Source organism: Streptomyces sp. NPDC001678 (assembly GCF_042892945.1).
Lineage (GTDB): Bacteria > Actinomycetota > Actinomycetes > Streptomycetales > Streptomycetaceae > Streptomyces.
Genome location: NZ_JBIAUP010000005.1, coordinates 455,432 through 510,862 on the forward strand (window position 1 = coordinate 455,432; position 55,431 = coordinate 510,862).

The 55,431-nt window shown below is 74.5% G+C and carries 52 protein-coding genes and 1 pseudogene (2 of these 53 only partly in view); 23 read left to right on the forward strand and 30 right to left on the reverse strand.

The genetic code is table 11. The features are described 5' to 3' along the window. The 4 genes and pseudogenes from ACFYZR_RS13880 to ACFYZR_RS13895 all read right to left on the reverse strand — a co-directional run. Positions 1–405, reverse strand: the 5' portion of a protein-coding gene (locus ACFYZR_RS13880; RefSeq protein WP_391909580.1) for a PP2C family protein-serine/threonine phosphatase. 738 nt of this gene lie to the left of the window's left edge; the window shows 405 of its 1,143 coding nt (coding positions 1–405); it begins with the start codon at positions 403–405; the stop codon falls past the left edge of the window. 95 nt (positions 406–500) lie between these two features. Further along, complete coding sequence (locus ACFYZR_RS13885; RefSeq protein WP_391909818.1) at positions 501–881, reverse strand: PTS-dependent dihydroxyacetone kinase phosphotransferase subunit DhaM; 381 nt, start codon at positions 879–881, stop codon at positions 501–503. Between the two features lie 90 nt (positions 882–971). Beyond that, positions 972–1,601, reverse strand: a pseudogene (gene dhaL / locus ACFYZR_RS13890) (dihydroxyacetone kinase subunit DhaL); the annotation flags it as partial. 77 nt (positions 1,602–1,678) lie between these two features. Continuing rightward, positions 1,679–3,313 (reverse strand): PucR family transcriptional regulator, encoded by a 1,635-nt coding sequence (locus ACFYZR_RS13895; protein ID WP_391909583.1) that lies wholly within the window; start codon positions 3,311–3,313, stop codon positions 1,679–1,681. Between the two features lie 236 nt (positions 3,314–3,549). Between ACFYZR_RS13895 and ACFYZR_RS13900 the strand changes: the two genes are divergently transcribed. Further along, positions 3,550–4,704, forward strand: a complete 1,155-nt coding sequence (locus ACFYZR_RS13900) for an MFS transporter (protein WP_391909586.1) — start codon at positions 3,550–3,552, stop codon at positions 4,702–4,704. 171 nt (positions 4,705–4,875) lie between these two features. Continuing rightward, positions 4,876–6,123: a LuxR C-terminal-related transcriptional regulator gene (locus ACFYZR_RS13905; RefSeq protein WP_391909588.1), complete on the forward strand. Its 1,248-nt coding sequence runs from the start codon at positions 4,876–4,878 to the stop codon at positions 6,121–6,123. A gap of 44 nt (positions 6,124–6,167) precedes the next feature. Here ACFYZR_RS13905 and ACFYZR_RS13910 read toward each other — a convergent pair whose 3' ends face one another. The 11 genes from ACFYZR_RS13910 to ACFYZR_RS13960 form a co-directional block, all read right to left on the reverse strand. Further along, on the reverse strand, positions 6,168–6,788 hold the full coding sequence (locus ACFYZR_RS13910; RefSeq protein ID WP_391909591.1) for a UbiX family flavin prenyltransferase: 621 nt from the start codon (positions 6,786–6,788) through the stop codon (positions 6,168–6,170). Then, positions 6,781–8,229, reverse strand: a complete 1,449-nt coding sequence (locus tag ACFYZR_RS13915) for a UbiD family decarboxylase domain-containing protein (RefSeq protein ID WP_391909593.1) — start codon at positions 8,227–8,229, stop codon at positions 6,781–6,783. The genes ACFYZR_RS13910 and ACFYZR_RS13915 overlap by 8 nt, the downstream gene beginning before the upstream one ends. Positions 8,230–8,248: 19 nt before the next feature. Further along, positions 8,249–9,487 carry a styrene monooxygenase/indole monooxygenase family protein gene (locus ACFYZR_RS13920; protein WP_391909595.1) on the reverse strand — a complete coding sequence of 413 codons (1,239 nt, stop codon included), beginning with the start codon at positions 9,485–9,487 and terminating at the stop codon, positions 8,249–8,251. Further along, positions 9,484–9,921: a DMT family transporter gene (locus ACFYZR_RS13925; RefSeq protein ID WP_391909598.1), complete on the reverse strand. Its 438-nt coding sequence runs from the start codon at positions 9,919–9,921 to the stop codon at positions 9,484–9,486. The genes ACFYZR_RS13920 and ACFYZR_RS13925 overlap by 4 nt, the downstream gene beginning before the upstream one ends. Beyond that, positions 9,921–10,241, reverse strand: coding sequence for a multidrug efflux SMR transporter (locus tag ACFYZR_RS13930; protein ID WP_126913236.1), 321 nt, complete (start codon positions 10,239–10,241; stop codon positions 9,921–9,923). Before ACFYZR_RS13930 ends, ACFYZR_RS13925 begins: the two co-directional genes overlap by 1 nt. Positions 10,242–10,285: 44 nt before the next feature. Next, a complete protein-coding gene (locus ACFYZR_RS13935; RefSeq protein WP_391909602.1) occupies positions 10,286–10,972 on the reverse strand; it encodes a transglutaminase family protein in 687 nt (228 codons plus the stop codon). 5 nt (positions 10,973–10,977) lie between these two features. Next, complete coding sequence (locus tag ACFYZR_RS13940; protein ID WP_391909605.1) at positions 10,978–12,114, reverse strand: acyl-CoA dehydrogenase family protein; 1,137 nt, start codon at positions 12,112–12,114, stop codon at positions 10,978–10,980. A 75-nt stretch (positions 12,115–12,189) separates the two neighbouring features. Further along, positions 12,190–12,567, reverse strand: a complete 378-nt coding sequence (locus ACFYZR_RS13945; RefSeq protein ID WP_229350476.1) for an ectoine synthase — start codon at positions 12,565–12,567, stop codon at positions 12,190–12,192. Further along, a complete protein-coding gene (locus tag ACFYZR_RS13950; RefSeq protein WP_391909608.1) occupies positions 12,554–12,823 on the reverse strand; it encodes an acyl carrier protein in 270 nt (89 codons plus the stop codon). Before ACFYZR_RS13950 ends, ACFYZR_RS13945 begins: the two co-directional genes overlap by 14 nt. A gap of 5 nt (positions 12,824–12,828) precedes the next feature. Continuing rightward, entirely contained in the window at positions 12,829–14,325 is a 1,497-nt protein-coding gene (locus ACFYZR_RS13955) for an AMP-binding protein (RefSeq protein WP_391909611.1), read from the reverse strand. After that, positions 14,322–14,918 (reverse strand): flavin reductase family protein, encoded by a 597-nt coding sequence (locus ACFYZR_RS13960; protein WP_391909615.1) that lies wholly within the window; start codon positions 14,916–14,918, stop codon positions 14,322–14,324. Before ACFYZR_RS13960 ends, ACFYZR_RS13955 begins: the two co-directional genes overlap by 4 nt. Before the next feature lie 223 nt (positions 14,919–15,141). On the opposite strand from ACFYZR_RS13960, the gene ACFYZR_RS13965 reads away from it, so the two are divergent. Next, the gene (locus ACFYZR_RS13965) at positions 15,142–16,014 is read left to right on the forward strand and encodes a polysaccharide deacetylase (RefSeq protein WP_391909618.1); all 873 of its coding nucleotides are present in this window, start codon (positions 15,142–15,144) and stop codon (positions 16,012–16,014) included. Positions 16,015–16,092: 78 nt separating this feature from the next. On the opposite strand, the gene ACFYZR_RS13970 is transcribed toward ACFYZR_RS13965, so the two are convergent. Further along, positions 16,093–17,322 (reverse strand): glycoside hydrolase family 18 protein, encoded by a 1,230-nt coding sequence (locus ACFYZR_RS13970; protein WP_391909621.1) that lies wholly within the window; start codon positions 17,320–17,322, stop codon positions 16,093–16,095. A gap of 309 nt (positions 17,323–17,631) precedes the next feature. Between ACFYZR_RS13970 and ACFYZR_RS13975 the strand changes: the two genes are divergently transcribed. Continuing rightward, positions 17,632–18,804, forward strand: a complete 1,173-nt coding sequence (locus tag ACFYZR_RS13975; RefSeq protein WP_391909624.1) for an acyl-CoA dehydrogenase family protein — start codon at positions 17,632–17,634, stop codon at positions 18,802–18,804. Between the two features lie 53 nt (positions 18,805–18,857). Here ACFYZR_RS13975 and ACFYZR_RS13980 read toward each other — a convergent pair whose 3' ends face one another. Together ACFYZR_RS13980 and ACFYZR_RS13985 are read right to left on the reverse strand one after the other, a co-directional pair. Beyond that, positions 18,858–20,057, reverse strand: a complete 1,200-nt coding sequence (locus ACFYZR_RS13980) for a pyridoxal-phosphate dependent enzyme (protein WP_391909626.1) — start codon at positions 20,055–20,057, stop codon at positions 18,858–18,860. Between the two features lie 87 nt (positions 20,058–20,144). Next, positions 20,145–20,516: a hypothetical protein gene (locus ACFYZR_RS13985; protein WP_391909629.1), complete on the reverse strand. Its 372-nt coding sequence runs from the start codon at positions 20,514–20,516 to the stop codon at positions 20,145–20,147. A gap of 196 nt (positions 20,517–20,712) precedes the next feature. Between ACFYZR_RS13985 and ACFYZR_RS13990 the strand changes: the two genes are divergently transcribed. The 5 genes from ACFYZR_RS13990 (at position 20,713) to fxsA (ending at position 26,440) form a co-directional block, all read left to right on the forward strand. Beyond that, positions 20,713–21,156: an Lrp/AsnC family transcriptional regulator gene (locus ACFYZR_RS13990; protein WP_004948875.1), complete on the forward strand. Its 444-nt coding sequence runs from the start codon at positions 20,713–20,715 to the stop codon at positions 21,154–21,156. 55 nt (positions 21,157–21,211) lie between these two features. Continuing rightward, the gene (locus tag ACFYZR_RS13995; RefSeq protein ID WP_391909632.1) at positions 21,212–22,834 is read left to right on the forward strand and encodes an amidohydrolase; all 1,623 of its coding nucleotides are present in this window, start codon (positions 21,212–21,214) and stop codon (positions 22,832–22,834) included. Positions 22,835–23,336: 502 nt separating this feature from the next. Next, positions 23,337–24,998 carry an apolipoprotein N-acyltransferase gene (lnt, locus tag ACFYZR_RS14000; protein WP_391909635.1) on the forward strand — a complete coding sequence of 554 codons (1,662 nt, stop codon included), beginning with the start codon at positions 23,337–23,339 and terminating at the stop codon, positions 24,996–24,998. Between the two features lie 8 nt (positions 24,999–25,006). Next, a complete protein-coding gene (locus ACFYZR_RS14005; protein WP_391909821.1) occupies positions 25,007–25,783 on the forward strand; it encodes a polyprenol monophosphomannose synthase in 777 nt (258 codons plus the stop codon). A 75-nt stretch (positions 25,784–25,858) separates the two neighbouring features. Further along, complete coding sequence (fxsA, locus tag ACFYZR_RS14010; RefSeq protein ID WP_391909637.1) at positions 25,859–26,440, forward strand: FxsA family membrane protein; 582 nt, start codon at positions 25,859–25,861, stop codon at positions 26,438–26,440. Between the two features lie 165 nt (positions 26,441–26,605). Here the strand turns inward: fxsA and ACFYZR_RS14015 are convergent, their stop codons facing one another. Then, the gene (locus ACFYZR_RS14015; RefSeq protein WP_004948858.1) at positions 26,606–26,980 is read right to left on the reverse strand and encodes an RNA polymerase-binding protein RbpA; all 375 of its coding nucleotides are present in this window, start codon (positions 26,978–26,980) and stop codon (positions 26,606–26,608) included. Positions 26,981–27,237: 257 nt separating this feature from the next. Continuing rightward, a complete protein-coding gene (locus tag ACFYZR_RS14020) occupies positions 27,238–27,939 on the reverse strand; it encodes a YitT family protein (RefSeq protein WP_391909641.1) in 702 nt (233 codons plus the stop codon). A 104-nt stretch (positions 27,940–28,043) separates the two neighbouring features. Here ACFYZR_RS14020 and ACFYZR_RS14025 point away from each other — a divergent pair, with 104 nt between their 5' ends. Continuing rightward, on the forward strand, positions 28,044–29,549 hold the full coding sequence (locus ACFYZR_RS14025; protein ID WP_391909644.1) for a PLP-dependent aminotransferase family protein: 1,506 nt from the start codon (positions 28,044–28,046) through the stop codon (positions 29,547–29,549). Positions 29,550–29,582: 33 nt separating this feature from the next. On the opposite strand, the gene ACFYZR_RS14030 is transcribed toward ACFYZR_RS14025, so the two are convergent. Next, complete coding sequence (locus ACFYZR_RS14030; RefSeq protein ID WP_391909647.1) at positions 29,583–31,097, reverse strand: hypothetical protein; 1,515 nt, start codon at positions 31,095–31,097, stop codon at positions 29,583–29,585. 22 nt (positions 31,098–31,119) lie between these two features. Beyond that, on the reverse strand, positions 31,120–31,314 hold the full coding sequence (locus ACFYZR_RS14035) for a hypothetical protein (RefSeq protein ID WP_126913219.1): 195 nt from the start codon (positions 31,312–31,314) through the stop codon (positions 31,120–31,122). A gap of 104 nt (positions 31,315–31,418) precedes the next feature. On the opposite strand from ACFYZR_RS14035, the gene ACFYZR_RS14040 reads away from it, so the two are divergent. After that, on the forward strand, positions 31,419–31,835 hold the full coding sequence (locus tag ACFYZR_RS14040) for an ankyrin repeat domain-containing protein (protein ID WP_391909649.1): 417 nt from the start codon (positions 31,419–31,421) through the stop codon (positions 31,833–31,835). A gap of 126 nt (positions 31,836–31,961) precedes the next feature. Here ACFYZR_RS14040 and ACFYZR_RS14045 read toward each other — a convergent pair whose 3' ends face one another. Both ACFYZR_RS14045 and ACFYZR_RS14050 read right to left on the reverse strand, forming a co-directional pair. After that, a complete protein-coding gene (locus ACFYZR_RS14045; RefSeq protein WP_391909652.1) occupies positions 31,962–33,113 on the reverse strand; it encodes a glycosyltransferase family 4 protein in 1,152 nt (383 codons plus the stop codon). An 85-nt stretch (positions 33,114–33,198) separates the two neighbouring features. Beyond that, positions 33,199–33,336, reverse strand: coding sequence for a hypothetical protein (locus ACFYZR_RS14050; RefSeq protein ID WP_391909655.1), 138 nt, complete (start codon positions 33,334–33,336; stop codon positions 33,199–33,201). A 147-nt stretch (positions 33,337–33,483) separates the two neighbouring features. Here ACFYZR_RS14050 and ACFYZR_RS14055 point away from each other — a divergent pair, with 147 nt between their 5' ends. Then, positions 33,484–33,927, forward strand: coding sequence for an SPW repeat protein (locus tag ACFYZR_RS14055; RefSeq protein WP_391909658.1), 444 nt, complete (start codon positions 33,484–33,486; stop codon positions 33,925–33,927). 85 nt (positions 33,928–34,012) lie between these two features. Here ACFYZR_RS14055 and ACFYZR_RS14060 read toward each other — a convergent pair whose 3' ends face one another. After that, positions 34,013–34,168 (reverse strand): hypothetical protein, encoded by a 156-nt coding sequence (locus ACFYZR_RS14060; RefSeq protein ID WP_391909661.1) that lies wholly within the window; start codon positions 34,166–34,168, stop codon positions 34,013–34,015. Positions 34,169–34,377: 209 nt separating this feature from the next. Here ACFYZR_RS14060 and mdlC point away from each other — a divergent pair, with 209 nt between their 5' ends. Both mdlC and ACFYZR_RS14070 read left to right on the forward strand, forming a co-directional pair. Next, positions 34,378–35,994: a benzoylformate decarboxylase gene (mdlC, locus tag ACFYZR_RS14065; protein WP_391909663.1), complete on the forward strand. Its 1,617-nt coding sequence runs from the start codon at positions 34,378–34,380 to the stop codon at positions 35,992–35,994. 183 nt (positions 35,995–36,177) lie between these two features. Next, positions 36,178–37,599 (forward strand): cytochrome P450, encoded by a 1,422-nt coding sequence (locus ACFYZR_RS14070; RefSeq protein ID WP_391909666.1) that lies wholly within the window; start codon positions 36,178–36,180, stop codon positions 37,597–37,599. 171 nt (positions 37,600–37,770) lie between these two features. Here the strand turns inward: ACFYZR_RS14070 and ACFYZR_RS14075 are convergent, their stop codons facing one another. Further along, complete coding sequence (locus tag ACFYZR_RS14075; RefSeq protein ID WP_391909669.1) at positions 37,771–38,199, reverse strand: hypothetical protein; 429 nt, start codon at positions 38,197–38,199, stop codon at positions 37,771–37,773. 170 nt (positions 38,200–38,369) lie between these two features. On the opposite strand from ACFYZR_RS14075, the gene ACFYZR_RS14080 reads away from it, so the two are divergent. The 4 genes from ACFYZR_RS14080 to ACFYZR_RS14095 are packed head-to-tail and all read left to right on the forward strand — an operon-like array spanning position 38,370 to position 43,484. After that, the gene (locus ACFYZR_RS14080; protein WP_391909672.1) at positions 38,370–39,047 is read left to right on the forward strand and encodes a response regulator transcription factor; all 678 of its coding nucleotides are present in this window, start codon (positions 38,370–38,372) and stop codon (positions 39,045–39,047) included. Beyond that, positions 39,040–40,428 carry a sensor histidine kinase gene (locus ACFYZR_RS14085; RefSeq protein WP_391909674.1) on the forward strand — a complete coding sequence of 463 codons (1,389 nt, stop codon included), beginning with the start codon at positions 39,040–39,042 and terminating at the stop codon, positions 40,426–40,428. Before ACFYZR_RS14080 ends, ACFYZR_RS14085 begins: the two co-directional genes overlap by 8 nt. A gap of 47 nt (positions 40,429–40,475) precedes the next feature. Next, positions 40,476–41,900 carry an FtsW/RodA/SpoVE family cell cycle protein gene (locus tag ACFYZR_RS14090; protein WP_391909677.1) on the forward strand — a complete coding sequence of 475 codons (1,425 nt, stop codon included), beginning with the start codon at positions 40,476–40,478 and terminating at the stop codon, positions 41,898–41,900. A gap of 45 nt (positions 41,901–41,945) precedes the next feature. After that, positions 41,946–43,484: an ATP-dependent DNA ligase gene (locus ACFYZR_RS14095; RefSeq protein ID WP_391909680.1), complete on the forward strand. Its 1,539-nt coding sequence runs from the start codon at positions 41,946–41,948 to the stop codon at positions 43,482–43,484. A gap of 20 nt (positions 43,485–43,504) precedes the next feature. On the opposite strand, the gene ACFYZR_RS14100 is transcribed toward ACFYZR_RS14095, so the two are convergent. Genes ACFYZR_RS14100 through ACFYZR_RS14115 form a run of 4 tightly spaced genes read right to left on the reverse strand, consistent with a single transcriptional unit; the run spans position 43,505 to position 46,450 of the window. After that, positions 43,505–44,386, reverse strand: coding sequence for a biotin-dependent carboxyltransferase family protein (locus tag ACFYZR_RS14100; RefSeq protein ID WP_391909683.1), 882 nt, complete (start codon positions 44,384–44,386; stop codon positions 43,505–43,507). Then, entirely contained in the window at positions 44,383–45,045 is a 663-nt protein-coding gene (locus tag ACFYZR_RS14105; RefSeq protein ID WP_391909687.1) for an allophanate hydrolase subunit 1, read from the reverse strand. Before ACFYZR_RS14105 ends, ACFYZR_RS14100 begins: the two co-directional genes overlap by 4 nt. Further along, positions 45,042–45,800, reverse strand: a complete 759-nt coding sequence (locus ACFYZR_RS14110) for a LamB/YcsF family protein (protein WP_391909691.1) — start codon at positions 45,798–45,800, stop codon at positions 45,042–45,044. Before ACFYZR_RS14110 ends, ACFYZR_RS14105 begins: the two co-directional genes overlap by 4 nt. Then, a complete protein-coding gene (locus tag ACFYZR_RS14115) occupies positions 45,797–46,450 on the reverse strand; it encodes a GntR family transcriptional regulator (RefSeq protein WP_391909694.1) in 654 nt (217 codons plus the stop codon). The genes ACFYZR_RS14110 and ACFYZR_RS14115 overlap by 4 nt, the downstream gene beginning before the upstream one ends. 157 nt (positions 46,451–46,607) lie before the next feature. Here ACFYZR_RS14115 and ACFYZR_RS14120 point away from each other — a divergent pair, with 157 nt between their 5' ends. The 5 genes from ACFYZR_RS14120 to ACFYZR_RS14140 form a co-directional block, all read left to right on the forward strand. Then, the gene (locus tag ACFYZR_RS14120) at positions 46,608–47,306 is read left to right on the forward strand and encodes a DUF969 domain-containing protein (protein WP_391909697.1); all 699 of its coding nucleotides are present in this window, start codon (positions 46,608–46,610) and stop codon (positions 47,304–47,306) included. Next, positions 47,303–48,271, forward strand: coding sequence for a DUF979 domain-containing protein (locus ACFYZR_RS14125; RefSeq protein ID WP_391909699.1), 969 nt, complete (start codon positions 47,303–47,305; stop codon positions 48,269–48,271). Before ACFYZR_RS14120 ends, ACFYZR_RS14125 begins: the two co-directional genes overlap by 4 nt. 142 nt (positions 48,272–48,413) lie before the next feature. Next, the gene (locus ACFYZR_RS14130; RefSeq protein WP_391909702.1) at positions 48,414–49,955 is read left to right on the forward strand and encodes a hypothetical protein; all 1,542 of its coding nucleotides are present in this window, start codon (positions 48,414–48,416) and stop codon (positions 49,953–49,955) included. A gap of 271 nt (positions 49,956–50,226) precedes the next feature. After that, the gene (locus tag ACFYZR_RS14135) at positions 50,227–51,129 is read left to right on the forward strand and encodes a hypothetical protein (protein ID WP_391909705.1); all 903 of its coding nucleotides are present in this window, start codon (positions 50,227–50,229) and stop codon (positions 51,127–51,129) included. Between the two features lie 71 nt (positions 51,130–51,200). After that, positions 51,201–55,431, forward strand: partial view of a hypothetical protein gene (locus tag ACFYZR_RS14140; RefSeq protein WP_391909708.1) — the 5' portion only. Its footprint extends 488 nt past the window's final position; 4,231 of the gene's 4,719 nt are visible here — the first part of the coding sequence; its start codon is at positions 51,201–51,203; its stop codon lies off the right edge, out of view.

Below are 55,431 nucleotides of genomic sequence, written 5' to 3' on the forward strand. Positions count from 1 at the left end.
GCCGTCGACGACCACACTGTGGGTGCGCAGCGGCAGCGGCCGCAGCAGGGCCCGCTGGGCGGCCTCGCCGGTGGCCCGGACCCGCTCCAGCAGGGCGTCGCCGTCGCGCCGCAGCCGGGCGACGGCGATGGCGGCGCCCACGATGAGGACGTTGCCCAGCACCGACCCGACGCGGTTGACGGGTGAGGACTCGCCGGTCAGCACCCCGTGGTGCGCCGCCATCAGGAAGAAGTCGACGAGCCCGACGAACACCGTCTGCCGGTAGGTGCAGACCGCGGCGGCCGTCACCGGGGCGAGTGCCGCGTAGACGTCGAGCCGCAGATAGGCCGGCGTCCTGAGGTCGATGACCACGACGGCCACGAGATAGGCCAGGACCAGTGCGAACGGCAGCAGTCTGCGCGACACCGCGGCTTGTACCTCCGCGTGGGTGGAAGAGCGGGACACATAGACATTTCCAGACTTTCGCCACGAATGCCCGTCGCCCGCCGCCGTGTCGCCGGTCAGAGCTTGCGGTACGTCCGCGCGTCGTCCGTCGCGGCCAGGACCGCCGCCAGGTCGCCGCCCGCCGAGGCCGTCACCACGGCGGCCACCGCCCCCTCGACGAACGGGGCGTCGGCGATCCGCGCGTCCCCGAGCTCCCCGGCGTCCAGGAGCTCCTTGACGGTGAGGACCGCGCTGCCCATGTCGCACAGCACGACGACGCCGGCGCCGTCGTCCACCCGGGCCACCGCCCGGCGCACCAGCTCCGCGCTGGTGCCCACACCGCCGTCCGGCAGCCCGCCGGCGGGGGCCGCCGGCGCCGGGTCGCCCGCGCCGAACAGGGCCTTGGCGAGCGCGGCCGTCGACTCGGCCACGGCCTTGCTGTGCGAGACCAGCACCACGCCGACCCGCCCCGGCCGCCGCTGACCGGCCGCTGCCTCCGGCTCCTCCCCGGCCGTCTCCGCCGCCGGGGGAGCGGCGCACAGCTCGGGGTCGGTGGCCTCGAACAGCGCGGTGACCAGCAGCGCGGAGGACGTGGCACCCGGGTCCTGGTGGCCCACGCTGCGCTCGCCCAGATAGCTGGCCCGGCCGCGCCGCGCGCGCATCGGGATTGTCGCCTCCGCCCCTTCGCGGGCGGCCCGCGCGGCCGCCTCCAGCGCGGTCGTCACATCGCCGCGGCCCAGGGCCTCGGCGTACGCGTCGGCGGCGGGCTGGAGCGCGTCGACCATCGTCTTGTCGCCGGGCGCGGAGTCGCCGAGCCGCCGTACGCTGGCCACCGCGGCCGCCAGCGCCCGGCCCAGCGTCTCGGGCGCGACGACCGCGTCCTCGCCCAGCACCTTGCCCATCCGGCGCAGGACCGTCCCGTACAGCGGCCCGGCCGCGCCGCCGACGGTGTTGGTCAGATGCGCGCCGACGGCGGTCAGCAGGCCGCCCGGCGTGGTGGGCGGCTCGGCGGCGACGGCCTCGGCCGCCGAGGTGAAGCCGCGCTTGAGGTTGACCCCGTGGTCGGCGTCGCCGATGGCGGCGTCGAGGTCGGTCAGGTGCCGGGCCTCGGCGACGACGACCCGGGTGGCGCGGTCGAGGAAGCGGCGGAAGAAGTCCAGGTCGAGCGGGACGGTCATGACGGCGGCTCCTCGGCGCTGGGGCGGACTGACGGAAATGATCAACGCGGCCCAGCGTAGCCCCGCCGGCCGGCGGGTCAGCCCTCCTCGTCGCGCACCCGCAGCGCCAGGAACAGATCCGCCAGGTCCTCCGCGCACCCCACGTCCCGGCCCGTGAGGGCCTCCAGCTTCGCCAGCCGATTGCGCAGGGTGTTGACGTGGATGTGCAGCGAGGCCGCCGCCTGCCCCCACTTCATCCCCGAACCCAGGAACGCGTCCAGGCTGCGCAGCAGTTCGCTGTTGTGCGTGGCGTCGTACGCGATCGCCGGCCCCAGCACCGCGTCCGCGAAGTCCCGGCGGGTCTGCGGGTCCACCAGGGCCAGGACGAGCCGGTAGGAGCCCACGTCCGCGAACGACACCACGCGCGGGCCCCGCCGCCGCGACCGCGCCACCCGGGAGGCCTCCCGCGCCTGGAGCAGCCCGCGCCGCAGCTCCTGGTGCCCGGCGGCGACCCGGCCGACGCCGATGCGCGGCCCGGGCGCGGGGGACGCGGGCCCCAGGGCCGCCGCCAGCCCCTCCGCCAGCCGGGCCGGATCCGTGCCGGCCGCGGGCAGGCTGACGATCGCCACCACGTCCTGCCCGCTGCTAGCCGCCACGGACGCCAGTCCCCGGGCGACGAAGTGGTCGGTGACGGCCGTCGTGTCGGGCAGCGGCCACGCGGCCCGGCCGGGGGAGTCGGGGACGATGACGGAGAACACGGCCAGCGCGCTGTCCGGGTTGACGCCGAACGACCGCAGCCGGGCCACCAGTTCACCGGCGCGGTGCGGGCCGCTCTGCACCATGTCGAGGATCTCCCCGGCGAAGCGCATCTCGATCGCGCGCAGCGCCTGACGGTGCGCCAGCTCCACCGTCAGGAAGCGGACGCCCTGCTCCAGGACCAGCCGCCCGGCCGTGCCCAGCTCCGCCACCGGGCGGCCGTAGACGACGGCGAGGTCGAAGCCGGCGACGCCGCGCACCGGGATCACCGTGGCGTCGGCGCCCGAGGCCAGCCGCAGCGGATACTCCGTGTACTCCCCGCCGTCCGCCCCCAGCCGGTCCGCGACCGCCCGCACGTCCTGCTCCGCCGGCGGCCGGCCCACCGAGTCGAGGACGGTGCCGAGCCCGTCCACCAGCGCGACCGGGGTCCGGGCGGGCCCGGCGAGCACCGCCAGTACCCCCCGCAGACCGTCGCCCGCGGAGACCGCGCGGGTCAGCGCGTTGCTGTGCCGCAGGGCGTCCAGCAGATGCCGCTGCCGCTGCTCGGCCTGGGCGCTCGCCACAGCCTGGGTGACGGCGGTGAACGGCACCTCGACGGGCAGCCGCAGCAGCGGCAGCCCGGCCTCCCGGCAGGCCGCGACGAGGTCCTCGGGCACCGCGGGCATGTCCGTCCGCAGCCCGAAGACCAGCCCGGCGGCGCCGGATTCGGCCAGCCGGCGGACGTACGCGGCGCAGTCCTGCCGGCCGAGCCAGAGACCGTTGGTGAGCACCAGCTCGTCCGGCCCCGCGTAGGGGCCGGGGTCGGGCAGCTCGGTCACATGGGCCCAGCGCACCGCGCGGTCCGTGTCCCCGGTGCCCGGCACGGCCTCCAGGCCGAGCCCGGGAAAGCCGAGCAGGTCACGGACGCGCAGCATGGCGTGGGGGTCCTGCCCCGCCGGAGGCGGCTGTTCGTGCGAGTGGTTCGAGGGCGCGGTCACCCGTCGGACACAACACAGGAACGCGGCCCCTGTCCACCGCCGTCGGCCACCGGCTGCGGGAATCAGGCCACCGGCCCGTGCCGCCCTGCCCGGCCCCCGACTCGCCAACTGGACGATCGCACAGCCGAATGCCGCACCCGTGGAGATCCGTCCACTGTTCTTGAGGCCTTCGGGCGGCTGAGATCTTTGTCGTGAAACAACCCCCCGCGCTCCTCGCCCGTGACACGCCGTCGGAAATGTTCAGCCGGTCCATGACGGCGGTGCTGCTGTGCACCTTCAGCGGCTTCACGGGCTTCTACCTCCTGCTGGCGACCGTGCCCGAGTTCGCCGCCGAGGCCAGCGGCCAGCGGGCCGCCGGCGGAGTGGTCACCGGACTGCTGATGGGCGCCACGGTCGCCGTGCAGCCCGCGATGCCCCGCGTCATCGCCGCCGTCGGCCACCGGACCGTGCTGCTGGCCGCCATGGTCCTCCTCGGCGCCCCGGCCGCCGTACCGCTCGCCACCGGCAGTCTCCCGGTGACCCTGGTCTGCGCCGTGCTGCGCGGCGTCGGCTTCGGGATGTTCGTGGTGGCCGGCAGCGCGGCCGTGGCCGAGCTGGCGCCCCCCGGCCGCCGCGGCACGGCCACCGGCTGGTACGGACTGGCCACCGGGCTGGGCGGGGCCGTCGGCACACCCTTCGGGGTGCTGCTCGCCCACCAGTTCGGCTACGAGCCCCTGTTCGTCGCCGGAGCCCTGGCACCCGCCTGCGGTCTCCTCGCCGCCCTCGCCGTCGCCGCGCCCCGCCCGGCGCCGCCCGGCCGCGCCCGGGTCGTCGCGGGCCTCGCCCGCCCGGCGCTCCTGCGCCCGCTGGTCCTGCTGACGGCGGGCACCATGGCCTCCGGCACGGTGGTGACCTTCCTGCCGCCCGCCGCGCCGCGCGACCCCGTCTGGCTCACCCCGCTGGCGCTGCTCTGCCTCCAGCTGTCCGCCGCCGCCAGCCGCTGGGCGTCGGGCCGCCTCGGCGACCGCCACGGCCACCGCGTGCTGCTGCCGCCCGCGACCCTGCTCGCCGCCCTCGGCGTGCTCGGCGGCGTCGTCACCCGGCACACCGGCGCGCTGCTGGCGCTCATGGTGGTCTTCGGCGTCGGGTTCGGCGCCCTCCAGAACGCGACCCTGGTCCTGGCCCTCCAGCGCGCCGGCGACTCCAGCGTCGGCAGCGCGCAGTGGAATCTCGCCTTCGACGCAGGCCTCGGCCTCGGCGGCTTCTGCGTCGGCCTCGTCGCCCAGTACGCGGGCTACGGCACCGGATTCGTGCTGGTCGCCGTCGTGCTCGCGGCCCTGGCGGCGGTCGCCGTCGCCGACGTCCGGGACCAACGGGCGGTGCAACCGGCGGAAACGGACGCCGAGTTCTGAAACCTGCCGGAAACCGAAAGGCTTGATATCGAGCCCGGCCCGGCCGGCGAGAACGTCCTCCCCGCAAACTGATTGCACACTGAATCGTCGCGGTGCCGGCATCGGCGTATCGGAACGGCGACGGCCGTCTTGGCGCGTGCGTGACCGGCGCGGGCGGAAGGAGGGAATCAGATGCTGGGAGCCGTGCCCGATGCTCCGCTGCGTGGACGGGAAGCCGAAGTCGATCGGCTGACGTCACTCATCGGGCATGTCATGGCCGGGCGCTGCACACTGATCACGATCGAAGGACCGCCGGGCTGCGGGAAATCCAGGCTGCTGCGCGAGTCCATGCTCATCGCCGAAGGGTTCGGGCTGCGGATTTGCGCCAAATCCGCCGACGGCTCGCACACGGCCGGGGGACTGCCGCAACGGGCCTACGACCCCCACCACCCCTATGCCGTGGCGGTCGACAACGCCCACCACCTGGACCACGAGGACGTGCGGACCCTCATCGCCCACGAGGCCGGACCGGAGGGCCCGGCCCGGGTGTGGATCCTCGCCCGCCGCCCGTCCGCCGGGGCCCCGCCCCTGGAGGGCATGCTGCTCAGCCCCACCGCCGGCACCGAGCGGATCAAACTGGGCACCCTGCGCCCCGGCGCGGCGATGGCGCTCGCCGCCGACGTCCTCGGCGCACCGCCCGACGCCGGGCTCGCCCGGGTCCTCGGCCGGGCCGGCGGGCATCCGCGCCGGCTGCTGGAACTCACCCAGGGAATGCTGGAGGAAGGCAGCATCGCCGTGGACGGATACCGGGCCCACCTGGTGACGGACCGGCTGCCGAGGCGACTGGTGGAACGGGTCGAGAGTTCCCTGATGGGATATTCACCGGAGTTCCGTCAGATGGTGAGGGTCGCGGCGGCGCTGGGAAATGAAGTCTCCTTCGAAAAACTCGCCCGGGTGCTGAACGCGCCGCCCACGGCGTTGTTGCCGACCCTGGACGAAGTGGTAGCGGCCGGAGTTCTGGAGAACAATGCCGGACGGCTCGCGTTCCGCGATGAGTTGGTGCACCGGCTGATTACCGGATGGATGCCCGAAACCGTTCGCGACGCCTTGCGCGGCCAGGCATCCGTGGCACCCGAAACAACCGGCCCCGCCCTCCTGGCGGAGCCGGGAGGAACAGCGGCGGACGAGCCGGGGGCCACCACGCCCCACGGGGAGCGGCTGAGCGACCAGGAGGCCGTCATCGCGGGCCTGGTGCACGAGGGGCTCACCAACCGGCAGATCGCCCGCCGGCTCGGCCTGTCCCCGCACACCGTCAACTACCACCTGCGCAAGGTCTTCCGGAAGCTGGGCGTGGCCTCCCGCGTCGACCTGGTCCGTGTCGTGCGCGGTGGCACCGGGGGAGTCCCCGGCGCCACCGCGGCCCTGGCCCCGCCGGCGTAGCCGCCGCGCCGCACCCCCCGACCGGGGCGGTGCGGCGCGGCCGTTCAGCCCGTCGCCGCGGTGGCGCGGACGCCCTCCCGGCGGGCGGGCCCGGGCCCGTACCAGCGCCGCGCCTCGGGGAGTTCGAGGCCGAACTGGTCCAGCGTCCTGGCCACGATGTGCGTCACGATGTCGGACACGCTCCGCGGCCGGTTGTAGAACGCCGGCACCGGAGGGGCGATCACCGCGCCCATCCGCGTGAGCGCCAGCATGTTCTCCAGATGGATCTCGGACAACGGCAGCTCGCGCGGCACCAGCACCAGCCGGCGCCGCTCCTTGAGCGTGACGTCGGCGGCCCGGTGCACCAGCCCGTCGCCGAACCCCGACCGCACCGCGGCCAGGGTCTTCATGCTGCACGGCGCGATGACCATCCCGTCCGTGGGGTACGAGCCGCTGGAGACGGCCGCCGCCTGGTCGCCCGGCCCGTGGACGTGGTCGGCCAGCGCCGCCACCTCCGCCGCCTTCCAGTCGGTCTCCATCTCCAGCGTCGCCCGCCCCCACTTGGTGAACACCAGATGGGTCTCGACGTCCAGCGACCGCAGGGCCTCCAGCAGCCGGATCCCGATCACCGAACCGGTGGCCCCGGTGATCCCCACGACCAGCCGGCGCGGCCTCGCCTCAGTCATCCGCGGGGCCGGCATGCGCGGCGCCGGGGAAGCTGCGGCCGTGCCGCTCCCGCAGGGCGAAGGGCACGGTGGCGTCGACGACCGTACGGCTCCCGGCCGCCTCCCGCCCGCGCGCGGCGGCCCACGCCTCCCCCTGCGAGGGGTCGAGCCCGACCCGTGGGAAGCCCGTGAAGTGCAGGGCGTCGGCGGACAGGTCCGAGCGCGTGGTGATCGCCCACAGCACGTCCTCGGCCGAGTCCGGCGCCACGTCCTCGTCGACCAGGACGACCACCTTGGCGAACCGGTGCCGCTCCAGGACGTCCCGCGCCATCGCCCGCACCCGCTCGTCGTCCGCCGGGCCCGACTTGCGCACCCGGAGCACCAGCAGGAACATCCCGCCGCCGGCGGGGGAGTAATGGGCGTCGCTCAGCAGCTCGCCGCCCGCCCCCGACAGCCCCAGCGCCACCGCGCCGGCCAGCCCCAGGATCAGCGACTGTTCCCGGCCCGGCCCGATCACCGCCGGGAACACCGGCGCCTCACGGGACGTCACCGCGGTGACCGTGATCGCCGGAAGGTCCTCCGCCGCGTTGCCGTCGTAGCCCAGCACCTCCGGCAGCGAGTACCCCGTCGCCCGGCCCGGCAGGGCCTCCGGGGCGGTCGTCCCGTCGAAGTACCCCTCCAGGACGACCTCCGACTCCGCGAAGACCGCCACCGGCTGGCTCACCGCCGGGGCCATGGTCACCGGCCCGCCGGCCAGGGCGCCGGCCAGGGCCGTCTTGCTCGTGCCGGCGGGCAGGAAGTCGCTGCCCACCGCCGACGCCACCATCACGGCGGGCGGCGCCCCGAGGTTCACCGACACCGGGAGGCGCTCGCCGCGCTCCGTCGCCTCGTGGTACATCGCCAGCAGCCGGCGGCTGGGCAGCATCCAGATCACCAGCTGGTTCCGGTCCCGGACCAGCATCCGGTGCACGGCCGTGGCACCGCGGCCGGTGCGGGGGTCGTGCGCGTGGAGCAGACCGGTCGTCAGATACGGGCCGGCGTCGCGCTCGGTGGCCCACAGCGCGGGCAGCGCCCCGAGGTCGACGTCCTCGCCGAGCCGCACATGGGGGAAGGGCGAGCTCTCCAGGTGCTTGGGCTCCTGGTAGGCGGCGAGCAGCCGGGCGACGGTGTCCTCGTTCATGCGCCGGGGCAGGCCGGGCAGCCAGCGCCGCAGACGCTCCGCGTCGCCGAACGCCCCGAGCACCACGGGCATTCCGGCGGCCGCGTCGGTGACGCGGGTGTACAGCGCGATGTCCTCGCTGCGCGAGGAGGACGTGGCGGGGACGCCCGCGTGCCGCGCCGCGTAGTGGGCGGCGATCTCGTGCCGGGTCAGTGGCTGGTCGTAGGTGTGGTGGGCGTGCGGGGTCTCCTTCCGGGCCGCCGCGAGGGCGGCCCGGAAGGACAGACCGGGAAGGTCCGTCATGATGCCTCTCCTCGCCCCGTCACCGGACGGCCGGTTCCGGGAGGATCTCCCGGCGGGCCGCCTCCGGCTCGTGCCACCAGGGGTCCAGCCCCGTCGGGTCGTTGAAGCCCTCCGCGACGCGGCGGGCGAGCCCGGGCTGCCGCTGGGCGGCGTCGAGCAGCTCCACCACGTGGTCGGGCGCCGGGGGCAGCAGACCGTTGGTCCAGCGCGTGACGTGCCGCGCGTACTCCCAGAACGCCTCGAACGTGGCCGTCATCCAGTCGGCGTCGAAGGGCTCGTCCCCGCGCGCGAGGATCTCCCGCAGATAGACGTCGGCGCACTTGGCGGCGCTGTTGGAGCCCTGGCCGGTCAGCGGGTCGTTGACGACGAGGACGTCGGCGACGCCCAGGACCTGCCGGCCCGAGGGCAGGGTGGCGACCGGCTTGCGCACGGTCGGCGTCAGCCGCCCGGCGAGCACCCCGCCCGGGTCGGTGAGCACCGCGCCGGCGGCGCGCTCGGCCTCCCACGGCAGGAACTCGGCCAGCAGCTTCTTGGTGCGGTCCAGGTGCTCCTCGGGGGAGCGGACGTCCGCGAAGGCGTCCAGGGGACCGCCGGGCACGCCGTTGAGGAACAGGCAGTCGCAGGGGCCGCTCTTCGTCAGCGCCGGGACGATGAAGTACTCGCCGACGCCCGGCATGAGATTGGCCGAGCAGGCGACGAAGGAGTCGCGGGGGCGCAGGCCGTGGACGTAGGAGACGGCCGCGACGCGCTGCGGGGCGGTGAACGGCGAGCGTTCCTCGTCGCGTTCGAAGATCCCGGCGATCTCGCCCTTGCCGGCGGCGACGAGCACGAGGTCGTGGCTCGCGGCCAGCTCCTCCAGCTCGGCCACGCCCGCCTCGGCGATCCGCAGATCGCCTCCGGCGGCCGTGAACTCCTCCAGCCAGGCGGCGACCTTGACGCGCTGGTCGACCGACTGGCCGGGGGCCGCGAGCCGGGCCTCGAAGTCGATGGCCTTGACGGCGTCGGGGGCCACGGTGAAGGTCAGGCCCTCGATGGGGGGCGCGACGCCCTGCCAGTGGTCCAGGCCCAGACGGCGCTCGGTCTCCAGGGCGTCGCCGAACATGATCTGCGTCGACATCACCCGGCCGTCGAGGACCTGTCGCGCGGTCCTGTTCGACACGAGGGTGACGCGATGGCCGGAGCGGCGCAGGCCGAGAGCGAGTTGCAGGCCCGCCTGGCCCGCCCCCACGACGGCGATCGACCGTGTGCTGTGCTTCATTGCTTCGCTGTCCTTTCCGGTGCTACGTCCGGTACTACGGATTCCGGCCGGTCGGCCTCGTCGTCCGCCCCGTCGTCCGCCTCGGGCGTGCTCTCCGTCGTCATGTGCAGGCCCAGCACGCCGCCGATGATCGCCGCGAGGCACACGACCTTGCCGATCGTGATGCTCTCGCCGAACAGCAGTGCCCCGAAGACCACCGCGCCCACCGAGCCGATGCCGGTCCAGACGGTGTAGCCGATGCCGACGTCGAGCGTCCTGAGCGCGAGGCTCAGCAGATATACGCCGCCACCGCCCGCCACCGCGGTGATCAGGGACGGCACAAGACGGGTGAAGCCCTCGTTGGCGGCGGAGCTCAGGGCGAAGACGATCTCGAAGGCGGCCGCGATCAACAGGAGCGTCCAGGCCTTCGCGCTCTCGCTGCGCTGCCCGCCCATCAGGCCGCCCCCATCGACTTGAGGCCGACCACGCCGCCGATGATGGCGGCGAAGCACAGCAGCTTGGCGGGCGTGATCTTCTCCTTGAAGATCACGGCTCCGAGGACGACCGTGCCCAGGGCGCCCACGCTCGTCCAGATCGTGTATCCGACGCTCACGTCCAGCGTGCGCAGGGCGAGACTGATGAAGTAGATGCCGCCCACGATGCCGACCAGGGTGATCAGCGAGATCCACAGGCGGGTGAAGCCCTTGGAGGCGTTCGCGCCGAGAGCGAAGACGATCTCGAAGGCGATGGCGATGAGAAGGTAGATCCAGGCCATGGAATGGTGACTTCCGGGTGGTTTTCCGGGTGTTTCCGGGCGGTTTACGGTGCGGGGACGGGCGCCTCGTCGGCCAGCGAACCGCTGCCGGAGATCGCGGCACCGGCGGCGAACATGCCGGGGTGCTTGGCGCGCATGCGCTCCAGCAGCAGGTCGTACGGCACGTCGGCGTAGTCGCCGTAGTCCGTCAGGAACTCCATCCGCCCCGCGCCGCCCGCCGCGTCGTACGGGTGGTACACGCTGTCGGCGGTGCCGTCGAACTCCAGCGGGGTCATCCCGTACAGCCGGCACAGCAGGCCGTTGAAGACCGGGGTGACGCGCAGCCAGCGGCCGTCGAGGTGGACGGAGACCAGGCCGTGGTGGAAGACCTCGCCGCCCACCATGCGCTGGAGCCGCTCCGAGGCGAGGTGGTTGCGCACATCGGCGTAGACCAGCCGGCTGGGGACGCCGACCGAGCGGACCGCCGCCGCGTAGAGCACGGACTTGTGGAGGCAGAAGCCCTTGCCGGCGCGGACCACCGAGCTCGCCCGCAGCGCGGCGCGCTCCAGGCTGGTGGCGTACACCTCGTAGTCGACGCCGTCGCGCACGGCGTAGTAGAGCCGTACGGCCTTCCCGGCCGCGGTGGTCTCCTCGTGCGCCCCCGACCGTGCGACGAAGTCCCGGACCTCCGGGGAGTCGTGGTCGAGGAACGCGGTGGGACGCAGGAATTCGCTGAGATCCGGTGTGCTCATCGTTGTCAAAGACCCATCGTGGTGGCGATGCGGGAGTACTGGATGTCGGTGGTGCCCGAGTAGATCGTTCCGGCGACGGCGTTGCGCAGGTCCTGCTCCAGGCCGTACTCGGCCATGTAGCCGTAGCCGCCGAAGGTCTGCACGGCCGCGACGGCGGAGGCGAGATTGCCCTCGCTGGCCAGGAGCTTGGCGGTGGCGACCTCCACCGTGGCGTCCTCGCCCGCCTCGACCTTGAGCGCCGCCTCGTACAGGGCACTCCGGGCGGTGTCGGTGGCGACGCGCATCCGCGCGATCCGGTGGGCCACGGCCTGGTGGGAGCCGATGGGCTTGCCGAACTGCTCACGGGTGCGGGCGTAGTCGACCACGCGCTCCAGACGCGCCTGCATCTCGCCGATGTTCACGACGAAGGAGCACAGGACCTCCCACTTCATCACGTGGTCGAAGACGACGAAGCCCGTGCCGACGCGGCCGATGACGTTCTCCAGGGGCACCCGGCAGTCGTCGAGGAACAGCTCGGACAGCGGGGAGGTGCGCAGGCCCATCTTCGCCATCGGGCTGCCCACGGTCAGGCCGGGCCGGTCGCGTTCGACGACGACGGCCGTGATCCCGAAGGGGCTGCCGCGCTCGCCCGTCGAGACGTACACGACGAACAGATCGGCTATGGGGCCGTTGGTGACGAACGCCTTGTTGCCGTTGAGGACGAGGTGGCCGTCCTCGACCCGGCCCGTGGTGCGCAGGGAGAGCATGTCCGAGCCGGCCTCCGGCTCGGAGATCGCGTGGGCGCCGATCACATCGCCCGCGCAGATCGCCGGCAGGAAGCGCTCCTTGAGCGCGGGCGAGCCGAAACGCTGGATCGGCACGCCGGTGCTCACCATGTGGGTGGTCGCCGAGAAGCTCAGGCCCGCGTCACGGCACGCCTGCCCCAGGCCTTCCAGGACGTACAGGGTGGTGGTGAGCGACTGGCCCAGGCCGCCCCAGCGCTCCTCGAAGGGCAGCCGGAACAGGTCCGACTCGCGCAGCAGCTTCCAGTTGTCGTGCGAGAACTCGCCCGTGCGGTCGCGCTCCAGGTGCCCCTCGCCGAGCCGTTCTCCCAGGGCCGCGACGGCGGCCCGCAGTTCTCGCTGATCTTCCGACCAGTGCATCAGGTACCGACCTTCTCGGTGTGGTCCGGACGAAAGGCCGGGGAGGGGAAGTCCCCGGCCTCCCGTCGGGGCGCTCTAGTAGTGGGAGAAGCCGCTCTCGTCGAGGCTGTGCACCTCGTCGCCCCGCAGCGGCGGGTTGAAGACGCTGATCAGGTGGAGATCGGTGTCGGGGTCGGCGATGAGGAAGTGGGCGTCGTGCTCGTCGAGGGCGTAGAGGACGCCGGGCTCGATGGCGAGGGTCTTCGAGCCGTCGGCGCTGATCACCTCGCCCCGGCCGCTGATGCAGTAGCAGGCCTCCAGGTGACGGCGGTACTGCAGCCGCGACTTGGTGCCGGCGCGGACGAGCGTGTCGGCGACGGTGAACCCCATTCCGTCGGACTCGGTCAGCAGTCTGCTGCTGCGCCCGTTCCCCCACTCGACGGTCTGGACCTTGTTCTTCTCACGCGTGAACATTCTGATTCCTCGTCTCTTCGTAGGCGGTGACGAACGCGTCGATGGCGTTCACGGAACGGAAGTCGCCGGGGGTGATCTCGACCTGGTCGAGCGGAACGGCGTAACGGGTGGTGACCCAGTTGACGACCCGGACCACCTGAAGGCTGTCGATCACGCCCGTCGCCAGCAGGTCGTAGTCGGGATCGAGCTGGTCGGCGGTCAGGTCCGGCAGGAACTCCGTGATCAGGAAGCGCTTGATTTCCGTGGGGCGGTCCATGCCCGTCATCCCTTCAGTCGCCGCACGTCGCCGACGGCGGCGCGGTCGTTCTTTCCGGTGGGGCCCTTCGGCAGGGCCGCGTCGGTGACGCGGATGTCGCTCGGTATCGCGGTTCTGGCCAGCCGCCGGGCGCAGTGCTCGCGCAGGGCGAGGACGTGGAGGGCGGAGCCGGCGGTGCGGCGCACCAGCGCCTGGAGGCGTTTGCCGGCCGCCTCGTCGGGGACGGTGACGACCACGGCGTCGGCCACCTCGGGGTGGGCGAGCAGGGTCTGCTCGACCTCCTCCAGGGAGAGCCGCACGCCGCGCACCTTGACCTGGAAGTCGGTGCGCCCGACCAGGTGGAGGGTGCCGTCGGCGGTCCGCCGGACCAGGTCCCCGCTGCGGAACCAGACGCGGGACCCGTCCGCGTCGGCGCGGCGGACGAAGCGGTCGGCGCCGCGCGCGGGGTCCAGATAGCCGTGCGCCTGGAAGGGGGTGTGCACCAGCAGTTCGCCGGTGCCGGGCCCCTCCAGCGGCTGCCCGTCCTCGCCCAGGACCAGGACGCGGACGCCCGGCAGCGGTCTGCCGATCGGCAGCGGGCCCGCCGTCCCGGGGTCGCGAGCCAGTAGCGGCCCGGCGTCGAGGAGCAGGCTGTCGTTGGTCTCGGTGCAGCCGTAGACATTGGCGAAGGAGGCGTCCGGGAAGAGCTCCGGCAGCCGGGCGAGCAGCCGCGGCGGCACCGCGTCGCCGGTGAGGACGACGTGCCGCACGGATTTGAGCGGCGGGCCCTGCGCACGGTCGGCGTCCTCGGCGAGCAGCCGGTAGAGCAGCGGCACGCCCTGGACGAGGTGGACGTCATGGGTGGATATCAGCTCGCGCAGATGGGCTCCGTCGGTGGCCCGGTCCGGGTCGACGAGGACCACGCGGCCGCCCGCGGCCAGGGTCGTCCACACCTCCAGCAGGCACAGGTCGAAGTTGAGGGGCGCGTAGTTGAGTACCGTCGTGTCCGGCCCGATGCCGAAGTGCTCCGCCGCCCAGGCGGTGAAACGGCCGACGGCGTCGAGCGGCAGGGGCACGACCTTGGGGGTGCCGGTGGAGCCGGACGTGGTGAGCAGCAGGCCCGTCCCCTCGGGGACGGCCGGGGCGTCCGCCCGGGGGGCGAGCGTCTCGACGTGGAGCCCGCCGGGCGCGTCGTAGGCGGATTCGGCCGTCAGCACCCGGTCGATGCCCGCGCCGGCGGTCAGCTCGCGCAGGGTGTCGGCGCCGAGTTCGGCGGAGGGCAGCAGCACGGGGCGGCCGTCGCGCAGCGCGGCGACGATCAGGGCCAGGGTCTCCGGCGTTCTGCGGGCGGGTACGCACACGGGTGCCGTGCGCTCGCCGCCCAGGTGGCGCAGCCGTTCCTGGAAGACGCCGGCGAGCGCGCCCAGTTCGCCGTAGGGGACGGGGGTGCCGCGCCAGATCAGGGCGGGGGCGTCCGGGGTGCGCCGGGCACGGTCGTCGAAGGCGGCGGTGAGCGGGCTCATGCCGGTACGCCCGTCGCCGCGCCGGGTGCGTCGATCTCCCGGTAGCCGCCGTCGAAGTACACCAGCGGACGTCCGGGGACGCTGCCGGCGCCCGCCACCCGGCCGATCAGGATCGCGTGGTCGCCGCCGCCCACCACGCTCTCCAGCCGGCAGTCGAAATAGCTGAGACACCCGCTGATGACCGGGGCGCCGGTGACGAACGATTCGGTGGCCACGGACGGGAAGGAGCCGATCGCCCTGCCGTTGCCGCGGGTGGCGAAGTGGCGGGAGACGCGCTGCTGGTCGTCGCGGAGCACACTGACCGCGAAGACCTCGGTGGCGAGGATCGCCGTCACCAGCGGGCTCATCCGCCCGATGGACACGGACACCATCCGCGGCTCCAGGGAAAGCGAACCGAATGCCGAGACGGTCTTGGCGAACACTTCGCCGCCATTTCTTGTCGTGACCACCGTGACACCGGACGCGAATTTACCGGCCGCCGCGCGGAATTCCCGCTCCGGGCATTCTTCGGGCTGGGCCCGCACCCGGGACGTCGGGGGTGATGCCATCACTGTCACTGCCATTCCGTGAGGGCTTTTCTCGGGGACGTCCATGACTGTACGAGGTGCGGTGAAGCCGCTTCCACTACCTCTTCGGGTAGTGCCGCCCGGCTACCCGTCCGAGTGGTGACGGGCTTCTGCGGGAGCGTGTCGGTGCAGGTCACGGCCGCTGACAGGGCTTCCTGTGGGGGCTGTTGTGCAGATCTACACGCAAGGGGCCGTGATCATGTGCGAGTGTCCATTGTGAAGGGTCCCCGCCCTGTTTAGGGTCCCTTTCATGACTGCATCCTGGCTTGGCCCCGGAAAGGCCGCAGCGGTGGCGCTCACATTCGATGTGGACGCCGAGACCGGTGTGCTCTCCATGGGCGAGAAGTACTCGCGGCACGCGATGACGATGACCCATCAGGCTTTTGGCCCCGATGTGGGCGTGCCGCGCATCCTGGGGATTCTGCGTGAACTCGGCGTGCCCGCCACGTTCTTCTTCCCGGGCTGGGTGGCCGAGCGCCGCCCGAATCTCGTGGCGCAGGTGGTGGAGGCGGGCCACGAGGTGGCGCATCACTCCTACAGCCATGTGCCGGCGACGTCGATGACGTTCGCCGAGGAACGCAACGACTTCGAACGCGCCCTTGAGGTCTTCCGGAAACAGGACGTACCCGTCCACGGCCACCGCGCGGGGCTGTGGGAGGCGAGCTGGCAGACGGCCTCGCTCGTCGCGGAGTACGGGCTGGCCTACGACTCGTCGATGATGAACGACGACCGCCCCTACCACGTGCCCACCGACAGGGGCGGTGTCGTGGAACTGCCCCCGCACTGGTCGCTGGACGACTGGGAGCAGTACGCGTTCCTGCCGGCGCCGCAGATCGGGTCCATCATCGAGGACCCGCAGAAGGTGCTGTCGATGTGGAAGTACGAGCTGGACGCGATGCGGCACTACAACTCGCTGTTCATGCTCACCAATCACCCCTTCCTCACCGGCCGTCCGGGCCGGGCGATGGCGCTGCGCTCCCTGATCGAGTACGGCATGTCGCACGGTGACGTGGAGTTCCTGACGTGCCGTGAGATAGCCGAGCGCGCCAAGGCCGACACCTCGCTGGCGACCCGGCCGCTGGAGCAGCCGGAGATCGAGCCCGGGCTCTTCCCCTCGGAGTGAGAACGGCGAACGCCTCCCGTCCGCCGGACGGGAGGCGTTCGCCGTGTGGGATCCGTGGGATCCGTAAGAACCGCGGGATCAGTTGATGGACTTGATCAGCTCACCGTCGGCCGTGTCGCCGCTGAGCTCCCAGAAGAACGTGCCGCCCAGGTTCTGCCGGTTCTTGTAGGCCATCTTCCCGGCGATGGTGGACGGGGTGTCGTAGCTCCACCAGTTGTCGCCGCACTTGGCGTAGGCGGTGCCGCCGACCGTGCCGGTGGCCGGGCAGGTGTTCCTCAGCACCCGGTAGTCCTCGAAGCCGGCCTCGTAGGTGCCCTTCGCGGGGCCGGTGGCCGTGCCGCCGGGGGCGGACTGGGTGACGCCGGTCCAGCCGCGCCCGTAGAAGCCGATGCCCAGCAGCAGCTTGGACGACGGGATGCCGAGCGACTGGAGCTTGGTGATGGTCGCGTCGGTGTTGAACCCGGCCTTCGGGATGCCGTCGTAGGACGTCAGCGGTGAGTGGGGGGCGGTGGGGCCCTTGGCGTCCCAGGCGCCGAAGTAGTCGTAGGTCATGGGGTTGTACCAGTCGACGGAGCGTGCGGCGCCCGCGTAGTCGACGGCGTCGATCTTGCCGCCGGAGGAGGCGTCGGCGGTGATGGCCGCGGTGACCAGGCTCTTGCCCCCGAACTTCGCGCGCAGCGCCGCCATGACGTCGCGGAAGGCGGTGCGGCCGCTGGTGTCGCAGGTCAGCCCGCAGGCGTTGGGGTACTCCCAGTCGATGTCGATGCCGTCGAAGACATCGGCCCAGCGCGGGTCCTTGACCAGCCCGTAACAGGACTCCGCGAACGCGGCGGGGTTCTTCGCCGCCTCGCCGAAGCCGCCGGACCAGGTCCAGCCGCCGAAGGACCAGACCACCTTGAGGCCGGGGTGGAGCTTCTTGAGCTTGCGCAACTGGTTGAAGTTGCCGCGCAGGGCGCCGTCGTCCCAGGTGTCGGCCTTGCCGTCGACGCTGCCGGCGGCGTCGTAGAACCTGTCGTAGTCGGCGTAGGCGTCGCCGATCGCGCACTTGCCGCCGGTGACGTTGCCGAAGGCGTAGTTGATGTGGGTGAGCTTCGCGGCGGAGCCGGAGGTCTCGATGTTCTTCACGTGGTAACCGCGGTCGTAGACGCCCCAGTTGGTGAAGTAGCCGACGACCCGGTGGCCGGCGGAGGCGTCCGGGGTGTCGTCGGCCGTGGCCGGGCTCGCGGTGAGGCCGCCCGCCAGCAGGGCGGCTCCGGCGGTCACCGCCGTGAGCCAGGCGCGGGCGCGCTGTCCGTACGGTCTGGGCATGAGGTCTCCTCGGTGGGGGAGGAACGCGCTCTTGGCATGGACGCGTTGAACGGTGGGGAAACCGTAGGAGGACTAGACCAATACGGTCAATGGTTCGTACCAAACCGAGCCAATATTCAAGATCGGCATTCAAGATCGGCGGACCGGTGACGCGGGGCCCCCGATCGGGCATACTCCAACCCGCCACAGCCGCAGGTCGCGCGTTTCCGCGACCCGGCGCGCGACCATCGGCTGGGCATCCACGGCAGCGTCGCCCCCACCCTCGGGCGGCCGTCGCCGCAGCGCCCGACAGGGAGGAGAGCCACCGCCATGACCGATCACGGACCGCAGCCGGTGGAACGTCAGCTGCCCACGGAGGAGGCCCGCGACCTGATCTCGCTCGTACGGGACCTGGTGCAGCGGGAGATCGCGCCCACCGCGGCCGAGGAGGAGGACGCCGGGCACTTCCCGCGCGAGGTCTTCCGGCTGCTCTCCACGTCGGGGCTGCTCGCCCTGCCGTACGCCGAGGAGTTCGGCGGCGGCGACCAGCCGTACGAGGTCTATCTCCAGGCACTCGAGGAGCTCGCCGCCGCCCGCCTCACCGTGGGCCTCGGCGTCAGCGTCCACACCCTCGCCTGCCACGCCCTGGCCGGCTACGGCACCAAGGAGCAGCGGCAGACGCACCTGCCCGCCATGCTCGGCGGGGGCCTCCTGGGCGCCTACTGCCTCTCCGAGCCCGCCGCCGGCTCCGACGCCGCCTCGCTGCGCACCCGCGCCACCCGCGTCGGCGACACCTGGACCATCGAGGGCACCAAGGCCTGGATCACCCACGGCGGGATCGCCGACTTCTACACCGTCCTGGCGCGCACCGGCGGCGAGGGCGCCCACGGCATCACCGCTTTCCTGGTGCCCGGCGACGCCCCGGGCCTCACGGCGGCGCCGCCCGAGCGGAAGATGGGCATGAAGGGCTCGCCCACCGCCCAGCTGCACTTCGACGGGGTCGAGGTCACCGACGCGCGGCGCCTCGGCGAGGAGGGCCAGGGCTTCGCCATCGCCCTGTCCGCCCTCGACTCCGGGCGGCTCGGCATCGCCGCCTGCGCCGTGGGCGTCGCCCAGGCCGCCCTCGACCAGGCGCTGTCCTTCACCGCCGAACGACAGCAGTTCGGCCGCCCGGTCGCCGACTTCCAGGGGCTGCGGTTCATGCTCGCCGACATGGCCACCCAGATCGAGGCGGGCCGTGCGCTCTACCTCGCCGCCGCCCGGCTCCGCGACGCGGGCCTGCCCTTCGCCAAACAGGCCGCCATGGCCAAGCTCTTCTGCACGGACGCGGCGATGCGGGTCACCACCGACGCGGTGCAGCTCATGGGCGGCTACGGCTACACGGTGGATTTCCCCGCGGAGCGGTATATGCGGGAGGCGAAGGTTCTTCAGATTGTGGAAGGTACGAATCAGATTCAGCGGATGGTGGTGGCGCGGCACCTGGCGGGGCCGGAATCCCGCTGACGCGTAGTCGGCTGCCGGCCGTCCGTGGCTGGTCGCGCAGTTCCCCGCGCCCCTTACCGGGTCAGCTCGACCAGCTCCGGCACGCGCTCCTCGGCCGCCCCGGGGCCGGCCACACTCGCCGTGTCCTTGAGCCCCGTCGCCGTGCCGATCGCCACGACCGGCCCGTCCTCGCCGTGCTCCCGCAGCACGCGGCGGGCTGCCGCGACGCCCACCGCCGACGACGGTTCCAGGAACAGCCCGCGCGCAGCCAGCGCCCGGTGCTCGGCCATGAACTCCTCGGCGGGCACGGCGAACGCCGCTCCGTCCGCGCCCCACAGTGCGTCGAGCCCCTGCCACACCGGACGGCTCTCGCCGAGCGAGAAGGCGGGGGTGGGCAGCGGGTCCACCGACACCCGCTCCTGCTCCGCCCGTTCGGCGAGCGCCAGGGCCGCGCTGTACGGGGCGGCGCCCGCCGGCTCGGCCGCGACCAGCCGGGGCGTACCGGACACCAGCCCGGCCGCCCGCAGCTCACGGAAGCCACGGGCGATCCCGGACAGCAGATCGGCCCGGCAGGTGGGCACCACCACGGCCCCCGTGCCCTCACGGAAACCGGCGAAGTCCCGGGCGAGCTCGTAGGCGACGGACTTGTAGCCCTCGTTGGCATAGGCGTTGCCGCCCGGGGCGGGGGAGGCGTAACTGGTCAGCGGATACCAGCCGAACCGCTCGACGGCCTCGTGCATCGCGGCGTTCCGCGTGGCGAAGTCCCGGACGACCCGCACCGCGCCCAGCGCGTCGATCTGCGCCCGCAGCGGCCCGGGGACCTGATCCGTGGTGAACACCACGCAGCGCAGGCCGGCCCGGGCGGCGTACGCGGCGACGGCGGCGCCCGCGTTGCCCGAGGAGGCCGCCACGACCGTGTCCGCGCCCGCGGCCAGCGCCGCCGCGACGCCCACGGCCATCGCCCGGTCCTTGTGCGAACCGGTCGGGTTGGCCCCCTCGTACTTCACCCACAGCCCGTCCGGCCCGCCCTCCGCCAGGGGCACGACGGGCGTGCCGCCCTCGCCGAGCGTGACCGGGGCGGCGACGGGCGCCGACAGCGCCGAGGGCCAGCCCCACGGCCCGCCCGGGTACGTCTCCAGGGACAGCCCCGACAGATCCGCGAGCGGCGGCACGGGGTTGGCGCCGATCCCTTCCTCCCGGCAGGCCGCGCAGCCCGAGAAGTCCCCGGCGGCGGCACCGCAGCGTGGGCAGTGGAGGGGAATCGGCAACGGCACGCGAACTCCTCGAAGGTCGTCGGGCCCCGCGCGCGGCGCGCGGGGCCCCGACCGTAGCAGTCGGCTCCCGCCCCGGACGGCCCGCCGTCAGGAGCGGCGGCCGCCCTGCTCCGGCACCCGCAGCGGGCGCGAGCCCGGCCCCCCGATGTGGGAGAACGGCTGCGTCCGCCAGTCCAGGCTCTCCGGCAGCGTCAACAGCAACGCCGCGTCCAGATCCTGGGCCCCCTGCGACTCGTCGGCCGGATCGGCCTCCTCCACGCCGCACCCCGAGCCCGGGCAGACCGTCAGCCCGAACGGGTCCCACGGGGACGGGCACAGCGCGTGCTCCGGGAGCACGTCCTCGTCGGCGAGGAGAGCGATGGGCCGCGCGCAGTCCGGGCACATCACCCGGAACATCTCGTAGGTCTCCTCGTACAGACCACCGTCGCCGTCGGTTTCCAGGCGTTCCAGGCTGGGCATGGTGTGTTTTCCCCCTCGGATGGGCCGGCCGGGCACCTCGGCCGCGGCCACAGCAAGCACTTCCCGTACGACAAGGCGGGTAATCGCCGCGCACGGGAGGACACGGGTGCATGTCTGTGGCATTCGTCACATGATTCGCGCGCCTGCGGCGCCGTCGACTGTGCCCGGCGCGCCAGGAACCAGTAGGTTGACCCGCGTGGAGGAGTTGGACAAAGAGATCGTGGAACTGCTCGTCAAGGACGGGCGGATGAGCTACACCGACCTGGGCAAGGCCACTGGCCTGTCCACATCGGCGGTGCACCAGCGCGTGCGCCGGCTCGAACAGCGGGGCGTCATCCGCGGCTACGCGGCGGTCGTCGACCCCGAGGCCGTCGGGCTGCCCCTGACCGCCTTCATCTCGGTGAAGCCCTTCGATCCCAGCGCGCCCGACGACATCGCGGACCGGCTGGCGGAGATCCCCGAGATCGAGGCGTGCCACAGCGTGGCGGGCGACGAGAACTACATCCTGAAGGTGCGGGTGGCCACGCCACTGGAGCTCGAACATTTGCTGGCGCGGATCCGTTCGCTGGCGGGGGTGTCCACGCGGACGACGATCGTCCTGTCGACGCCGTACGAGGCGCGGCCGCCGCGGGTGGGGTGAGCGGGGCGGAGCCCCGGTTTCGGGAAGGGGCGGGGCTGGGGAGAGACTGACCCTCATGAGCGAGCCCACCACCGTGCTGCTGCGCAACGGCAACGTCTACAGCCCCGCCGACCCCTTCGCCACCGCGATGATCGTGGAGGGCGACAGCGTCTCCTGGGTCGGCTCCGAGGGCGCCGCCGACTCCTTCGCCGACGGCGTCGACGAGGTCGTCGACCTGCGCGGCGCGCTCGTCACCCCCGCGTTCACCGACGCGCACGTGCACACCACCGCCACCGGCCTCGCGCTCACCGGCCTGGACCTCACCGGCGCGCCCACGCTCGCCGCCGCCCTGGACCGGGTGCGGGCGTACGCCGCCGCGCGCCCCGCCGACCGGGTGCTGCTCGGGCACGGCTGGGACGCCAGCGCCTGGCCCGACCGCCGGCCCCCGTCCCGCCGGGAGCTCGACGAGGCCACCGGCGGCCGGCCGCTCTACCTCACCCGCGCCGACGTCCACTCCGCCGTCGTCACCACCGCCCTCCTCGACCTCGTCCCCGGCGTCCGCGAGCTGTCCGGCTTCGCCCCCGACGCCCCGCTGACGGGCGACGCCCACCACGCCGTGCGCGACACCGCGCACGCCTCCCTCACCCCCGCCCAGCGCACCGAGGCGCAGCGCGCCGCGCTCGCCCGCGCCGCCGCCCTGGGCATCGGCTCCGTCCACGAGTGCGCCGGGCCGCTGATCTCCTCCGAGGACGACCTCACCGGGCTGCTGCGGCTGGCCGCCGAGGAGCCCGGCCCCCGGGTCACCGGCTACTGGGCCGAGCGGGTCACCACCCCCGAGGACGCCGACCGGATCCGCGCGCTGGGCGCGCTCGGCGCCGCCGGCGACCTGTTCGTGGACGGCTCCCTCGGCTCCCACACGGCTTGCCTCCACGAGCCGTACGCCGACTCCCCGGGCGGCACGGGCAGCGCCAACCTCGACGCCGCCGCCGTCGCCGCCCACGTCGCCGCCTGCACCGAGGCCGGCATCCAGGCCGGCTTCCACGCCATCGGCGACGCCGCGATCACCGCCGTCGTCGAGGGCGTGCGCGCGGCCGCCGAGAAGGTGGGCCTGGAGCGCGTCCGCGCCGCCCGGCACCGGGTCGAGCACGCCGAGATGCTCACCCCCGAGCTGATCGCGGGCTTCGCCGAGTTCGCCCTCACCGCCTCCGTCCAGCCCGCCTTCGACGCCGCCTGGGGCGGGGAGGAGGGCATGTACGCCGAGCGCCTGGGCCGCGAGCGGGCCCGTACGCTCAACCCGTACGCGGCCATGCTGCGCGCCGGAGTCCCGCTCGCGCTGGGCTCCGACAGCCCCGTGACCCCCCTCGACCCCTGGGGCACGGTCCGGGCCGCCGCCTTCCACCGCACGCCGTCCCACCGCGTCTCGGTCCGGGCCGCCTTCACCGCGCACACGCGCGGCGGCTGGCGGGCGATCGGCCGGGACGACGCGGGCGTCCTGGTGCCGGGCGCGCCCGCCGACTACGCGGTCTGGGAGACCGGCGACCTGGTGGTCCAGGTGCCCGACAGCCGGGTGGCGAACTGGTCCACCGACCCCCGCTCCGGCACCCCCGGCCTGCCCGACCTCACCCCGGGCGCCCCGCTGCCGGTGTGCCTGCGGACGGTCGTGGGCGGGCGGACGGTCCACGCGCGTCCGAACGAGTGACGCGCCAAGATCCACGTACCGCCGAACGACGTCCCCCGGGCCGTCCCCGCACGGCCCCATCTACCGTACTGACCTGCTGATTTGAGCGACACACGCAGGTCGCGAGGGTGTTGACACACTCCGGGCGGCGGCCGGTAGGTTCTCCGCTGTCCACCAAGGACGTCCGACCGGAGAACCTCCACGCAGTCGTCGAACGCCGCTGGGCCATGGGGCGGTGCGCCGGGAAGGCGGCCCCGCCACTGGGAGCCAGGTCCAGCGCACGGGGGCGAGGGACGGTTCGGCCGGGCCGGCAGGTGCGACCCGGGTGGGGCCCGGACGTTCAGTAGACAACGGCTCTCGGCCGACCGCAGCCGGCGGTTCCGGGAATCGGCCCGAAGGACACCGGGCCCCCATTCCGACCCGAGCGCGGGGCGGGCGATCGTCGCCCCTGCGGGCCGCGAGCGCCCCCGACCGAGGTACGGTCGTCAGCTGACACCCCTGCCCGCTCCAGGAAGAAGCGACCGTGCCCTCGGGTCCCGAGACAACTCCCGAAACCACTGCGGAAGCCGCCCCGGCCGCGCCGCCCCCGGCCCCCGAGCCGCGCCCGGGCCGGGCCGTCCGCCTGGTCCGGCTCGCCCGCCACGAGGCGCGGCGCACCGCCCTCGCGGCCGTCGCCGGGCTCGTGCTCGCCCTCGCCTTCCCCCCGTACGGCCTGTGGCCGCTGTCGGTGGTCTCGGTGGCCGCGCTGGCGCTGCTGACGCGGGGGCGCACCGTCCGCCAGGGCGCCTGGACGGGTTTCGCGTTCGGGCTGCCGTTCTTCTTCTTCCTGCTGCGCTGGCTGCACGTGGTCGGCTACGACGCCGTGCTGGGCCTGTCGGTCGTCGAGGCGGTCTTCCTGGCCGTGCTCGGCGCCGGGCTCGCGCTGACCTCCCGGCTGCCCGTGTGGCCGCTGTGGGGGGCGTGCCTGTGGATCGCCGAGGAGTGGGCGCGGGACCGGACGCCGTTCGGCGGCTTCCCCTGGGGCCGGCTGGCCTTCGCGAACACCGGCTCCCCCTTCACCCCGCTCGCCGCGCTGGGCGGGGCGCCGCTGGTGAGCTTCGCGGTGGCCCTGGCCGGCGGGCTGCTGGCGTACGCGCTGCTCGCCGCGTGGCGGCTGCGGGGCGGGCCCCGGGGCGTACGGGCCGTGCTGCCCGCCGCCGGGGCGCTCGGGACGGCCCTGGTGGTCGGGCTCGCCGGGTACGCCGTGCCGGTGCCCACGAAGGCGGACGACACCGTGAACATCGCGATCGTCCAGGGCAACGTCGAGAAGCCCGGCATGGACTTCCTCGGCCGGCCCCTGATGGTGCTCAACAACCACGTCGACGCCACGCTCCAGCTGGCCCGCGACATCAAGGCGGGCAAGGCGCCGAAGCCCGACCTGGTGATCTGGCCGGAGAACTCCTCCGACCTCGACCCCTTCCAGTACGCCGAGGCCTACGACCGCATCCAGGAGGCGGTGCGGGCCGTGGGCGTCCCCGTCCTGGTGGGCGCCCTCGTCGACCATCCCGGCAAGAGCGGCTACATCGACAACAAGGGCATCGTCTGGGACCCGGTGACCGGCCCCGGCGCCTCCTACGCCAAGCAGCACCCGGTGCCCTTCGGCGAGTACGTGCCCTTCCGGGACCAGCTGAGCAAGGTCATCTCCCGGCTCCAGCGCGTCCCCCGCGACTTCTACCCGGGCGACCGCACCGGTGTGCTCCAGGTCGGCCCGGCCCGGCTCGGCGACGTCATCTGCTTCGAGGTCGCCTACGACGAGATCGTCCACGACACGGTGGCGGCCGGTGCCCGCGCCCTGGTCGTCCAGACCAACAACGCCACCTACGGCCGCACCGGGCAGCCCGAGCAGCAGCTGGCCATGAGCCGGCTGCGGGCCGTCGAGCACGGCCGGGCCGTGGTCACGGCCGCCACCAGCGGCATCAGCGCGGTCGTCGCCCCCGACGGCCGGGTGCTCCAGCGCAGCGAGGAGTTCACCCGTGATGTGATCTCCGCGAGCATCCCCCTGCGTGACGGCACGACGGTTGCCGACCGCGTCGGTGCGGGCCCGGAATGGGCGCTCGCTATGGTGGGTCTTCTGTCCTGCGCGGCGGCGGTCCTGACCTCCCGTCGGGCACGGGCGGACGAGACCTCGAACCGGAAGGGCCAGTAGTGCCAGAAGTGAACGACGGTGGTCAGCGGAGATTCGGTCCGCTCGGCACGACCTTGGTGATCATCCCGACCTACAACGAGGCGGAGAACATCAAGCCCATCGTCGCCCGGGTGCGGCAGGCCGTGCCGGAGGCGCACGTCCTCGTCGCGGACGACAACAGCCCCGACGGGACCGGAAAGCTCGCCGACGAGCTGGCGGCCGAGGACGAGCACGTCAAGGTGCTGCACCGGCAGGGCAAGGAGGGGCTCGGCGCCGCCTATCTGGCGGGCTTCCGCTGGGGCCTGGACAACGGCTACGGCGTGCTCGTGGAGATGGACGCCGACGGCTCCCACCAGCCGGAGGAGCTGCCCCGGCTGCTCACCGCGCTCAAGGGCGCCGACCTGGTGCTGGGCTCGCGCTGGGTGCCCGGCGGCCGGGTCGTGAACTGGCCGAAGTCCCGGGAGTTCCTCTCCCGGGGCGGCTCGACCTACTCCCGGCTCATGCTGGACGTGCCGATCCGTGACGTCACCGGCGGCTACCGGGCCTTCCGCCGGGAGACCCTGGAGGGGCTGGGCATGGAGGAGGTGGCCTCCCAGGGCTACTGCTTCCAGGTCGACCTCGCCTGGCGCGCGGTCAAGGCGGGCTTCCACGTGGTGGAGGTCCCCATCACCTTCGTCGAGCGCGAGCTGGGCGACAGCAAGATGAGCCGTGACATCGTCGCGGAGGCGCTGTGGCGGGTCACGTCCTGGGGCGTCGGCTCCCGGGTCGCCAAGGCGACCTCCAAGGCCCTCGGCAAGGAGCGCTGACGGCCCTCCGGGGCCGGGTAAGGGCTCCATAAGCACGCTCCGGCCGTCCGGCCGCCGTCCAGGCACACTTGAGGCATGACGTTCGGAGCGCAGCAGCAGACGTTGAACAGCCGGCCGCCCGGGCGCGGCCGGGCCCGCAGGCTGGTCCCCCTCGGCGTGGCCGTGTGGGCGGTCCTGGAGATCTGGCTGCTGGTGCTGGTGGCGGGCGCGGCGGGCGGGCTCACGGTGTTCGCCCTGCTGGCCGGGGGAGTGATCGCCGGCTCGTATGTGATCAAGCGGGCCGGGCGGCGGGCCTGGCAGCGGCTGAGCGGCTCCTTCCAGCAGGGCGCCGCCCCGCAGGCCCCGCAGGACGGCGGGGGCGGCGGTAACGCCCTGACGATGCTCGGCGGGCTGCTGATCATGGTGCCGGGGCTGATCTCCGACGTGGCCGGGCTGCTCTGTCTCTTCCCGCCGACGAGGGCGCTGATCCGCCGGACCGCCGAGCGGAAGCTCACCGGCTACGCGACCCAGGCGGCGCCGGGGACGCTGGGGGACGCCTTCCAGCAGGCGCAGCGGGTACGGATGCAGCAGCCCGACGGCAAGGTCGTCCAGGGCGAGGTCATCCGCGAGGACCAGCCGCGGTCGCCGCGCACGGACGACCCCCAGCTGCCGCGCTGAGTGCTCCGCTGGGGTCCGGTACGCATCTGCGGGTGCGTCGTGGCTGGTCGCGCAGTTCCCCGCGCCCCTTTGGGGCGCTACCCGAGGGCATAAAAGGGCCCGGGCCACTGCTTTCGCAGTGGCCCGGGCCCTTGGTCGTGCGATGGGAAACGCGGCGGACCGCCGTCAGGCGGACTTGCGCGTGTCCCGAGGATGCACGGCGATGTTCATGGCGCCGGAGCGCAGGACGGCCAGCCTCTCGGCCAGCACCTCCTCCAGCTCCTCGCGGGTGCGCCGCTCCATGAGCATGTCCCAGTGCGTACGCGCGGGCTTGCCCTTCTTCTCCTCGGGACCATCGCCGTCCACCAGGAGTGCCACGGCGCCGCACGCCTTGCACTCCCACTCCGGCGGAATCTCCGCCTCTACCGAGAACGGCATCTCAAATCGATGGCCGTTCGGGCATGCGTACTCCACCGCCTGGCGCGGGGCCAGATCGATGCCGCGGTCGGTCTCGTAGCTGGTCACCACAAGTCGCGTGCCGCGAAGAGCTCGCTCACTCATGAATTCGTGCCTCCCGGGCTTGTCGCCCACAGGACAGGTGTCGCTGTCGTCGTCATCCGGTCAACGTCCGGTCGGCGGTGAAGATTCCCCGTTGAGGGACATGCGTCGCCCGTCGTGCCGCCCCTTGTTGTACCCACCAGCGCCCGTTTTGTCACATCTGGCAATAGATGTCACCCTGTGCTGTTGCTACTTGAGCGCGCAGTAACGGTCCATCCGGCGGGTCGAAGGCGTACACTACCGGCCCGCTGGTTTCGCGCCTAAACCGGGTCCGGTGCGTCCTGGGCGGACCTGGCCTGATCGGCGGCCTCCGGTACGCCCGCCGAGCCTGCCACCGCGATCGTCGGCCGCTGCTGCGCGGGGGCGAAGAAGCGCAGGAAGAACTGGGCCAGGGGCCCGATGCACACCGCGAAGAGCGCCGTGCCCACGCCCACCGAACCGCCCAGCGCGAAGCCGGTCGCCAGCACGGCCACCTCGATAAAGGTCCGCACCAGCCGCACCGACCACCCCGTCCTGCGGTGCAGCCCCGTCATCAGCCCGTCGCGCGGGCCCGGGCCGAAGCGCGGCGTGATGTACAGCCCCGTGGCCACCCCGCACAGCACCACCGCGAACAGCAGTAGCGGAATCCGTATCCACAGCGAACCCGGGGTGGGCGTCACACCGAGTGTGGCGTCCATCACCAGGCCGATCATCAGCACATTGGAGACCGTGCCCAGCCCGGGGCGCTGCCGCAGCGGGATCCACAGCAGCAGCACCAGGGCGCCGATGGCGATCACCACCGTGCCGATCGACAGGCCCGTGTGCCGCGCCACGCCCTGGTTGAGCACGTCCCAGGGGGCCAGTCCCAGCCCGGCGCGCAGCTGCAACGCGCAGCTCACCCCGTACAGCACGAGCCCGGTGTACAGCTGGACGAGACGGCGGGTCAGCCCCGGACTCCGGGGCGCGGAATCGTGCGCGGACATAGAGATATCCCCCTGTGGTGGTGCGAGTGGCCTGAGGCATGACAGTCTGTGGACTGGATCGAACATTGATCCATGGCCAATTGCGGAAAGGTGGACTGCACGCCATGACCCAGTGGACCTCTTCGGTGGGGGCGCCGCAGCTGGCCCGCCTCCTCGGCTCACCCCACACCCGCGACACCGTCACACCGCTCGGCGGCCGGCGCACCCCCGCCTACCGCTCCCTGGCCGACCGCATCCGGCTCCTCGTCCTGGAGGGCCGCGTCCCCGTGGCCGCCCGGCTGCCCGCCGAGCGCGAACTGGCCGCCGCCCTCTCCGTCAGCCGCACCACCGTCGCCGCCGCCTACGAGGCCCTGCGCGGCGAGGGCTTCCTGGAGTCCCGGCGCGGCGCCGGCAGCTGGACCGCCGTGCCCGCCGGAAACCCGCTGCCCACCAGAGCCCTGGACCCGCTGCCGCCCGAGGCCGCCGGCTCCGTGATCGACCTCGGCTGCGCCGCCCTCACCGCCCCCGAGCCCTGGCTCACCCGCGCCGTCCAGGGCGCCCTGGAGGAGCTGCCGCCCTACGCCCACACCCACGGCGACTACCCGGCCGGCCTGCCCGCCCTGCGCCAGGCCCTCGCCGACCGCTACACGGCCCGCGGCATCCCCACCATGCCCGAGCAGATCATGGTCACCACCGGCGCCATGGGCGCCGTCGCCGCCATCTGCCGGCTGATGGCCGGGCGCGGCGAGCGGGTCGCCGTCGAATCCCCCTCGTACGCCAACGTCCTGCAGCTGATGCGCGAGGCCGGCGCCCGGCTCGTCCCCGTGGCGATGGCCGGCGGCCTCGCGGGCTGGGACCTGGCCGCCTGGCGCCAGGTCCTGCGCGACGCCGCACCCCGCATGGCCTACGTCATCGCCGACTTCCACAACCCCACCGGCGCCCTCGCCCCCGAGGACCAGCGCCGGGCGCTGGTGGAGGCGGCCCGGGCCGCCGGCACGCTGCTCGTCGCGGACGAGACCATGTCCGAGCTCGCCCTGGACCCGGACGTCGAACTTCCGCGTCCCGTCTGTGCCTTCGATCCCGCCGGGAACGCCGTCATCACCGTCGGCTCGGCCAGCAAGTCCTTCTGGGGAGGACTGCGCATCGGCTGGGTGCGCGCCGCGCCCGAGGTGATCCGCAGCCTGATCGCCGCCCGCGCCTACGCCGACCTCGGCACGCCCGTCCTCGACCAGCTCGCCGTCACCTGGCTGCTCAACACCGGGGGCTGGGACGAGTCCATCGCCATACGGCGCGACCAGACGCGCGAGAACCGCGACGCGCTCGTCGCCGCGGTCCGACGCCACCTCCCCGACTGGGAGTTCACCGTCCCCCACGGCGGCCTCACCCTGTGGGTGCGCACCGGCGGCCTCTCCGGCTCCCGGATCGCCGAGGCGGGCGAGCGCCTGGGGGTACGGGTGCCGTCCGGTCCCCGCTTCGGCGTCGACGGGGCGTTCGAGGGCTATGTGCGTCTGCCGTTCACCGTGAACGGCGCCGTCGCCGAGGAGGCCGCGACCCGCCTCGCCGAAGCCGCCCGCCTGGTGGCGAGCGGCGCGACGGCGGCGGTGGAGATGCCGCGCACCTACGTCGCCTGACGGTCCGGGGGCTTCGCCCCCGGGCCCCGGGCGCTACACCGTCCGGGCCGGCAGCAGGGCCAGCACCGCCCGCCGCTGCGCGTCGGACGTCTCCTCGTCGTAGGGGTCCGGCGTGGCCGGCACCTGGAGCCGGTGCACCGGTCCCGTGCCCACCCTCGCGTACCCGCGCCCCGGCGGCACGTGGTCGGCCGGGGTGGTGTGCGAGGGCGCGCCGAGCACGGCCGTCACCTGGTCCGGGGCGACCGCGCCCAGGACGGCCCGGGCCCGGGTGTGGGCGAGCACCGCCTCGGCGAGCCGCCCCACGCCCTCCAGATGTTCCCCCACCGCCACGGTGACCTGCGCCGTCCGCCCGTGCCGCAGCGGCACCGCCAGGAGCTCCTGCGGATCGGGCCGCCCCTCCCGCGCGGCGAGGTGGCTCAGCGCCCCGGGCCGGTCCACGACGATCCACAGCGGGCGCCGCACGTCGACGGGCAGGGGCCGCCCCTCCCGCCGGGCGCGCCCGGCGGCCAGCAGCCGCCGCTCGGTCTCGTGGGAGGCCCACTCCAGGACGGCGAGCGCGCCCGGCAGCGAGGACTCGACGGCCAGCACTCCGTCCCGGCCCTCCAGGCAGGCGTACTCGCCCGCGCCCCCGCCGTCCACGACCACCACGTCGCCGTGGGGCAGGGCCTGGAGGACGACCGAGCGCAGCAGCGTCGTGACGCCGGCCGACGGCTGGCCGAGGGCCAGCAGGTGCGGCTCGGTGGAGCGCGGGCCGGTGCGCCAGACGACGGGCGGCGCGTCGTACGTCTCCTCGCCGGCCGTCACGGGCACGGTCCGCAGCACGGCGGACGGGTCGGTGAAGCCCAGCACGGTCTCGCCGGGCGCGGTCACGAAGCGCTGGGCCCACACGTCGGTGGGCAGCACCGGCAGGACGCCCAGGGCCAGGCGGTTGGCGGCCTCGTCCCAGTCGAAGCGGTACTCCGGGCCCCGGCCCGCCTTGAGGTGCAGCAGTTGCTCGATCCTGGCCCGCGCGCCCTCCTCGCCGTCGGTGAAGTAGCCGGGGTAGCGCAGCCGGAGGGCGGACAGCCTGCCCAGGCTGTCGAACGCGTGCTCCTCGAACGCCTGCCGCCAGTCGCCGCCGGGCTGATAGAGCGGCCGGGGGTCCTGCGGGGCGGAGAAGTAGGGCACGAGCGCCTCGTAGAGCGCCTGGAGCCGGTGGCTCTGCTCCTCGTCCGGTTCGGCCGCCGCCCCCCGCGCCCCGCCCCGGTCGCGTCCCGCCCAGGCGCCCGCCGCCAGCAGGGCCGCGGTGCCCAGCGTCGGCCCGAAGGGGACGAGCGCCACGATGGCCAGGCACGAGACCACCAGGAGCAGGGTGGGACCGCGGCGCTCCCGTGGCATGCGCCCCCAGCCGTGGCGTCCGGTGGCGGCCAGCGACCGCAGCCCGCGGGCGACGACGAGCAGCGGGTAGAACATGTCCCGGGCGTTGTCGGCGAGGCCGCGCGCCAGCTCCCGGCCCGGGGAGGGCACGGCGGGCCCGGTCGGGATGCGGGGGAGTGAACGCCGGCCCACGTCGTTCTCCTAGAGCTTTCTCCTAGAACTTGATGCCGCCCAGCAGGCTGGCCAGGCTCGCGCCGCCCGCCTTGATGCTCGGCGCGATGCCCGTTCCCGCGAGGTAGAAGCCGAACAGGGCGCAGACGAGGCCGTGCGACGGCTTGAGGTTGTCCTTGCGGAAGAACAGGAATACGACGACACCGAGCAGTACGACGCCCGAGATGGAGAGGATCATGGGAATCTCCTGGGAACTGGGGGCGGTCACCACAAGTTCCTCCAGCTTCACAGAAAGTATTTTTTAAGCAACTGGGGATACACCCGTACGGAGGATGACGAATTATGACCGAGCCGACACCGGCCTCCGAAGAGCCCGCACACGACCCGGAGGTGCTCCAGCTCGCGGCCAAGGTCTTCGACCTGGCACGGCACGGCGACACCGATACCCTTGCCGCCTATGTGGACGCTGGAGTTCCGGTCAATCTCACCAATGACCGGGGCGACTCGCTGCTGATGCTCGCCGCCTACCACGGCCACACCGCGACGGTCTCCGCCCTCCTGGAGCGCGGCGCCGACGCGGACCGCCCCAACGACCGGGGCCAGACCCCGCTGGCGGGCGCCGTCTTCAAGGGGGAGAGCGAGGTCGTCCGCCTCCTGGTCGACCATGGCGCGGACCCGGCCGCCGGTATGCCCTCGGCCGTCGACACCGCGGCCATGTTCGCCCGCCAGGACATGCTGGACCTCCTCCAGGGCGGCTGACCGAAGGCCGGCCGGGGGTGGCGCACAGCGTGACGGGCCATCAGCACCCCCGGCCGGAGCGGGGGTTGGGGGACGAGCGCGGCACGACCGGACGGTCCGGCGGACCGTCTTCGGGGACGGTCATGGTCACGGGATCAGCTGGGGCGTCCCCTCCCGTCCCTCCGACCGTTCCGTGAGGACCTCGCGGTAGTGGTCGAGGAGCTGGTCGCCAATCGCGGTCCAGGTGCGGGTGAGGACCGCGGCCCGGCCCGCGCGGCCGTACGCGTCGCGGGTGCCCCGGGCGGTCTCCAGGGTGAGGACCGCGTCGCGGAGGGCCTCGGGGTCGCGGGGACGGACCAGCAGGCCCGTACGGGCGTGGTCGATGAGGTCCAGGGGGCCGCCGACGGCGGGGGCGACGACGGGCACGCCGCTGGCCTGGGCCTCCTGGATGGTCTGGCAGAAGGTCTCCTGGGGGCCGGTGTGGACGAAGACGTCCAGCGAGGCGAAGACACGGGCGAGTTCGTCGCCGGTGCGGGTGCCGAGGAAGCGCGCCCCGGGCAGCAGGGCGCGCAGCCGCGCCGCGTGCGGTCCGTCGCCCGTGATGACGACCCGCACGCCGGGCAGGGCGCAGACGGGGGCCAGTAACTCCACGTGCTTCTCGGGCGCGAGCCGCCCCACATAGCCGACGATCAGCTCGCCGCCGGGCGCCAGCGCGCGCCGCAGCTCCAGGTCGCGCCGGGCCGGGTGGAAACGTTCGGAGTCCACCCCGCGCCGCCACAGCCGGACCCGGGGCACCCCGTGCGCCACCAGGTCGCGGACGGCCGCGGCGGAGGGGGCGAGGGTGCGGTCGGCCGCGCCGTGGATGGCGCGCAGCCGGTGCCAGGCGTAGGCCTCGCCCGCGCCGACGTACGTCCGGGCGTAGCCGGCGAGGTCGGTCTGGTAGACGGCGACGGCCGGGAGCCCGAGGCGTCCGGCGGTGCGCACGGCGCGGGCGCCGAGGACGAACGGGCTGCCGAGGTGGACGACGTCGGGCCGGTGGGCGCCGATCGCGGCGGCCAGCCGCCGGCCCGGCAGCGCGACGCGGATCTGCGCGTAGCCGGGCAGCGGGACGGACCGTACCCGTACGACCGGGCAGGGTACGGCCGCGCCGGCCCCGGGCTCCGTGCCCCGGGGTCCGGCCGGGGCCACGACCAGCGGTTCGTGGCCGCGCAGCACGAGGTGCCGGGCGGTCTGCCAGGCGCAGTGCGCGACGCCGTTGACGTCGGGCGGAAACGATTCGGTGACGATGACGACACGCATACGGCTGTTGTCGGCGTTCCGCACGCCCGATGGACCACGTGGATCTTTCCGCCCGGGAAACGTCCCGTGAGCGTCAGGTCGGTCGTCAGTCCATGCCGCGGATGATGTGGGACTCGGCGGCTTCCGCTCCCTCCGGATCGTCCTCGGTGGGCGGGGGTGCCGCCTTGTCCGGGGCGTCGGGGCGGGCGCGGGCGCGCTCTTCTCGTGCTGCGGTCTCTTCCATGGTGGGTCGCCTCCCCCTGCCGTTCGGTTCTGACCCGTAAGCCTTCCCCCTTCCCTCGCTCGATACACCGCCCATTTAGGTGAATTAAAGGGTAATTGGGGTAAAATGGCGCCAGGTCCAGACCCACAGGGAAAGAAGGTGGCTGACGTGACCGTCCCTACGTCGCCCCGGATCGAAACCCACCCCGACATCCTGGCGCTCCGTGCCCACTCCGAGGAGACGACGGCGACCACCGCCGCCCAGGCCGTCGAGGCCCTCGCACTCCTCTGCGGCGTCTATCTGGCCGCCTCGCCATGGATTGTGGGCTTCAATGCCGCCACCAACCTGACCATCAACAATCTGATCGTGGGCATCGCCTTCGCATGCCTGGTCGGAGGTTTTGGCTCCGCCTATGAACGCACCCATGCCATGAGCTGGGCCGCCGTCGGCCTGGCCCTCTGGACGATCGTCTCGCCCTGGGTCGTCGCCGGTCACGCCTTCGCCACCCGCGCCGTCGTCAGCAATGTCGTCATCGGCGCCGCGTGCTGCCTGATCGCCCTCGCCTGCGCGCGCATGGGCCTCGGCAGGGGCACTCCGGGAGGCCGCGGCTGACCCCCGCCGTTCCCGTCCCTTCCGTCGACGCCCCGCCGCCCACTGCCCCGGACGGCGGGGCCCGTCGCTGTTCTCCCCGCTGCCGCTATTCGCCCTGCTGCGCGGGCCCGGTGGCGGCCGGCGCGGCCGCCTCCCCGCCCGAGCGCCCCTCCTCCCCGGACTCACCGGCCTCGCCCGAGACGGCCCACCCCGACGGCCCGTCGAGCGCCCGCCGCGCCCGCTTGCGCAGCTCGGTGTTCATGTCTCTGCGAATCCGTCGGATGATCTGATCCATATCTGGCATACGGGGGACGCTAGAACCCGCCCGACGGCAACAGCCCGCAGGTCAGGGCGTATTCACCCGCTCGGATGAATACTCAGGTGATCTTCCGGGGTCCTGGCTTCGGCGGGCGGGAAGTGGCAATGCTCCCCTCCCCCGATCGGCCCACGGATCCCAAGAGGTGCCAGGCGATGACGACCGTACGCGCAGCCACTCGTGAGCTGTTGCGGTCCCGCGGAGCGACGACGGTGTTCGGCAACCCGGGCTCCACCGAGCTCCCCTTCCTCCAGGACTTCCCCGAGGACTTCCGGTATGTGCTCGGCCTCCAGGAGGCCGTGGTCGTGGGAATGGCCGACGGCCACGCCCAGGCCACCGGGCGGACGGCCCTGGTCAATCTCCACACCGCCCCCGGGGTGGCGGGCGCCATGGGGGCGATCGTCACGGCCGCCGCCAACCACACCCCGATGGTGGTGACGGCGGGACAGCAGGTGCGGGCCATGATGACCATGGAGGCGCAGCTGACCAATGCCGACGCCACCCTCCTGCCCCGCCCCGCCGTGAAGTGGGCCTACGAACCGCCGCGCCCCCAGGACGTGCCGGCCGCGCTCGCCCGGGCGTTCCACATCGCCGAGAGCGCGCCGCGCGGCCCGGTGTTCCTCTCGCTGCCGATGGACGACTTCGACGTGCAGCTCGACGCGGCCGAGGCCCGGGCCGCCCGGCACGCCACCGCCCGCCGGGTCGGCGGGCCCGCCCAGGCGGACCGCGCCGACGTCGAGGCGCTCGCCCACCGGCTGATGACGGCGGTCGACCCCGTGCTGGTGACGGGCGGCGCGGTGGACGCGGAGGGCGCCTGGGACGCCGCCGTGGCCCTCGCCGAGCGCCGCGGGCTGCCCGTATGGGCCTCGCCGATCGAGGGGCGCGTGGGCTTCCCGGAGACCCACCCGCTCTACCAGGGCGTCCTGCCCCCGGCCATCGGGCCGCTGGCGCAGACCCTCGCCGGTCACGACCTGGTCCTGGTGGTGGGCGCGCCCGTCTTCCGCTACCACCCCTACGTCCCCGGCCCGCTGCTCCCCGAGGGCACCGAGCTGACGCTGCTCACCAGCGACCCCGGCGAGGCCGCCCGGGCGCCCGTGGGCGACGCGCTCGTGGCGGGGCTGCGGCCCACCCTGGAGCTGCTGTGCGAGCTGGTCGACAAACGCGCGCACGACGAGGCGGCACACCGCGCCGACGACACCCCCGTCGAGGTCCCGGAGGCCGACGGGGAGCCGATGTCGGCGTCCATCGCGCTCGCCGCCATCGCCAGCGCGGCCCCCGCCGACACCCTGTGGGTCAATGAATCCCCCTCCAACATCCAGGCGTTCCGCGACCACGTCCGCGTCGACCGGCCCGGCTCCTTCCTGATGACGACGGGCGGCGGCCTGGGCTTCGGCCTGCCGGCCGCCGTCGGGGCCCGGCTCGGCCGCCCCGACCGGCCGGTGGTGGCCCTGGTGGGCGACGGCTCCGCGCAGTACGCCATCACCGCGCTGTGGACGGCGGCCGCCTACCGGGTGCCCGTCACCTTCGTGGTCCCCGCCAACCGCGAGTACGCGGCCCTCAAATGGTCCGGCCGCTTCGAGAACACCCCCGGCGTCCCCGGCCTGGACCTCCCCGGCCTCGACCTGTGCGCGCTGGCACGCGGCTACGGGGTGCCCGCCCACCGCGCGACCGACCCCGCCCACCTCGCCGAACTGGTCGGCGCTGCCACGGCCGGCCAGGACGGGCCCGTGCTCATCGAGGCCCCGGTGACCACCGTGCCGCCCGTCCTCTGACACCTCCCGCCTCCCCGTACCGCGCACGACGTCCGCCCGCGCGCGGCCGCTCCACCACGTCTTCCACCGGCCCCCCACCGCATGGAGCTGAAGCATGTCCGTTTCCGTAGCACATCCTCCGCAGAGCACCCCGCCGTTCACGGCCCCCGGCGCGGGCCCGGCGCCCGAGACGGTGGTGCCGGCGTGACCTGGACGAGCGAGACCTCCGGCACCACGGCCGTCCGGGACGAGGCGGGCACCGCCCTGCCGGTCGCCTCCCGGAGCGAGAACCTGCGGCTGACGCTGGCCTACTTCCTGCCCGACTACCTCAAGGGCGTCTTCCGGCCCCGGCCGCGCGTCGCCCGGCTCGTGGCCCGGCTGGACCCCGGCCGGCACGGCGCCGAGCTGATGGGCGCCCTGCGCCGGCGGCACGGCAAGGGGCCGGTCGTGGTGCGCGGCACCTCGGGGCCCACGCTGCTGGTGCTGGACGCCGAGGACGCCCGGCAGGTGCTGGCCGGGCCCGTGGAGATCTACGCGGTGGACACCTGGGAGAAGGTCAGCGGCTTCGCCGCCGTGCAGCCCGAGGCCCTGATCGCCTCGCACGGCAGGCAGCGCACGACACGGCGCGCCTTCAACGACGCGGTGCTGGACGCCGGCTGCCCGGCCCACCGGCTCGCGGGGCACTTCCTGCGGGTGGTGGGCGAGGAGGCGCGGGCGCTGCTGGGCCCGGAGGCGGAGGCCGGGCTGCCGGCCGGCCGGGTGCGCGAGCGCCTCGACCGGGTGGGGCGCCGCTGCTTCCTGGGCGACGCGGCCGCCGACGACCTGGAGTTCTCCCGGCTGCTGGACGAACTGCTGGCCGAGGCCAACTGGATGGGCGCCCGGCGCTGGCGGACGGCACGCACCCGCCGGGTCCGGCGCCGGATGATGCAGCGGCAGGCCCGCTATCTGTGCGACGCCGATCCGCGCAGCCTCGGCGGGCTGTTCCGGACCGCGCCCCGGGGCCCGGAGACGGCCCCCGAGGGGCAGGTCGCGCACTGGTTCATGGCGCTGGCCGTGGTGCACGCGGCGGTGGTGCAGACGCTGGCCCTGCTCGCCACCCACCCGGCGCACTACCGGCAGGCCGCCCAGGAGGTACGGGACGCGGACCGGGTGCACGGCGCCCACACGGTGCCCGGGTTCCTGGCGATGCCGTATCTGCGGGCCTGTGTGCAGGACGCGGCGCGGCTGTGGCCGCCGGTGGCGAACCTGTTGCGGCGCACCACCGCCGAGACCCGCTGGCGGTCGGCGGTGGCCCCGGGCGGCGTCAATGTGCTGGTGCCCGCCGCGTTCCACGCGCGGGACGCGGAACGCATCGACTACGCGCACCGGTTCGCGCCGGAGAAGTGGCTGGACGGCACGGCCGAGCGCGACTGGGCGGTCAGCCCCTTCAGCCGGGGCGAGGCGCGGTGCAGCGGCATGGAGCTGGGGCTCCTGCTGGCCACGGGGTTCGTCGCCGAGTTCCTGCGCGGCGGCGAACTGGCGGTGGCCGGGGTCCGGCTGGGGCCCAGGCACCCGCTGCCGTACGCCTTCGACGCGACACGGCTGCGCATCGGCTACCGCGCCTACCGGACGCCGGAGGGGTCATGACGGCGGGTACCGCCCTCGCCGTGCCCGGGCGGCCGTCCGAGGAGGACCCGGCGGCCCTCGCCCGGGCCCGGTACGAGGGCGGGGGCGGGGGCGCGCGGAACACCGGCCGGTAGAGCCGGTGGAGAGGACCCCGGGCCGGGGGAGTGCGGGATCCCCCCGGCCCGGAGCGCGTCAGCGGCCGACGGCCGCGGGCTGCCGGCCGGCGCTCTCCAGGGCCTCGGCCGTGGCGTACCAGCGCTCGTCGCGCAGCTCCGCCAGACCGTGATCGGCGAGGCCGGTGACGTGCTTGAGGATGGTGCGGGCCTGATAGCCCACCGCGAGGCACAGTTCGTCGACGGAGGCGCCCTCGGCGCCGCGGGCCAGCAGCCCGTCCCAGGTGCGTGCCTCATGGCGGCCGAGCGCGGGGATCTCCTTGGACCGCCCTGCCACGCGCCCCTCCACGAGCCCCTCCTGGCGCGGCTCGTGGCGCTGTTCTCCCCGGTGTTCCCCCCGGTGCTCCGGCCTCGGCTCGGGCCGGGCCGCGCCCCGGCGGGAGGGGCCCACCGGGCGCGGCGTGCGGTTGACCCTGCGGTGTCGGCGGCCCTTCTGGCGCTTGCTCATCGCTGAACCACTGCTCCGTCCTGCGTCGTCGATCCTGCGGTGCCGGTGCGTCAACCCGCCGCGACACCGCCCGGTTACGACCCTTCCACTAAGTGTGCGCGACATCACGCACCGTGACCCCGGATGGCGGTGCCCGAGTTGCGTCCCGTCGGTTATGTGAGGCTTGGGGCGTGCGCATCTTGATAGTCGAGGACGAGACGGGTCTCGCGGACACCCTCCGACGGGGGCTGGCCGCCGAGGGACACTGGGCGGACGTCGCCCACGACGGGCACCGGGGCTTGGAGGCCGCCCTGGCCGGCCCGTACGACGTGATCATCCTGGATGTGATGCTGCCGGGCCTCGACGGCTACGAGGTGTGCGGGCGGCTGCGCCGGCTGGGCGTGTGGACGCCGGTGCTGATGCTGACGGCGAAGGACGGCGAGTACGACGAGGCGGAGGGGCTCGACGCGGGCGCCGACGACTACCTCACCAAGCCGTTCTCCTTCGTGGTGCTGCTCGCCCGGCTGCGGGCGCTGGGCCGCCGCCGCGGCGCGGCCGGCAGCCCCCTGCTGCGGGCCGGGGACCTGGAGCTGGACACGGCCGGGCGGCGCTGCCGCCGGGGCGGCCGGGAGATCGAGCTGACCGCCCGCGAGCTGGCCGTGCTGCGCTGCCTGATGGCCGCCGAGGGCGGGACGGTGGCCAAACGGGACATCCTCGACGAGGTGTGGGACTCACCCGGCGGGACGGACCCCAACATCGTCGAGGTCTACGTCTCCTCCCTCCGCCGGAAGATAGACGCGCCCTTCGGCCGCCGGTCCATCCTCACCGTGCACGGCACCGGTTACCGCATGGCGCCCGACGGTGGCTGAGCCCCGCCGGACGCGCCGCTCCCGGCCCTTCCCCCGCACCGTCCGGGGCCGCTGCGCGGCGGCCGCCGCGCTGGCGATGGCGCTGCTGCTCACGGCGGGCGGGGCCTGGCTCTACACGGTCCTGCGCGCCAACCTGCTGGACAACGTCAGCGGCCGCACCGAGCTGGCCGCCCGCGAGGTGGCGGCCCGGGCGGACGCCGGGCCGCTGCCCGCGCTGCTGCCCGCGCCCCGGGACGGCGTAGACGTCGTGCTCGTCCTCGACCCGCGCGGCACGGTGATCGCCACGACCCGCCCCTCGGCCGAGCCCCTGGCCCGCCGGCTCGCCCCGCTGCGGCCCGCACCGGGCGCCGACACCGCTTCCACCGTGACCCGGGCCATGGGCGGCCAGCGCGGCGACCTGGTCGTCGTCCGCGCCACACCGCCCGGCGCCGAGGAGCGCTACGTCTACGCGCTGACCGTCCTCAGCGATGTCGACGACGCCACGCACACCATCGCCATGGGCCTGCTCGCCGCCGCGCCCCTGCTGATCGCGCTGGCCGCCGGCCTCGGCTGGGCGGTCACCGGGCTGGCGCTGCGCCCGGTGACCCGGATCCGCACCGAGCTGGCGGAGGTGACCGCCAGCGAGCTGGACCGCCGGGTGCCGGAGCCGCCGGCGGACGACGAGGTGGCCCGGCTGGCCCGGACCGTCAACGCCACCCTGGACCGGCTGGAGCAGGCGGTCGGCAGACAGCGGCAGTTCGTCGCCGACGCCTCCCACGAGCTGCGCAACCCCGTGGCCGCCGTGCGCACCCAGCTGGAGGTCGCGCTGAGCGCGCCCGGCGGGCCGACGCCCGGGGCGGTACGGGCGGCCCTGGCCGACACCGTGCGGCTCCAGCGCGTCGCGGCGGACCTGCTGCTGCTCGCCCGGTTCGACGCGCGCGTCCCCCCGGGCGCGACGGAGCCCGTCGATCTGGCGCTGCTGGCCGCCGAGGAGGCCGCCCGCCGCCCCGCGCCCCGGGTGCCGGTCACGGTGGACGCCCCCGGGCCCGTACCGCTGCGCGGCCGGGCGGGCCAGCTGGAGCGGCTGCTGGCCAACCTGGTGGACAACGCCCTGCGGCACGCCGCCTCGCGGGTCACCGTGCGGGCGTATGCCGATCCGGCGGGCCGGTGCGCGGTGCTGGAGGTCGCCGACGACGGGCCCGGGATCCCGCCGGAGCAGCGGGAACGGGTCTTCGAACGGTTCGTGCGGCTGGACGCGGCGCGCGACCGGGAGAGCGGCGGCAGCGGACTGGGGCTGGCCATCGCCCGGGAGATCGCCCGGGCGCACGGCGGGGACCTGGCGGCGGACTCGCGGGCGGGCGGCGGGGCGCTCCTGGTGGCGCGTTTCCCGCTGCCGGACTGAACGGGCCTTCAGGAACCTCAGGTTTTCTTCAGCACCCGCCGATCACCATGGCCGGTGTGACCGTGGAAACCGTACGAGCCACCGGGTACCGGCGCCGGCGCGGGGAGGCGCTGCTGCTCGGCCTCACCGTCCTCATCAGCTGTTTCGGCTATCTGTACACCGGCCTGGTGACCACGGGGAGCGTGCCCGGCGGGCTCCCGGGGTTCGTGGGGAGCATGATCTGCCTGGCGCTGGTGCCGCATCTGGCGGTGCGCCGCTGGGCCCCGTACGCCGATCCCCTGATCCTGCCGCTGGCGGTGCTGCTCTCCGCGTTCGGGCTGGTGCTGCTGTACCGGCTGGACCCGGCCTACCGCGCGCGGTACCACGCCGAGTCCACCGCCTCCGGCCAGTTGATGTGGACGGTGATCGGGGTGGGCCTGTGCGTGGTCGTGCTGGTGGTGCTGCGCGACCACCGCCGGCTCCAGCGCTACATCTATCTGACGATGGCCGTGGCGCTGGTGCTGCTGATGGCGCCCGCGTTCTTCCCCGGGGACACCTACGGCGCCAAGCGGTGGATCTTCATCGGGCCGCTGTCCTTCCAGCCCGGTGAGTTCGTCAAGACCATGATCGCGGTGTTCTTCGCGGGCTATCTGGTCACCCACCGGGACGCGCTGGCCCTGACCGGCCGCCGGTTCCTGGGCGTACGGCTGCCACCGGGCCGGCAGCTGGGGCCGATCGTGACGGTGTGGGCGCTGAGCCTGATGGTGCTGATCGTGGAGCGGGACCTCGGCACCTCGCTGATCTTCTTCGGGCTGTTCGTGGTGATGCTCTACGCGGCCACCGAGCGGACCAGCTGGGTGGTGTGCGGCCTGCTGATGGCGGTCGTGGGGGCGGGCGTCGTCGGCTCGCTGGAGCCGCACGTCAAGAGCCGGGTCGACGCGTGGCTGCACCCCTTCGGGGCGTTCGAGCCGGGCAGTACGTTCTCCCCGCAGGCCGCCCAGGCGCTGTTCGGCTTCGGCAGCGGCGGCGTCACCGGCGCGGGTCTGGGCCTGGGCCACCCGGAGCTGATCGGCTTCGCGGGCCGCAGCGACTTCATCCTCACGACCGTCGGGGAGGACCTGGGGCTGGCCGGCACCATGGTCGTCCTCGTCCTCTACGCGCTGCTGGCGCAGCGGGGGCTGAGCACGGCGCTGCGTTCGGCCGACCCGTTCGGCAAGCTGCTGGCGATGGGCCTGGCGGCGGCGCTGGCGCTGCAGGTCTTCGTGGTGGCGGGCGGGGTGATGGGCCTGATCCCGCTGACCGGCAAGGCGCTGCCGTTCCTGGCGAAGAGCGGTTCGTCCCTGGTGGCGAACTGGCTGATGGTGGCACTGCTGATCAGGGTGAGCGACAACGCAGGGCGGGAGGGCGGGAACCAGGCAGGGCGGGAGGGCGGGAACCAGGCAGTGCGGGAGGGCGGGAACCAGGTGGCGCGGGAGGGCGAGCCGCCTTCCTGACCTTCCCGGTCTGCGCCGGCCCCGGCCGCGGCGCACGATGGGGGCATGCTGCTGAGCGACGTCGCGCGGGCGTCGGAGGAGATCGCGGCGACCCGTTCCCGGTCGGCGAAGACCGCCGTGCTGGCCGGGGTGTTCCGGGCGGCCGGTCCGGACGAGGCGCCGGTCGTGATCCCGTATCTGGCGGGGCGGCTGCCGCAGCGGCGGACCGGGGTCGGCTGGAGCACGCTGCGGGACGTACCCGCCCCGGCCGCCGTGCCCTCGCTGACCGTGGGGGACGTGGACCGGGCGCTGACGGCGATCGCCGCCGTGGCGGGCAAGGGCGCGCAGACCGAGCGCAAGCGGCTGCTGGACGGGCTGCTGGGAGCGGCGACGGAGCGGGAACAGTGGTTCCTGCTCCGGCTGATCGGCGGTGAGCTGCGGCAGGGCGCCCTGGACGCGCTGGCCGTGGAGGGCCTCGCGGCCGCGGCGGGGGCGGCCCCGGAGGAGGTGCGGCGGGCGGTGATGCTCGGCGGCTCGCTGGGCGCGGTGGCCCGGGCGCTGCTGGCCGAGGGGCCGGGGGCGCTGGCGGGGTTCCGGCTGGAGGTGGGGCGGCCGGTGCTGCCGATGCTGGCGCGGAGTGCGAAGGACGTCGACGAGGCGCTGGACCGGCTGGGGCCGTGCGCGGTGGAGGAGAAGCTCGACGGGGTCCGGGTGCAGGTGCACCGCGACGGCGGGGACGTGCGCGTCTTCACCCGCACGCTGGACGAGATCACCGGGCGGCTGCCGGAACTGGTGGGGGCGGCGCTGGAGTTGCCGGTGTCGTCGGTGGTCCTGGACGGCGAGGCCGTCGCCCTGGACGCGGCGGGCCGCCCCCACGCGTTCCAGGACGTCGCGGGCCGGGTCGGGACGCGGACGGCGGGGGCGGGGACGAAGGCGTCGGCGCTCGCTTTGTCAGCGGTCTTCTTTGACGTGCTGGCCGTCGAGGGCAGGGAACTGCTGTCCCTGCCGACGGCCGAACGCCACGCCGTGCTGGCCCGCGTGGTGCCCGAGCCCCTGCGGGTGCGGCGGCTGGTGGTGGCGGACCCCTCGGACGCGGCCGCCCGGGCCGGGGCCCGGGACTTCGCGGCGGACGTGCTGCGTGACGGCCGCGAGGGCGTGATGCTCAAGGCCCTGGACGCCGCGTATGTGGCGGGGCGCCGGGGCGCGGCGTGGCTGAAGGTGAAGCCGGTGCACACGCTGGACCTGGTGGTCCTGGCGGCGGAGTGGGGACACGGGCGGCGGCACGGCCGGCTCTCCAACCTCCACCTGGGGGCGCGCGGCCCGGACGGTTCGTTCGCCATGCTGGGCAAGACGTTCAAGGGGCTGACGGACGAGATGCTGGCCTGGCAGACGGACCGGCTGCGGTCGCTGGCGGTGAGCGACGACGGATATGTGGTGCGGGTGCGACCGGAGCTGGTGGTGGAGATCGCGTTCGACGGTTTGCAGCGGTCTTCGCGGTATCCGGCGGGGGTGGCGTTGAGATTCGCGCGGGTGGTGCGGTACCGCGAGGACAAGGGGGTGGAGGAGGCGGACACGGTGGAGACCGTGCGGGGCTTTCTCCCCTGACTCACCCGCGTGGGGTCGGGTCACCCGCGCCGCGGGACGAAGCGGATCGGTGTGCCCGGCGGGGACTGGGCCGCGCCCGGGAGGGACGGCTCGGGGACGACGCCGATGACCGGGTAGCCCCCCGTCGTGGGGTGGTCCGTGAGGAAGACGACCGGCCGCCCGTCCGGGGGCACCTGGACCGCCCCCAGGACCAGCCCCTCACTCGGCAGTTCGCCGTCCCGCGTCCGCGGCAGCCCCGGCCCGTCCACCCGCAGCCCGATCCGGTTGCTCGCGGACGACACCCGGAAAGCGCCCCCCGCCAGCACCCCCACCGCCTCCGGTGCGAACCAGTCCGCCCGCGGCCCGAGGACGACCGGCAGGACGAGCTCACCGAGCGGCAGCGCCCCGCACGGCACGGCGTCCACGCCCGCCGGCGGCCCGCAGGGTGTCCCCAGCGGCAGCCGGGCGCCGTCGGAGAGCGGCTCCGGGCCCAGCCCCGACAGCAGGTCCCGCGACCGGCTGCCCAGCACCGGCGGCACCGCGACCCCGCCCGCGAAGGCCACGTACGACCGCAGCCCCGCCGTGGCGGCGCCCACCTCCAGGACCGCACCCGCGGGCACCCGCACCGGCGCGCCCCACGCCACCGGCCGGCCGCCCGCCCGTACCGCGCAGGGCGCGCCCGTCACGGCCACGGTCACGGCCGCGGCGACCCGTACGGCGCAGCCGTCGACGGTCGTCTCCAGCGTGGCGCGCTCCACCGGGTTGCCGACCAGGCGGTTGGCGAGCCGGTGGGCGGGTTCGTCGAGGGCGCCGGAGCGGGGCACGCCGAGGTGGGCGTGGCCGGGGCGGCCCAGGTCCTGGACGGTGGTGAGGGCCCCGGCCCGGACGACGGCGAGCGCGTTCGTCCCGTTCGTCCCGTTCACCCGTGCTCCTCGAAGCGCACCCGTGTCCCCGGCGCGAGCAGCGCCGCCGGCTCCCGCTCCGGGTCCCACAGCACCGCGTCCGTCCGGCCGACGAGCTGCCAGCCACCGGGGGAGGAACGCGGGTAGACGCCGGTGTACGGGCCGGCCAGCCCGACCGCGCCGATGGGCACGGAGGTGCGCGGCGTGTCCCGGCGCGGTACATGGAAACGCTGAGGGAGGCCGGTGAGATAGCCGAATCCCGGCGCGAATCCACAGAAGGCGACGCGGAATTCGATGCCGGAGTGAATGCGCACCACCTCGTCCTCGGTCACCCCCCACAGCGCGGCGACCTCCGCGAGGTCGGCCCCGTCGTAGCGGACGGGCAGCACGACGAGCGGCGCGTCGGCGGCGGCCACGGGCGGCACGTCCCAGCGGGGCAGCTCGGCGGCGAGGCCGTGGGGGTCGGCGAGCCCGTCCAGCAGCACGGTCCGGGCGGCCGGCACGATCTCGCGCACGGGCGGCAGGGCGCCCGCGTCGCGGCGCCGCAGCAGTTCGGCGTGGAGGGCCTGGGCCTCCTCGGCGGTGGCGACCTCCACGAGCAGGGCGTGCCGCCCGACGGGCAGGACGCGCCGTGCGCCGCCGCCCCGCGGTATGCCCGGGGAGCCGCCGGCGGTGCTCACGCGAACGCCTCCACCGCGACCCCCGCCGCTTCCAGCGCCTCGCGCACCCGCCGGGCCAGCAGCGCCGCCCCCGGGGTGTCGCCGTGGACGCACAGCGAACGCGCCCGGACGGCGACGTCCTCACCGGTGAGCGCGGAGACCTCCGCGTCACGGGCCAGGCGGACGGACCGGGCGACGACCGTGTCCGGGTCGAGGACCACGGCCCCCGGGTCCCGGCGCGGCACGAGCGTGCCGAGCGCGGTGTACGCGCGGTCGGCGAACGCCTCGGCGACGACCGGCAGTCCGGCGCGCTCCGCCGCCTCGTGCAGCCGCGACCCGGGCAGGCCGAGGACGGGCAGCGCCCCGCCCGCGCGCAGCACCCCGCTCACGACGGCCCCGGCCTGCTCGGCGTCGGTGACCACACGGTTGTAGAGCGCGCCGTGCGGCTTCACATACGTCACGTCCGTCCCGGCTGCCCGGGCGAAGACGCGCAACGCGCCGATCTGATAGGTGATCTCGTCGGCGAGCTCGTCCGGGGGCACGTCCATGGCACGCCGTCCGAAGCCCGCGAGGTCGTGGTAGGAGACCTGGGCCCCCACGCGCACCCCGCGCTCGGCGGCCCGCTCGCACACCCACCGCATGGTGGAGGGGTCGCCGGCGTGGAAGCCGCAGGCCACGTTGGCGCTGGTGACGACCGACAGCAGGGCGTCGTCGTCGGTCAGCCGCCAGCGGCCGAAGCCCTCGCCGAGGTCGGCGTTGAGGTCCATCGGCGTCATCGGTCGGTCTCCGCCATCGCGTCGAGGACGATCGCCAGCGCGTCGTCCAGATAGGTGGTCAGCTCCGCCTCGGCGCGCTCGTGCGCGCCTTCCGTCAGCAGCCGGGCGATTACGCGGTTGCGTGCGACGAACGGTTCGTGGAAGCGGCGGGGCGAGGGCATCTCGTGGAAGGCGAGCCGCAGTTCGGCCAGCAGGCGGTCCATCGCCTCCTCGACGCGCTCGCTGCCGGCGAGCGCGGCGAGCGCCCGGTGGAAGCACAGGTCCGCCGAGCCGACCCGGTGCCAGTCGCCGTCGGCGGCGGCCCGCTCGGCCTCGGCCACGGCGGCCGTGACGGCCCGGAGCGCGGCGGGCGGGGCGCCGGGGGACGCCCGTACGCCCGCGGTCTCCAGGGCCGCCCGCATCCGGTAGATGTCCGCGACGTCGGCGGGCTCCAGGACGCGGACGAACACCCCGCGGTTGAGGAGGTGGACGACGAGGTTCTCGTGGACGAGCAGCCGGAAGGCCTCGCGCAGCGTGTTGCGCGACACCCCGAGCTCCCGCCCCAGGGCCTCCTCCGACAGCCGGGTGCCGGGCGGCAGCTCCCCGGCCTCGATGCGGTCGCGCAGTGCCGCGGCGACGCGCTGGGCGCCGGAGGCGGTGGTCCGTGCCATGGACTCTCCCACGGGCTCGACGGAAATCCCCTTCGGGGCCGCCCGGTTCGCACATTCGTCGGGCGCCGCCTATTGAGGATTGTTGAACAATATCTTAGCGTCCTCCGCAGTCGCCTCACCTGATCGAGTGAGGTCCGAGAATGCGGAAGGCCCGCGCATGCTCGTACTCCTGGGCGTCCTCGTGGTCGTGGCGGGCTTCGCCACGAGGCGCAACCCCCTGCTGGTGGTCGGCGCGGCCGGCATCGTCACCGGCCTGCTGGGCGGGCTGTCCCCGCAGCGGATCCTCGCCGACTTCGGCACCGGCTTCGCCTCCAGCCGCGCGGTGACCGTCTTCGCCATCACCCTCCCCGTCATCGGCCTGCTGGAGCGCCACGGCCTCCAGGAACAGGCCCGGCACCTGATCGGCCGCTTCGCCGGGCTCACCGCCGGCCGCTTCCTCGCCCTCTACCTCCTGCTGCGGCAGCTCACGGCGGCCCTCGGGCTCAACGGCGTGTTCGGGCCCGCCCAGACCGTGCGCCCGCTCGCCGCCCCCATGGCGGAGGGCGCGGCCGAGCGGAGCCACGGGCCGCTGTCCGCCCGGGACCGGGAGAAGGTGCGCGCGTTCGCCGCCAGCGCGGACAACGTCGGGCTCTTCTTCGGCGAGGACGTCTTCCTCGCCGTCGGCTCGATCCTGCTGATCACCGGATTCGTCAACACCACCTACCACACACGGCTGGAGCCGCTGGACCTCGCGCTGTGGGCCGTGCCCACCGCGCTGTGCGCCCTCGCCGTCCACGGCTGGCGGCTACTGCGCCTGGACCGGACCCTCGCGCACCCGCCGGTACGCCACAGGGAACCGGAGGACGCGGCCAAGTGATCAAAGCGGAGTGGTTCTACTGGCTCGTCGGCGGCGTCCTGCTGGTGATGTCCGCCCAGATGCTCGCCGACCGCACCAACCCCCGGCGCCTGGGCACCGCCGCCTTCTGGGGCCTGCTCGGCGCGGGCTTCTGCTACGGCACCTGGGTCGCCGACGGGAGCGCCCCGCCCGAACCGCTGGGCGCCGCCGTCCTCGTCATGGCCTGCCTGGCCGGCTTCGGCCTCACCGGCCGCGGCACACCCCGCACCGCCGGCCCGGAGCGACGGGCGGCCGGCGCCCGCCGGCACGGCAACGCGCTCTTCGTGCCCGCCCTCACCGTCCCCGCCGTCGCCCTGGTGTGCGCGGTCGGGCTGAAGCGGGTGTCCCTCGGCGGGCAGCCGGTCCTCCAGAAGGGCAGCGAGACCGTCCTGGGGCTGGGCATCGGCGCCGTCGTCGCGCTCGCCCTCGGCATGGTGATGCTGCGTGAGCGGCGGCTGTCCGTACCGCTGCACGCGGGGCGCTCGATGCTGGAGTCCATGGGCTGGGCCATGCTGCTGCCGCAGCTGCTCGCCACGCTCGGCGCCATCTTCGCCGACGCGGGCGTCGGCAAGCAGGTCGGCCGCCTCACCGCGGCCGTGCTGCCGCAGGGTTCGGTGTTCCTCGCGGTCGTCGTCTACTGCTGCGGCATGTTCCTCTTCACCGTCCTCATGGGCAACGGCTTCGCCGCCTTCCCCGTGATGACCGCCGCCGTCGGCTGGCCGGTCCTCGTGGAGCAGGCGCACGGCAACGCCGCCGCCGTCCTCGCCATCGGCATGCTCGCGGGCTTCTGCGGCACGCTGGCGACCCCCATGGCGGCGAACTACAACCTGGTCCCGGCGGCCCTGCTGGAGCTGACGGACCGGTACGGGCCCATCAAGGCGCAGCTGCCCACGGCGTTCGTCCTGCTCGGCTGGAATATAGGCATCATGTCCGTTTTCGCCGTCTGAGGGGCGGTACGCGGTTTGACGGACGCAGCCGGAGGGCCGCCGTCCGCCTCGGCCGGGCCCCGCCCTAGACTGAGGGGCCCGAGGCCGGGCGAGCCCCGCGCCGTTTCGTCCGTTGTCGGTGCGACCGCCTACTCTGTGCGACGTGACTTCTCCAGCCCCGGCGGCCGTTCCGCCCCAGCTCAACGGGCCTTCGCGCCCTGCCCCGGGCCCGGCCGCCGACGAGGGCCTGGCCCGCCGGCTGCGCGCGCTCGCCTGCACCGCGCCGCTGCACGACCTCGACGCGCGCAAGGCCAACCTCGCGGGGGAGTTCGGCGTCTACGCCATGGCGGAGGTGGCCCTGGCCGCCATCGACCTCGTTACGCTCAACATGGACTTCGACACCGGGGCCGACCACGAGCAGATAGTGACCAGGCTCCAGCCGCGCGTCGCCGCGCAGGCCCCCGAGCGGCCCGCCGCCGAGCACGAGCGCGTCGCCCGCTGGGTCCTGGAGAACCTCATCAACGTCGGCAGCGTCGACCGGGGCTTCCGCGCCGTCTACGGCACGTTCGGCGCCGACGGCGCGTACGTCAGGCGGGACTACGACTTCAAGCTCATCGAGGAGGTCCCCGGCCCCGGCGGCACGGTCTTCCTGCGCACCACCGACGAGGCGGTCAACGTCCTGGTCGGCGCCCTCGACACGGACGTCACCAGCGCGCAGATCGCCGCCGAGGTCAAGCTGGAGGTCCTCATCAGCCGGGGCCGGCTCGCCGACGCCCAGCTCGCCGCCGAGCAGGCCCGCTACCGGACCGTGCAGTACGCGGAGACCCTCCGCAAGACCCTCGACGCCACCCGGCGCAACGTCCGCGCCGTCGACTGGCTCCGGACCGTCCCCGACATGATCGCCGAGGCGCTCGACCACGTCGCCGACCGCTACCGCCACGAGAACGCGATCCTCACCAACATCCGCAAGGCGCGCGACGAGGCGGAAGCCGCGGTCGACCCGAAGACGGCCGAGCACAAGCGGCGCGCCGCCGAGCTCGTCGACATCGTCAAGGACTGCATCCGCCGGCACACCCAGCTCCAGTCCCGCCTCCTGGAGGCCGGCCCGCTCTTCCGCGCCGAGCAGGACCGGCAGGCCTTCGCCACCCCCGCCGCCCGCGCCGGCTTCGACCTCTACGGCCAGCTCCTGGCCCCCGTGCTGCCGCTGCCACTGGAGCGGGCGGGCCGGGTCACCGACGCCTTCTTCGCCCGCGGCACGGGCCTGCGCGTCCCGGCCTCGGTACGGGTCGGCGACCTCGTCGAGATGCTGCTCACGCCGCCCGTCGAGCGCGAGCACCTGGGCGCGGAGATGCCCGAGCCGGACCTGGTCGAGACGCCCGACGACAGCCGCTTCAGCGAGGAGCAGCTGGCGAGCGCCCTGGAGCTGCTCGACCTGCCCGCCGACGCGCCGCGCCGCCTCTCCGGCCTGCTCGCCGAGGCCCGCCGCCGCGACCCCGAACTGCCCTACCTCGTCGCCCTGCTGGCCGTCCACGCCGCCAGCCCCTCCGTCGGCACGGCCTACCGCCAGGGCGAGCAGTCCCTGCTCTTCGCCGTCGACGACGGCACCCGCCTCGACGACCCGGAGTTCGGCGGCGCCGACCTCATCGTGGGCAAGGCGCTGCTGGACGCGGCGGGCATGGCGGCGGACCGCGCGGAGGCGTCGTGAGCGCCGCCACCCGAGGCGGGCTCGGCACCGCCGGGCTCGCCGGTGGGGGTTGCTCGCCGTCGCGGCGGGTGTGGGGCCCCGGTCCCGCCCTCTCACCGTTTCCCGGGGCCGTGCCCCGGACCCCGGGGGGCTGGGGGCTTGCCCCCAGGAAACGGGAAGGGGCGGGACCGGGGCACCTCCTCCCCGCCGCCACGGCGCGCAACCACCGCCGCGCGGACCGGCGGTGCCGAACGAACCTCACCCCATGGACCCCCAGCAGGAGCAAGTGAACGTGACTGAGTACGAGGCCAACGAACCGGCGCGGCCGGACGCCTCCGGCGAGGCGGCATCCCCCGCAGCGAGCGGCCCCGCCCAGCTGACCCCCGCCGACGCCGCCGACGCCGCCCGCCTCATCGCCTTCGGCCTCCAGCCCAAGCTCCAGCCCGCCCGCGACGCCGAGTACGCCGACCTGCTGCGCCGGCACCGCGACGACCCCGCGTTCGCGCGCCTCGCCGACGCCGTCGCCGCCGGGCTCGGGCTCGTCGTGCTGGAGGTCTCCACCCGCGCCGGCATGGCCGTCACCGCCGCCGAGGACTCCGTCTTCGCCGTCCGCATGGGCGACTACGCCCGCCGGGCCACCGTCGACTCCGGCGACCGCTTCCTCCACGGCCTCGCCCACCTCGCCGTCGCGGCCATGGCCTTCCCGCGCCCCGAGGACCTCGCCGACGACGGCTACATCGGCCGCATCACCGTCAACGGCGTCGACGCGTTCGTCCGCCAGGCGTGCCGCCGGCTGGAGGAGCGGGCCGCCGAGCAGGGCGAGAACACCGACCCCACCAGCGACGCCCCCGGCCTGGAGGCCGCCTGGCGGGTCTACGCGCGCCGCAGCGCCACCGGCGCCACCAAGGACGCCCGCCGCCTCGCCGGATCCACCACCGGCATCATCGCCAAGGCCGTCGCCTTCCTCGTCGACTCCGGCTTCCTCCAGCGCACCGGCGACGACGCGGGCGGCGCCTTCCGCACCACCGCCCGCTACCAGCTCCAGGTCCGCGACATGGCCGGCACCGCCGCCATGGCCGAGCTGCTGGAGCTGGGCGTCGTGCCCGTCGGGGACGGCACCCCCACCCTCCTCCCGCCGGACGACACCGACGACCTCGAACTGGTCGCCGACGCGGGCCTGCCCTTCCACGGGTGAGCCCCGCCGACCGGTAGTCGGTCGATCCGCAAACCGTCAACCCAGCGACAAACAAACGAGAGTCCGCCGCCATGTACGAGCTGTCCCGGGTCCGCCTCTACTCCATCGGGCCCGCCGGCGCGCGCTACGCCGACACCGTGATGGACCTGCGCGGGGTCGGCGCGCCGGTGCCGAACCCCGCGCCCGCGCAGGCGGAGTTCTTCGAGGACGAGCCCGTCGGCCCGCCGCGCCGCCCCGCGCCCGCGGGCGTGCTCTTCCTGGAGAATGGCGGCGGCAAGTCCGTCCTGCTCAAGCTGATCTTCTCCGTGATGCTGCCGGGCCACCGCAACACCCTGGGCGGCGCCAGCTCCGGCGTGCTCCGCAAGTTCCTCCTCGCCGACGACTGCGGCCACGTCGCCCTGGAGTGGCAGCACGTCCTCACCGGCGAGAGCGTCGTCGTCGGCAAGGTCAGCGAATGGCGCGGCCGCCAGGTCTCCAACGACCCCCGCAAGTTCGCCGAGGCCTGGTACTCCTTCCGGCCCGGCCCCGGTCTCAGCCTGGACTCGCTGCCCGTCGCCGAGGCCGGCGCGATGCGCCCCAGGGCGGACGGCACCTCCGGCGCCCGGGGACGCCGCCGCACCATGAAGGGCTTCCGCGACGCCCTCACCGAGGCCGGCAAGGCCTACCCCAACCTGGACGTGGTGTGGGAGGAGATCCACGAGCGCTGGAACGAGCACCTCGGCGAGCTGGGCCTGGACCCCGAGCTCTTCCGCTACCAGCGCGAGATGAACGCCGACGAGGGCGAGGCCGCCGGCCTCTTCGCCGTCAAGAACGACTCCGACTTCACCGACCTGCTGCTGCGCGCGGTCACCGACACCCGGGACACCGACGGCCTCGCCGACCTGGTCCACGGCTTCGCCCACAAGCTCGGCCGCCGCGCCGAGCTGACCGCCGAACGGGACTTCACCGCCGGCTCCCTCGACCTGCTCTCCCGCATCGCCGAGGCCGCCGAGCAGCGCGACCGGGCCCGGGGCGTCCACACCGGCGCCGAGCGCCGCACCCGCCTCCTCGCCCGCCGCCTGTCCGCGCGCGGCGCCGAGGAGCGCGGCCGCGCCGCCGAGCTCGCCGAGCGGGTCGCCGCCGCCGCGCACGCCGTCACCGCCGCCGAGACCGGGCGCGGCCGCGCCTCCCTGGTCGCCGCCGAACTCGCCTACCGGCACGCCTCCCTGGCGCTGGCCGCCGCGGAGAAGTCCGCCGCCGCCCAGCGCCGCGAGCTCAACGACGCCCGTACGCTGCACTCCGCCTGGCAGGCCGCCGAGACCGTGCTGCGCCACCGCGCCGCCGCCGACCGCTCCGCGCGCGTCGCCGCCGCCATCCACGAGGCCGAGCGGGACGCCGCCCCGGCGCTGGCCGCCCGCACGCTGGCCGCCGCCGAGCTCGTCCGGGCCCTGAACGCCGCCGCCGAGCAGGGCGAGCGGCTCGCCGACGAGCAGGAGGAACGGTCCGCCACCCTCCAGGAGGCCGGCGAGGCCGCCCACCGGGACGCCACCTCCGCCGCCACCGAGGCCCAGCGCGCCCGCAGTGAATCGGGCCATCTGCGCCAGCGCCTCGCCGAGGTCGAGCAGGAGACCGCCGAGGCGGTCCGCGCCGGCTGGATCGACGACGGCGGCCCCGACGCCGACCCGGCCCGTGCCGCGCTCGCCGCCAGCGACGCCGAGAAGCCGGCCGTCGCCGCGTACGAGTCGGCCCGCGAGGCGGCCCGGCAGGCCGCCGAGCAGGCGAAGGAGCTCGCCGCGGCCGAGGGCCGCGCGGAGCTCGCCGCGGCCCGGGCCGCCGACGCCGCCACGGCGGCGGAGGCCGCGTACGACGCCGAGCGCCGGGCGGCGGAGTCCATCGGCGCCGACCGCCGCCTGGCCGAACTCCTCGGCCTGCCGGAGCCGACGCCCTCCGGTCAGGTCCCGGGGCAGCGGGGCGCGGGCACCGCGCCCGGCAGCACCGACGGCGGCCTGGCCAACGGCGGCACCGCCGACGGCGAGTCGGCCGGCACCGCATCCGGAACCCCGCGCGGGAGCGCCCCGCACGGCGCCCTGACCGCCGAGGAGCTCGACCGCAGTGCCGACGCGCTGCGCGAGCTGCTCGACGAGAACGTCGCCGCCGCCGAGCGGCAGCTGTTCGACCTGCGCACCGCCGCCGCCGACGACTCCCGCATCCTCGGCGCCCTCGGCGACGGCGGCCTGCTGCCGCCCAGCGCCGATGTGCTCGCCGCCGTGGAGTACCTCGGCGAGCACGGCATCCCCGCCCTGCCCGGCTGGCGCTACCTCGCCCAGTCCGTCGACCCCGCCGAGCACGCGGCCGTCCTGGCCGCCCGCCCCGAGCTCGTCGACGGCGTCATCATCACCGACACCGACTCGCACGCCCGGGCCCGCGAGGTGCTCGCCGCGGCCTCCCTGCTGCCCCGCTCGGCCGTGGCCGTCGGTACCGCCGCCGCCCTCCTCGCCCCCGCTCCCGCCGCGGACGGCGGCGACGGCGTCTTCCTCGTCCCGCCGAACCCGGCCATGCACGACGAGCGCGCCGCCGACGAGGAGCGGCACGCCCTGCGCGAGCGGGCCCTGGCCCGCGACGAGGAGATCCGCACCGTCGCGGCCCGGCTGGCCGGCGACCGCACGCTCGCCGCCCGCCTGACGTCCTGGCGCGCCGGCTGCCCCGCCGGGCGGCTCGCCGAGCTCGCCGCCGAGGCCGAGCGCTGCCGCACCGCCGCCGACACCGCCCAGGAGACCCTGGCCGAGGCCCGTACGGCCCGTGCCGAGGCCGACCAGGCCGCCACCGAGGCGGCCCGGCTGCGCGACGAGCGCCAGGAGACCGCCCAGCGCGCCCGCCGCGTCGCCGACGCCCTCGCCGGCCTCGCCTACCGGCTGCGCGAGCGCGCCAACTGGCAGAGCAGGCAGCGCGAGCTGGCCGAGGAGGCCGCCGAGGCCGAGGAGCGCGCCGAGGCCTGCGTCGACCGCGCCCGTGCCGCCGACGAGGACCGCCGCGCCGCCCAGCGCGCGGCCGACGACGCGCGCCGTACCGCCCGCGCCCTGCGCGCCGAGCGCGCGGAGATCGCCGGCGCCCCGGACGACGCGGCCGCCGGCGACGACGCGCCCACCGCCTCCCTGCCCGCCCTCCGCGAGGCCTACCGCGCCGCCTCCCAGGTCTACGAGAAGGTCGGCGTCGGCGCCGACCTGCGCGCCGAGCAGGCCCGCGCCGAGAGCGACGAGACCGCCGCCCGCGCCGAACTCGACCGCCTCACCAACAAGGTGCGCACCCGCGCCGCCCAGCTCCTGGAGGGCACCGACGGCGCCGACGGCCCGTCCCGCCAGGCGGCGGCCGCCCGCGCCGAGTCCCTGGTCCAGATGCTGGAGTCCCGCGCCTCGGCCGCCAGCGAGCAGCTGGGCCGGCTGCGCGGCGAGGCCGAGCGCCTCGCCCCCGCCGACGGCGAGGCCCACACCGAGCTCCCCGAGGAGCTCGTGCCCGACGGCGCCGACCGGGCCAAGGAGCTGCTGCGCACCGCCACCGGCGAGCTCACCGCCCGCACGGAGGCCCTGGAGGCCGCCCGCACCGCCCACGGCGACCTGCTGCGCGCCCACCGCAGCGCCGAGGACGCCGCGACCGGCTTCGACGACACGGCCGCCCTCCTGCGCGACCTGCTGCGCGACAACACCCCCGAGGACGACGCCGAGCAGCCCGAGCCCTACACCGGGACGCTGGAGGAGGCCCGGCAGGCCGCCGCCGAGACCCGCCGCTCGCTGCGCGGCTGCGCGGGCGACCTGTCCGCCGCCGAGGCCGCCGTCCGCGAGGCGAGCGACGTACTCGTCCGGCACGCCAACTCCACCCGCTACGAGCAGGTGCGCACCCCCGCCCGGCAGCAGATCCGCGAACTGCCCGCCGCCGCCCTGCCCGAGCACGCCACCGCCTGGGCCGAGGCCTTCGCGCCCCGGCTGCGCGTCCTCACCGACGAGCTGGAGCAGCTGGAGCGCAACCGCGACAGCATCGTCGACCGGCTGCGCGGGCTGGTGGAGTCCTCGCTGACCACGCTGCGCTCCGCGCAGCGCCTCTCCCGGCTGCCCGAGGGCCTGGGGGAGTGGTCGGGACAGGAGTTCCTGCGCATCCGCTTCGACGACCCCGACCAGGCCACGCTCACCGAGCGGCTGGGCGAGGTCATCGACGAGGCGACCCGCTCCGCCGTCAAGAAGAACTCCGACCTGCGCCGCGACGGCATGTCGCTGCTGCTGCGCGGCGTCCGGGCGGCCCTGCTGCCGCGCGGCGTGGCCGTGGAGATCCTCA

Coding starts and splice junctions, on each gene's coding strand:
- ACFYZR_RS14050 (WP_391909655.1), bottom strand. CDS start 33,336: ATGGAAGAGACCGCAGCACGAGAAGAGCGCGCCCGCGCCCGCCCCGAC.
- ACFYZR_RS13985 (WP_391909629.1), bottom strand. CDS start 20,516: ATGCCCAGCCTGGAACGCCTGGAAACCGACGGCGACGGTGGTCTGTAC.
- ACFYZR_RS13940 (WP_391909605.1), bottom strand. CDS start 12,114: ATGCACTGGTCGGAAGATCAGCGAGAACTGCGGGCCGCCGTCGCGGCC.
- ACFYZR_RS14110 (WP_391909691.1), bottom strand. CDS start 45,800: ATGACGCCGATGGACCTCAACGCCGACCTCGGCGAGGGCTTCGGCCGC.
- ACFYZR_RS14035 (WP_126913219.1), bottom strand. CDS start 31,314: ATGATCCTCTCCATCTCGGGCGTCGTACTGCTCGGTGTCGTCGTATTC.
- ACFYZR_RS13920 (WP_391909595.1), bottom strand. CDS start 9,487: ATGAAGCACAGCACACGGTCGATCGCCGTCGTGGGGGCGGGCCAGGCG.
- ACFYZR_RS14015 (WP_004948858.1), bottom strand. CDS start 26,980: ATGAGTGAGCGAGCTCTTCGCGGCACGCGACTTGTGGTGACCAGCTAC.
- ACFYZR_RS14060 (WP_391909661.1), bottom strand. CDS start 34,168: ATGAACACCGAGCTGCGCAAGCGGGCGCGGCGGGCGCTCGACGGGCCG.
- mdlC (WP_391909663.1), top strand. CDS start 34,378: ATGACGACCGTACGCGCAGCCACTCGTGAGCTGTTGCGGTCCCGCGGA.
- ACFYZR_RS13975 (WP_391909624.1), top strand. CDS start 17,632: ATGACCGATCACGGACCGCAGCCGGTGGAACGTCAGCTGCCCACGGAG.
- ACFYZR_RS13930 (WP_126913236.1), bottom strand. CDS start 10,241: ATGGCCTGGATCTACCTTCTCATCGCCATCGCCTTCGAGATCGTCTTC.
- ACFYZR_RS13915 (WP_391909593.1), bottom strand. CDS start 8,229: ATGACGGACCTTCCCGGTCTGTCCTTCCGGGCCGCCCTCGCGGCGGCC.
- ACFYZR_RS14090 (WP_391909677.1), top strand. CDS start 40,476: ATGGCCGGTGTGACCGTGGAAACCGTACGAGCCACCGGGTACCGGCGC.
- ACFYZR_RS13910 (WP_391909591.1), bottom strand. CDS start 6,788: ATGACTGAGGCGAGGCCGCGCCGGCTGGTCGTGGGGATCACCGGGGCC.
- ACFYZR_RS13950 (WP_391909608.1), bottom strand. CDS start 12,823: ATGGACCGCCCCACGGAAATCAAGCGCTTCCTGATCACGGAGTTCCTG.
- ACFYZR_RS13965 (WP_391909618.1), top strand. CDS start 15,142: ATGACTGCATCCTGGCTTGGCCCCGGAAAGGCCGCAGCGGTGGCGCTC.
- ACFYZR_RS13925 (WP_391909598.1), bottom strand. CDS start 9,921: ATGGGCGGGCAGCGCAGCGAGAGCGCGAAGGCCTGGACGCTCCTGTTG.
- ACFYZR_RS14040 (WP_391909649.1), top strand. CDS start 31,419: ATGACCGAGCCGACACCGGCCTCCGAAGAGCCCGCACACGACCCGGAG.
- ACFYZR_RS14045 (WP_391909652.1), bottom strand. CDS start 33,113: ATGCGTGTCGTCATCGTCACCGAATCGTTTCCGCCCGACGTCAACGGC.
- fxsA (WP_391909637.1), top strand. CDS start 25,859: ATGACGTTCGGAGCGCAGCAGCAGACGTTGAACAGCCGGCCGCCCGGG.
- ACFYZR_RS14115 (WP_391909694.1), bottom strand. CDS start 46,450: ATGGCACGGACCACCGCCTCCGGCGCCCAGCGCGTCGCCGCGGCACTG.
- ACFYZR_RS14075 (WP_391909669.1), bottom strand. CDS start 38,199: ATGAGCAAGCGCCAGAAGGGCCGCCGACACCGCAGGGTCAACCGCACG.
- ACFYZR_RS13960 (WP_391909615.1), bottom strand. CDS start 14,918: ATGGACGTCCCCGAGAAAAGCCCTCACGGAATGGCAGTGACAGTGATG.
- ACFYZR_RS14025 (WP_391909644.1), top strand. CDS start 28,044: ATGACCCAGTGGACCTCTTCGGTGGGGGCGCCGCAGCTGGCCCGCCTC.
- ACFYZR_RS13995 (WP_391909632.1), top strand. CDS start 21,212: ATGAGCGAGCCCACCACCGTGCTGCTGCGCAACGGCAACGTCTACAGC.
- ACFYZR_RS13945 (WP_229350476.1), bottom strand. CDS start 12,567: ATGTTCACGCGTGAGAAGAACAAGGTCCAGACCGTCGAGTGGGGGAAC.
- ACFYZR_RS13900 (WP_391909586.1), top strand. CDS start 3,550: ATGTTCAGCCGGTCCATGACGGCGGTGCTGCTGTGCACCTTCAGCGGC.
- ACFYZR_RS14120 (WP_391909697.1), top strand. CDS start 46,608: ATGCTCGTACTCCTGGGCGTCCTCGTGGTCGTGGCGGGCTTCGCCACG.
- ACFYZR_RS14020 (WP_391909641.1), bottom strand. CDS start 27,939: ATGTCCGCGCACGATTCCGCGCCCCGGAGTCCGGGGCTGACCCGCCGT.
- ACFYZR_RS13905 (WP_391909588.1), top strand. CDS start 4,876: ATGCTGGGAGCCGTGCCCGATGCTCCGCTGCGTGGACGGGAAGCCGAA.
- ACFYZR_RS13970 (WP_391909621.1), bottom strand. CDS start 17,322: ATGCCCAGACCGTACGGACAGCGCGCCCGCGCCTGGCTCACGGCGGTG.
- ACFYZR_RS14095 (WP_391909680.1), top strand. CDS start 41,946: ATGCTGCTGAGCGACGTCGCGCGGGCGTCGGAGGAGATCGCGGCGACC.
- ACFYZR_RS13955 (WP_391909611.1), bottom strand. CDS start 14,325: ATGAGCCCGCTCACCGCCGCCTTCGACGACCGTGCCCGGCGCACCCCG.
- ACFYZR_RS13935 (WP_391909602.1), bottom strand. CDS start 10,972: ATGAGCACACCGGATCTCAGCGAATTCCTGCGTCCCACCGCGTTCCTC.